The organism is Ornithinibacillus scapharcae TW25 (assembly GCF_000190475.1).
Taxonomy (GTDB): domain Bacteria; phylum Bacillota; class Bacilli; order Bacillales; family Amphibacillaceae; genus Ornithinibacillus; species Ornithinibacillus scapharcae.
In genome coordinates, this window is sequence record NZ_AEWH01000052.1 from 1 (window position 1) to 57,671 (window position 57,671).

General features: G+C 37.4%; 48 protein-coding genes, 2 pseudogenes and 1 riboswitch (1 of these 51 running past the window's edge). Of the genes and pseudogenes, 18 read left to right on the forward strand and 32 right to left on the reverse strand.

Annotation, left to right across the window (positions count from 1 at the left end; all coding sequences use genetic code 11):
• Positions 1-112: 112 nt before the first annotated feature.
• The 4 genes from G5W_RS0114025 to chrA form a co-directional block, all read right to left on the reverse strand.
• Positions 113-919, reverse strand: a complete 807-nt coding sequence (locus G5W_RS0114025; protein ID WP_010097624.1) for an aldo/keto reductase — start codon at positions 917-919, stop codon at positions 113-115.
• Positions 920-1,158: 239 nt separating this feature from the next.
• The gene (locus tag G5W_RS0114030; protein WP_010097626.1) at positions 1,159-2,553 is read right to left on the reverse strand and encodes an L-cystine transporter; all 1,395 of its coding nucleotides are present in this window, start codon (positions 2,551-2,553) and stop codon (positions 1,159-1,161) included.
• A 317-nt stretch (positions 2,554-2,870) separates the two neighbouring features.
• Positions 2,871-3,311 (reverse strand): OsmC family protein, encoded by a 441-nt coding sequence (locus tag G5W_RS0114035; protein ID WP_010097627.1) that lies wholly within the window; start codon positions 3,309-3,311, stop codon positions 2,871-2,873.
• Positions 3,312-3,610: 299 nt separating this feature from the next.
• Complete coding sequence (gene chrA / locus G5W_RS0114040) at positions 3,611-4,789, reverse strand: chromate efflux transporter (protein WP_029191139.1); 1,179 nt, start codon at positions 4,787-4,789, stop codon at positions 3,611-3,613.
• 212 nt (positions 4,790-5,001) lie between these two features.
• On the opposite strand from chrA, the gene G5W_RS21210 reads away from it, so the two are divergent.
• From G5W_RS21210 to G5W_RS24345, 5 genes and pseudogenes are all read left to right on the forward strand, one after another.
• Positions 5,002-5,970 (forward strand): DUF4003 family protein, encoded by a 969-nt coding sequence (locus G5W_RS21210; RefSeq protein ID WP_010097631.1) that lies wholly within the window; start codon positions 5,002-5,004, stop codon positions 5,968-5,970.
• A gap of 282 nt (positions 5,971-6,252) precedes the next feature.
• Positions 6,253-7,371, forward strand: a complete 1,119-nt coding sequence (locus tag G5W_RS0114050; RefSeq protein WP_010097632.1) for an AI-2E family transporter — start codon at positions 6,253-6,255, stop codon at positions 7,369-7,371.
• A gap of 371 nt (positions 7,372-7,742) precedes the next feature.
• Positions 7,743-8,156: a DUF3231 family protein gene (locus G5W_RS22880; RefSeq protein WP_010097633.1), complete on the forward strand. Its 414-nt coding sequence runs from the start codon at positions 7,743-7,745 to the stop codon at positions 8,154-8,156.
• An 87-nt stretch (positions 8,157-8,243) separates the two neighbouring features.
• The gene (locus G5W_RS22885; protein ID WP_010097634.1) at positions 8,244-8,711 is read left to right on the forward strand and encodes a DUF3231 family protein; all 468 of its coding nucleotides are present in this window, start codon (positions 8,244-8,246) and stop codon (positions 8,709-8,711) included.
• Between the two features lie 55 nt (positions 8,712-8,766).
• Positions 8,767-9,256 (forward strand): annotated as a pseudogene (locus tag G5W_RS24345) (hypothetical protein).
• Between the two features lie 236 nt (positions 9,257-9,492).
• On the opposite strand, the gene G5W_RS0114065 reads toward G5W_RS24345, so the two are convergent.
• Positions 9,493-10,344 carry a GNAT family N-acetyltransferase gene (locus G5W_RS0114065; RefSeq protein ID WP_010097639.1) on the reverse strand — a complete coding sequence of 284 codons (852 nt, stop codon included), beginning with the start codon at positions 10,342-10,344 and terminating at the stop codon, positions 9,493-9,495.
• A gap of 119 nt (positions 10,345-10,463) precedes the next feature.
• Here G5W_RS0114065 and G5W_RS0114070 point away from each other — a divergent pair, with 119 nt between their 5' ends.
• Positions 10,464-10,643 (forward strand): SE1832 family protein, encoded by a 180-nt coding sequence (locus G5W_RS0114070; protein ID WP_010097640.1) that lies wholly within the window; start codon positions 10,464-10,466, stop codon positions 10,641-10,643.
• Between the two features lie 297 nt (positions 10,644-10,940).
• On the opposite strand, the gene G5W_RS0114080 is transcribed toward G5W_RS0114070, so the two are convergent.
• Positions 10,941-12,785 (reverse strand): cation:proton antiporter, encoded by a 1,845-nt coding sequence (locus G5W_RS0114080; protein ID WP_010097642.1) that lies wholly within the window; start codon positions 12,783-12,785, stop codon positions 10,941-10,943.
• A 323-nt stretch (positions 12,786-13,108) separates the two neighbouring features.
• Here G5W_RS0114080 and recQ point away from each other — a divergent pair, with 323 nt between their 5' ends.
• Positions 13,109-15,253, forward strand: a complete 2,145-nt coding sequence (gene recQ, locus G5W_RS0114085) for a DNA helicase RecQ (RefSeq protein WP_010097643.1) — start codon at positions 13,109-13,111, stop codon at positions 15,251-15,253.
• Positions 15,254-15,281: 28 nt separating this feature from the next.
• Here recQ and G5W_RS0114090 read toward each other — a convergent pair whose 3' ends face one another.
• Entirely contained in the window at positions 15,282-15,989 is a 708-nt protein-coding gene (locus tag G5W_RS0114090) for a DUF421 domain-containing protein (protein WP_010097644.1), read from the reverse strand.
• 223 nt (positions 15,990-16,212) lie between these two features.
• Between G5W_RS0114090 and G5W_RS0114095 the strand changes: the two genes are divergently transcribed.
• The gene (locus G5W_RS0114095; RefSeq protein ID WP_010097646.1) at positions 16,213-16,548 is read left to right on the forward strand and encodes a hypothetical protein; all 336 of its coding nucleotides are present in this window, start codon (positions 16,213-16,215) and stop codon (positions 16,546-16,548) included.
• A gap of 313 nt (positions 16,549-16,861) precedes the next feature.
• Here the strand turns inward: G5W_RS0114095 and G5W_RS0114110 are convergent, their stop codons facing one another.
• Together G5W_RS0114110 and G5W_RS0114115 are read right to left on the reverse strand one after the other, a co-directional pair.
• Entirely contained in the window at positions 16,862-17,641 is a 780-nt protein-coding gene (locus tag G5W_RS0114110; RefSeq protein ID WP_010097652.1) for a class I SAM-dependent methyltransferase, read from the reverse strand.
• Between the two features lie 138 nt (positions 17,642-17,779).
• On the reverse strand, positions 17,780-19,021 hold the full coding sequence (locus tag G5W_RS0114115; protein WP_010097654.1) for an aminopeptidase: 1,242 nt from the start codon (positions 19,019-19,021) through the stop codon (positions 17,780-17,782).
• Positions 19,022-19,219: 198 nt separating this feature from the next.
• Here G5W_RS0114115 and G5W_RS0114120 point away from each other — a divergent pair, with 198 nt between their 5' ends.
• A complete protein-coding gene (locus G5W_RS0114120; protein WP_010097656.1) occupies positions 19,220-19,549 on the forward strand; it encodes a winged helix-turn-helix transcriptional regulator in 330 nt (109 codons plus the stop codon).
• A gap of 19 nt (positions 19,550-19,568) precedes the next feature.
• Here G5W_RS0114120 and hutG read toward each other — a convergent pair whose 3' ends face one another.
• The 7 genes from hutG to cls form a co-directional block, all read right to left on the reverse strand.
• Entirely contained in the window at positions 19,569-20,537 is a 969-nt protein-coding gene (gene hutG / locus G5W_RS0114125) for a formimidoylglutamase (protein ID WP_010097658.1), read from the reverse strand.
• Positions 20,534-21,787: an imidazolonepropionase gene (gene hutI / locus G5W_RS0114130; RefSeq protein WP_010097660.1), complete on the reverse strand. Its 1,254-nt coding sequence runs from the start codon at positions 21,785-21,787 to the stop codon at positions 20,534-20,536. Before hutI ends, hutG begins: the two co-directional genes overlap by 4 nt.
• Before the next feature lie 5 nt (positions 21,788-21,792).
• Positions 21,793-23,445: a urocanate hydratase gene (gene hutU, locus G5W_RS0114135; RefSeq protein ID WP_010097662.1), complete on the reverse strand. Its 1,653-nt coding sequence runs from the start codon at positions 23,443-23,445 to the stop codon at positions 21,793-21,795.
• Entirely contained in the window at positions 23,442-24,962 is a 1,521-nt protein-coding gene (gene hutH, locus G5W_RS0114140) for a histidine ammonia-lyase (RefSeq protein ID WP_010097663.1), read from the reverse strand. The genes hutU and hutH overlap by 4 nt, the downstream gene beginning before the upstream one ends.
• Before the next feature lie 265 nt (positions 24,963-25,227).
• The gene (locus tag G5W_RS0114145; RefSeq protein ID WP_010097665.1) at positions 25,228-26,649 is read right to left on the reverse strand and encodes an alanine/glycine:cation symporter family protein; all 1,422 of its coding nucleotides are present in this window, start codon (positions 26,647-26,649) and stop codon (positions 25,228-25,230) included.
• A gap of 277 nt (positions 26,650-26,926) precedes the next feature.
• The gene (locus G5W_RS0114150) at positions 26,927-27,442 is read right to left on the reverse strand and encodes an acyl-CoA thioesterase (protein ID WP_010097667.1); all 516 of its coding nucleotides are present in this window, start codon (positions 27,440-27,442) and stop codon (positions 26,927-26,929) included.
• A 28-nt stretch (positions 27,443-27,470) separates the two neighbouring features.
• Positions 27,471-28,907 carry a cardiolipin synthase gene (gene cls, locus G5W_RS0114155; RefSeq protein WP_010097669.1) on the reverse strand — a complete coding sequence of 479 codons (1,437 nt, stop codon included), beginning with the start codon at positions 28,905-28,907 and terminating at the stop codon, positions 27,471-27,473.
• Between the two features lie 153 nt (positions 28,908-29,060).
• Here cls and G5W_RS0114160 point away from each other — a divergent pair, with 153 nt between their 5' ends.
• Positions 29,061-29,618, forward strand: a complete 558-nt coding sequence (locus tag G5W_RS0114160) for a Rossmann-fold NAD(P)-binding domain-containing protein (protein WP_010097671.1) — start codon at positions 29,061-29,063, stop codon at positions 29,616-29,618.
• Here G5W_RS0114160 and megL read toward each other — a convergent pair.
• Complete coding sequence (gene megL, locus G5W_RS0114165) at positions 29,578-30,777, reverse strand: methionine gamma-lyase (protein ID WP_050801679.1); 1,200 nt, start codon at positions 30,775-30,777, stop codon at positions 29,578-29,580. The two genes, G5W_RS0114160 and megL, sit on opposite strands and share 41 nt — an antisense overlap.
• A 328-nt stretch (positions 30,778-31,105) precedes the next feature.
• Between megL and rarD the strand changes: the two genes are divergently transcribed.
• The 6 genes from rarD to G5W_RS0114195 all read left to right on the forward strand — a co-directional run bounded on the left by rarD (position 31,106) and on the right by G5W_RS0114195 (position 37,822).
• Entirely contained in the window at positions 31,106-32,017 is a 912-nt protein-coding gene (gene rarD / locus G5W_RS0114170; RefSeq protein WP_010097673.1) for an EamA family transporter RarD, read from the forward strand.
• 74 nt (positions 32,018-32,091) lie between these two features.
• A riboswitch (SAM riboswitch) is annotated at positions 32,092-32,212 on the forward strand.
• A 97-nt stretch (positions 32,213-32,309) separates the two neighbouring features.
• A complete protein-coding gene (locus G5W_RS0114175) occupies positions 32,310-34,001 on the forward strand; it encodes an O-acetylhomoserine aminocarboxypropyltransferase/cysteine synthase family protein (protein ID WP_010097674.1) in 1,692 nt (563 codons plus the stop codon).
• A gap of 22 nt (positions 34,002-34,023) precedes the next feature.
• A complete protein-coding gene (gene metX, locus G5W_RS0114180; protein WP_010097675.1) occupies positions 34,024-35,076 on the forward strand; it encodes a homoserine O-acetyltransferase MetX in 1,053 nt (350 codons plus the stop codon).
• Positions 35,077-35,092: 16 nt separating this feature from the next.
• Positions 35,093-36,085: a homoserine dehydrogenase gene (locus G5W_RS0114185; RefSeq protein ID WP_033445704.1), complete on the forward strand. Its 993-nt coding sequence runs from the start codon at positions 35,093-35,095 to the stop codon at positions 36,083-36,085.
• Positions 36,086-36,297: 212 nt separating this feature from the next.
• Positions 36,298-37,170, forward strand: a complete 873-nt coding sequence (locus G5W_RS0114190) for an SGNH/GDSL hydrolase family protein (RefSeq protein WP_010097678.1) — start codon at positions 36,298-36,300, stop codon at positions 37,168-37,170.
• Positions 37,171-37,189: 19 nt separating this feature from the next.
• Complete coding sequence (locus tag G5W_RS0114195) at positions 37,190-37,822, forward strand: YpmS family protein (protein WP_010097679.1); 633 nt, start codon at positions 37,190-37,192, stop codon at positions 37,820-37,822.
• Between the two features lie 48 nt (positions 37,823-37,870).
• On the opposite strand, the gene G5W_RS0114200 is transcribed toward G5W_RS0114195, so the two are convergent.
• The gene (locus tag G5W_RS0114200; protein ID WP_010097680.1) at positions 37,871-38,482 is read right to left on the reverse strand and encodes a hypothetical protein; all 612 of its coding nucleotides are present in this window, start codon (positions 38,480-38,482) and stop codon (positions 37,871-37,873) included.
• Between the two features lie 220 nt (positions 38,483-38,702).
• Between G5W_RS0114200 and G5W_RS0114205 the strand changes: the two genes are divergently transcribed.
• Positions 38,703-40,325 carry an ABC-F family ATP-binding cassette domain-containing protein gene (locus tag G5W_RS0114205; protein WP_010097681.1) on the forward strand — a complete coding sequence of 541 codons (1,623 nt, stop codon included), beginning with the start codon at positions 38,703-38,705 and terminating at the stop codon, positions 40,323-40,325.
• A 252-nt stretch (positions 40,326-40,577) separates the two neighbouring features.
• Here the strand turns inward: G5W_RS0114205 and G5W_RS22345 are convergent.
• Together G5W_RS22345 and G5W_RS0114215 are read right to left on the reverse strand one after the other, a co-directional pair.
• Positions 40,578-41,533 (reverse strand): annotated as a pseudogene (locus G5W_RS22345) (L-threonine 3-dehydrogenase).
• Positions 41,534-41,560: 27 nt separating this feature from the next.
• The gene (locus G5W_RS0114215; RefSeq protein WP_010097683.1) at positions 41,561-42,751 is read right to left on the reverse strand and encodes a glycine C-acetyltransferase; all 1,191 of its coding nucleotides are present in this window, start codon (positions 42,749-42,751) and stop codon (positions 41,561-41,563) included.
• 229 nt (positions 42,752-42,980) lie between these two features.
• Between G5W_RS0114215 and G5W_RS24525 the strand changes: the two genes are divergently transcribed.
• Positions 42,981-43,115, forward strand: a complete 135-nt coding sequence (locus G5W_RS24525) for a hypothetical protein (protein ID WP_010097684.1) — start codon at positions 42,981-42,983, stop codon at positions 43,113-43,115.
• Positions 43,116-43,215: 100 nt separating this feature from the next.
• Here the strand turns inward: G5W_RS24525 and G5W_RS0114225 are convergent, their stop codons facing one another.
• From G5W_RS0114225 to G5W_RS0114280, 12 genes are all read right to left on the reverse strand, one after another.
• On the reverse strand, positions 43,216-43,938 hold the full coding sequence (locus G5W_RS0114225) for a 3D domain-containing protein (protein WP_010097685.1): 723 nt from the start codon (positions 43,936-43,938) through the stop codon (positions 43,216-43,218).
• A 325-nt stretch (positions 43,939-44,263) separates the two neighbouring features.
• The gene (gene opp4A, locus G5W_RS0114230) at positions 44,264-46,138 is read right to left on the reverse strand and encodes an oligopeptide ABC transporter substrate-binding protein (RefSeq protein WP_010097686.1); all 1,875 of its coding nucleotides are present in this window, start codon (positions 46,136-46,138) and stop codon (positions 44,264-44,266) included.
• Positions 46,139-46,332: 194 nt separating this feature from the next.
• Positions 46,333-47,229 (reverse strand): ABC transporter permease, encoded by an 897-nt coding sequence (locus G5W_RS0114235; protein ID WP_010097687.1) that lies wholly within the window; start codon positions 47,227-47,229, stop codon positions 46,333-46,335.
• Between the two features lie 26 nt (positions 47,230-47,255).
• Entirely contained in the window at positions 47,256-48,218 is a 963-nt protein-coding gene (gene opp4B / locus G5W_RS0114240; RefSeq protein ID WP_010097689.1) for an oligopeptide ABC transporter permease, read from the reverse strand.
• Between the two features lie 4 nt (positions 48,219-48,222).
• Positions 48,223-49,155, reverse strand: coding sequence for an ABC transporter ATP-binding protein (locus tag G5W_RS0114245; protein WP_010097692.1), 933 nt, complete (start codon positions 49,153-49,155; stop codon positions 48,223-48,225).
• The gene (locus G5W_RS0114250; RefSeq protein WP_010097693.1) at positions 49,142-50,158 is read right to left on the reverse strand and encodes an ABC transporter ATP-binding protein; all 1,017 of its coding nucleotides are present in this window, start codon (positions 50,156-50,158) and stop codon (positions 49,142-49,144) included. The genes G5W_RS0114245 and G5W_RS0114250 overlap by 14 nt, the downstream gene beginning before the upstream one ends.
• A 489-nt stretch (positions 50,159-50,647) precedes the next feature.
• Positions 50,648-52,471, reverse strand: a complete 1,824-nt coding sequence (opp4A, locus tag G5W_RS0114255; protein WP_010097695.1) for an oligopeptide ABC transporter substrate-binding protein — start codon at positions 52,469-52,471, stop codon at positions 50,648-50,650.
• Positions 52,472-52,575: 104 nt separating this feature from the next.
• Positions 52,576-53,481 (reverse strand): ABC transporter permease, encoded by a 906-nt coding sequence (locus G5W_RS0114260; protein ID WP_010097697.1) that lies wholly within the window; start codon positions 53,479-53,481, stop codon positions 52,576-52,578.
• 26 nt (positions 53,482-53,507) lie between these two features.
• Positions 53,508-54,470, reverse strand: a complete 963-nt coding sequence (gene opp4B / locus G5W_RS0114265; RefSeq protein ID WP_010097699.1) for an oligopeptide ABC transporter permease — start codon at positions 54,468-54,470, stop codon at positions 53,508-53,510.
• Between the two features lie 4 nt (positions 54,471-54,474).
• Entirely contained in the window at positions 54,475-55,407 is a 933-nt protein-coding gene (locus G5W_RS0114270) for an ABC transporter ATP-binding protein (protein ID WP_010097701.1), read from the reverse strand.
• Positions 55,394-56,407 carry an ABC transporter ATP-binding protein gene (locus G5W_RS0114275; protein WP_010097702.1) on the reverse strand — a complete coding sequence of 338 codons (1,014 nt, stop codon included), beginning with the start codon at positions 56,405-56,407 and terminating at the stop codon, positions 55,394-55,396. Before G5W_RS0114275 ends, G5W_RS0114270 begins: the two co-directional genes overlap by 14 nt.
• A gap of 459 nt (positions 56,408-56,866) precedes the next feature.
• On the reverse strand, positions 56,867-57,671 hold the 3' portion of the coding sequence (locus G5W_RS0114280) for an ABC transporter ATP-binding protein (RefSeq protein WP_010097703.1). Its footprint extends 173 nt past the window's final position; the window shows 805 of its 978 coding nt (coding positions 174-978); its start codon lies off the right edge, out of view; it ends in the stop codon at positions 56,867-56,869.

Sequence of the window (57,671 nt, forward strand, 5' to 3'; positions counted from 1 at the left end):
CCTTTAAAAACCTTCTGTTTACTATTTTAGAACAGAGGTTTTTTTAAATGTTTCCATCTATTATACAGACATTAAGAGTAACAAGAAGTACCTTCTATGAAGGATTATGTAATTATAAGTTTTTAATTTTTTCCACATCTTTTGCACTTAATTCAAAATCGAAAAGATCTAGATTAGCTGCTTGGTTTTCAGGGTTGTGTGATTTTGGGATAACGACAACACCGCGTTGAATTTGGTATCTTAATAAGACTTGAGCACCAGATTTGTTATAGGCTTTACCGATTTCATCCAATACTTCTTTTTGGTGGACTTCGGCTTTCATCGGTCCCCACGCAACAGGTGTAATGCCCTCCTCTTCTAATATTGCTAGGAGATCGTGGTTAGGTTCTTTTAAGTTAATTTGTATTTGATTAACAGACGGCTTCACTTTAGCGAATTCTTTTAACTCATCTAGATGATGTTTTTCAAAGTTTGAAACGCCAATCGCTTTTAGTTTGCCCGCTTCGTAATATTCTTCAAAGACTTCCCATGTATTTCTTAGTTGTTCTTTGTCTTCAATCGGGAAGTGAATAAGAAGTAAGTCGAGATAGTCTGTTTGGAAGTTTTTTAGACTGTTATCAATAGCTGCTCGAGTAGCTTCTTTTGATGAAATATATTCTTCATTGGCTGGAACCTTTGTCGTAATGAATAACTCTTCTCGAGGCACATTGCTTTCTGCTAAGACCCTTCCAACAAGTTCTTCGTTTCGATACATAATGGCTCCGTCTATTGATCGGTATCCTAACTCAAGTGCTGAAACAAGTTCTGGAATTTCATTTTTTAACGCACCATTATATTCGTTATTTTCTTTTCCATACGTATTTGTACCAGTACCTACAATTGGCATTTTCAATCCATTATTCAGTATGATGTATTCCATATTTTTATCCACTCCCTCTGTATTTCTGCTAATTACTTTCCTTACCAAGTACATCATAACAATTTATAGAATTTTAGAAAAATAATATAAACCTAGGGGACTGTCCACCTATTCTAATTAACTTCCCCGCTAGTTGAATTAGGGCAACAATATATATATAAACCAAGAGGATATTATGCTCATATATCGAGCACAATATCCTCCGTATTTCATCCATTAGGAATGGTTTTCATTTGTCATTACATTGATTTTGCTTCTTCAATTGCTGTTTTATCATTAAAGATTTTTGTATTGAAGTTACCTAAGATACGTGATGTTAACGTACCAGATACCATTGAACCGTTAACGTTTAGAGCGGTACGACCCATATCAATGAATGCTTCGATTGAGATTAATAAACCAGCTAATCCAACTGGTAATCCCATAGAAGAAAGTACGATAAGAGCTGCAAACGTTGCTCCACCACCAACACCAGCAATACCAAATGAGCTAAAGCCAATGATCAGAACTAGTGGTATTAGGAAATCCCAAGTTAAAGGGTCGATTCCTACTGTTGGAGCAATCATAACAGCCAACATCGCAGGGTAGATACCCGCACAACCATTTTGCCCCATCGTTGCTCCAAATGATGCTGACATATTCGCAACACCTTCTTCAACACCAAGTGCATTTTTTTGTGCAGAGATATTTAAAGGAATCGTTCCTGCACTTGATCGTGAAGTAAATGCAAAGCTTAGAACAGGAAATACTTTTCTTACGTAATTAATCGGATTAATTCCAAACACGCCAACTAATACAAGTTGAATGATAAACATAACACCTAATGCCAAGTAAGATGCTAATACAAACTTACCAAGTTGCAGGATACCTGCGAAGTCTGTTGTCGCTACTGTATTAGCCATTAGTGCTAAGATACCGTATGGAGTTAAGCGTAATACTAGCGTTACAATTCGCATTACCACACCATAAACTGCATTAACCATTTTCGTAAATGTTTCTGCTTGTTCTGGATTCTTTCTACGTAAACCTAGAACCGCAACCCCTACAAAAATAGAGAAGATAACGACTGCGATTACAGAGGTTGAACGTTGTCCGGTCATATCTAAGAAGATATTAGATGGAATAAAGTTTAAAATACGCTGTGGGGTTGAAACTGCTTCTACGTCTGTTGCATATCTTTCTTCTAGAGCATCTGCACGAGCTTGCTCTGCTTCCCCTACAGTAATTTCTTCTGCATTTAAATCAAATATTGTCGCCGCACCTACACCAATTAAAGCAGCAACCATTGTTGTTACAATTAAAATCCCGATAATCCAACCAGCCATTTTACCTAACTGTGTTGATTTTTCTAAATTAGTAATTGCTTGGATGATTGAAACCATAACTAATGGAACAACAATCATCATAAGAAAACTAATATAACCTCGACCAACTATATTGTACCATGCAGTTGTTTCTGCTAATGTCTCAGAGCCATTTCCATAAATCCATTGTAAAGCAGCTCCTAGTACAATACCTAGACCTAAACCTGTAAACACACGTTTTGTAAACGACACATGCTTACGTTGCATATATAGTAATAGCCCAATTATTGCAATTAAGACGACAATATTTAAAATAACTAACCAATTCATGTCATTTCCCCCTGTATTTTTTTTATAAGATATGAAATAAAAACCTACATTGCCATTAAATTATATTAATCCGATAAATTTAGTATGACTTAAATAAGATACAACGCATTGACGGAAGTGTCAAGATATTGATTTAACCCAAACTAACTAATAAGAACTAAAAAGGGAGAATCATTAACAAAAGTTTTCCCTATCCTTTGTAATTTATTACAGTTATACTAGTTGAACGCCGTTCCTTTAACTCGGGGATGATAATCATAATCATTTCCCGAACACCAAAAAAGGAACACAACCTGTAAGGTTATGTCCCCTTCTACTCATAGAATATTATATTCCAACTCCAACGCCACATTTCCTTGAATAGCACGAGATATCATGCAACTCTTCTCTGCCTTCTGAACTAGCTTTTCCAACAGTTCATAATCCTTATCACTTGCAACATTTGTTAACGAAACAGTCGGGCGATGAATAATCTTTTTATATGTAAAAACGCCGTTCGTCACATCGACGATTCCCTCAGATTCTAGTGACATTTCTTTTAACGGTAAATTCGCTCGCTCTATCATTGCAGCTAACGTAATAATATAGCAAGTTGCTGCTGCACCGAGTAACATCTCATCTGGATTGGTTCCAATCCCTGGTCCATCCATTTCTGTTGGAATAGATATCTTTGTTTTTAAATTACCTGCGTTTATAAATCCTTCACTATTTCTTCCACCTGGCCAGTCGGCTTTCAAATGAAAATGATGTTCAGCCAATGTAATCACCTCTAAATTAATTTTAGGATGCAGTTTGAGGGGTGTGAGCGCGAGAAGGCAACTTGCGCGCGAGAGTTTATGTCAAAATTACGCCGGTAATTGATTAACCGCTCTGGGAAATGGAATACTAACGAGACCCATACTACATCGCGCGACTTCTCAAATTTCACACGCATAACCTGGGACTTCCCGCGTAACTTTTTAGAACTCTCGCGTGACTTTCAATTTTCTCGCGTAACTGTCAGGATCAAGGGCAAACTCCCTATCTTTCCTCTCTCCTCTAAAAGCTCAAAAATCCCCTACCCTAATAATACTCGCATCACTTCACCAAGTACTACACCAATAATAACAATTAACCATGCTGGTGTTTTCCAGAAATATAATAAGACAAATAAGATTGCTGCTAACGAAAAACTTGCTGCATCTGTGATGGAACTTGTAAATACCGGATCATAGAATGCTGCAAGTAATATCCCTACCACACCTGCGTTTACCCCAGTCAGTATTCCTTGAAAGCTCTTATGTTTCCGTAATTCACCTAGGAATGGTAATGCACCAACAATTAATAAAAAGGATGGTAGAAACATGGCGATTGTAGCAATGACTCCACCAATGACGCCACTCATCATCGTACCTAAGTAACTAGCAAAGGTAAATAGAGGTCCTGGAACTGCCTGTGCCATCCCATAACCAGCTAGGAATTCACTGTTGGTTAATAATCCATTTGGGACAACCTCTTGTTCCAATAGTGGTAAAACAACATGACCGCCTCCGAATACAATGGATCCTACACGGAAAAACGTATCAAAAATGCTGATGTAGGAGTGATTGACAATTTGCGCTAATATCGGTAGCCCAATAAGTAACACGACTAAAATAGATAAGGCTAAGATACCTTGTTTCTTTGAAATAGAAACCGTAAAATTCTTAACTTTTGATTCTGCGTTTTTAGAAAAAAGAAAATAACCAATAATTGCAGCTCCAACAATTACAGCGATTTGTACGATTGCTGAAGGAAACAACAGCATAATTAACATGGCTATAATAGCTATCGCAATACGTGGTTTATCTGGGGTCAATGTTTTCCCCATACCTAATACCGCATGTAGAACGACAGCAACAGCAACAATTTTTAAGCTTGTAATCCAGTTCGCATCTCCCAAAGAAAAGGATTGGAAAGCAAGCGCAAATAAAATAAGAACTATAACGGATGGTAGTGTAAATCCTAACCAAGAGATGATTCCACCAAGGAATCCTCCTCTAAGCATTCCTATAGCAATACCGACCTGACTACTTGCTGGTCCAGGTAAGAATTGACAGATTGCAATAATGTCTGCATAGGTCTTGTCATCCAGCCATTTCCGCTTATCTATGTATTCATTCCTAAAGTATCCTAGATGTGCTACAGGCCCACCAAAGGATGTCAAACCTAGTTTAAGGGATGTACCTAATATCTCTAATAGTGAATTTTTTCTCATGTTTTCCTCCCTACATGGATGTTTTTCTAAGGTAACATATTTTGAACTATTCGTCTTAAAATTTACATAGAATTTACAAACAAGCAGAAACTTCATTCTGCTTGGTCCTTCTTATCGAGATATATTAAGCTCTAATCCTGCTTAAGTATGAAACTTAGCACTCTCCTCTTCCGTATAATTATAACCATGTAATTTTAAAGGAGATAACGACTGTGAACAAAATCACTCACGACTACATCCAATATTATCAAGATCTAAAAAGACCGTTAAAGTGGAAGGTTACGGATAAACGTATTATCATGACGATTGCTTCCATATATGCCTTGAATCAGAAGCCTCTTCATGTTGAATCGTTTCTCGATTTAGCAAACAAGGTTAGAAATAGTGCTAGCTATATCTCTGTGCTACGTTCAACTTCTAGATATACCACTGCAGCTCTGCTAGATGTAAAGTTTCACAACCCTGATGAAAAAATACAAGAGCTCCATCATACCTACAATTTATTCCGGGAAGAAAAATTCAAAAGCGGTGTTTTTACCTATATCGCTGCTTCCGTTCTATTGACTAATCCCAAGCAGAATCCTAAACTAGTCATCCAAAAAGCCAAAGAGGTATATGATGGTATGAAAAAAGAACATTCTTTCCTAACTACTAGTAGTGATTATCCACTAGCAACACTTCTTGCCCTTGACTATAAGACGGGGATAATCAGCACGATTGAAGAGCTCTACGATGAGTTGTCCAGATATGGGTTCCGAAAAGGAAATGACTTACAATTCATGAGCCAAATTCTTGCACTAAGTATAAATGATTCTAAAAACACCTTAGTAAATCGGGCGATTCATGTTATGGATTCCCTTCAGCATACCGGGATTAAACCTAAAAAAATGTACTATCCCATTATTGGTATGCTTGCCCTACTACCGCAAAATGATTTCATTGTTCACGAAATCATATCTACTTATGAGGATCTGAATAGCCAAGGCGATTTCAAATGGCAGAAGGATATGAATATCATTTTAGCATCTAATTTTTTCTTAATGGATAAATTGACTCATGAAGGACTTGCCGAAACAAGCTTATACACTATCTTAGAAACTGTGTTACAGGCTCAACAAGCAGTTATGGCTGCAGCTGTTTACTCAGGCGATGGAGGAGCTAGTGGTGATGGTGGTAGTTAATACGAATAGCCATTTATATTAGACCCCATATCTTCCAAAAAAGCGGATTCATTATGAAGCCGCTTTTTTGCAGATAGCAAAAAAATAACAACCTGTCTCCCCAACACAAGTAAAACTAACCCCTCACCCAAAAATAAGTGAATGCGTGTTTTCGAATAACCTGTTAACTAATAATTGAATCTAATTCACAAGGTTTATATCTTCATCAAATCGGAAAGAATACTAGATAGATATATTTCTATTTTCCTCACAAAATTGGTGCGAAAAAGGGAAAAGTAATATATGATTACCTTAAATAAAGCAGAAAGTGTGATGAGCATGTTTAATAAGCGCTGGTTTCAAACTTTAACAGCATTAATTATGGTATTTCTACTAATCTATCTTTTATATATAACCAGTTTCATTTTCGATCCTGTATTTAAATATATTGGGGCCGTAGCTTTTCCGTTTATCGCAGCTGGGCTACTTTATTATTTAACAAAACCTGTCATGAAACTCTTAATTCGTTATAAAACACCCAAGTTTCTAGCGATCATCATCATTTTTATCTTAATTATTTTGGTAGGATATGTTTTTACCAAGGTTATCTTCCCAATTGCCCAAGATCAGTTTGAAAAATTTGTCGACAACATACCAGTAATGGTAAAGGGGGGACAAGATTTAATTGACTACTTCCAAGAAAATGAAAGTATTATTCCTGATGAAGTCTATAAAACGATAGATAATATGATGGCAAATATTCAGACATACATAGAAGGGATTATGACCTTCTTGTTTAGCTTCATTAGTCAATTGATAGGTTTTATATTCTCATTAGTTTTAGTACCATTCTTCCTATTCTTCATGCTGAAGGATGGCGATAAATTTATTGCCTTTGTTACTCAAATCTTTGAAAAGAAGAAGGCTAGTAACCTGCGCAATCTCTTACGAAAAATTGACCATACATTATCTGCCTATATTCAAGGGCAGCTTCTTGTGAGTTTCAGTATTGGGGTCATGCTTTTCATTGGATATACCATTATCGATCTTGACTATGGACTTTCCCTGGCATTGTTTGGAATGTTGATGTGTGTTGTTCCATTTATCGGGCCATTTATTGCGGTTGTCCCTGCTGTACTTGTTGGGGTTTTCCAGGATCCTATGAATGTAGTATGGATCGCCATTATTATGATTGTCGCTCAGCAGATAGAGGGGAATTTTATTTCTCCAAATATCATGGGGCATGTATTAAGAATCCATCCTTTAACCATCATTACCATTATTCTAGCAGCAGGAAGTATCGCAGGCTTTATTGGCATCCTATTTGCAGTTCCATTCTATGCGGTTGTGAAGACGATTATCGTGCACTTTTACGAAACTTATAAGGATACTCGGAAGAATAAAAGTGATGCTTTGATATAAGCAAATTCCGTAGAAGGTAGTTAAACGTTTCTTGTAGGATAAGAAAAATAACAGTGTAATTAGAGAAGCTAGGCTATTATTAGCTTCTCTATATTACAGCGAAAAAAATCAATTAGCCCTAATATTATCTATAATTCTCTCCCGTTAATACAATGACAAATGAACTTCTATTAGCTATTTTCTCCAAAGGGCCAATCCTCCAAATTTTTCAAAAGCCAAGTCATATCCAATATCCAAAAATCCACAATTATAGGAACCAAACCACTTGCTTATATACTTATAACTCAAAAGGTTGTATATCACGAATACATTTCATGAATTAGTGAAAAATACAATTACTTAGGAATTACTGTTACTGGAGGTATTTTTTTATGCAGGGAGAACATAGTCCAAGATTAACATCATCAGAAATTTCTGTTATGTGGAGTTCTTATCAAAACAATAGCTTTACTATATGTATTCTGAAATACTTCTTAACTAATGTTGATGATCCAGAAGTAAAATCAATCATAGAATTCGCATTGGGAATATCACAAAAAAACTACGAAATAAGTAAAGAGATCCTTAAAAACGATAAGCAACCCATTCCAGTTGGTTTTACAAATGAAGACGTGAGCACAAGTGCTCCTCGCCTATTTTCAGATGCATATTACTTATATTATATTAAGAATATGGCAAAAATCGGTTTGTCTGTTTACGGTGTAGCATTATCAGCATCCGCGCATTTAGATGTTCGTAATTTTTTGAGCCAAGCGATACTTACATCAACAGAACTCTATAATTGACCACCCTATGTTACAACACCTGATAATATTGATTTTATCGACAGCAAGAAATACTTAGGAGGACTTTTAAATTTAGACAACCGACCTTTGAATGTTGTTGAAATTAACCATATTGAAGCAAATATTGAAACAAATTCAGTGGGTAAAGTCCTTTTAAAAGGTCTTGCCCAAGTAGCTAAGTCCAAAAAAGTTAGGGATTATTGCATTAGAGGTTCAGATATTGCCAAAAAGCATATAAAAGTGTTTCAAGATTTATTATCCAATGATGACATTCCAGCTCCATCAGCTTGGGACATTGAACTAACGGATTCGACTGTCACTCCTTTTTCCGATAAATTAATCATGTTCCATACAACATTGTTAATTGCATCAAGCATTTCAAACTATTCAACAGCTTCCGCGGCAAGTTTAAGAAAAGATATCTCCGCATCTTATGTTCGCTTAACAGCAGAAATTGCACAATATGCAATAGATGGTACAAACATCATGATTAAAAATGGATGGCTCGAACAGCCACCACAAGTCCCTGATTACAAGGGGTTATCAAAGAATTAGTTTTATAAAGTTGTTTAACAGAGACAATGAGATGTAAGGAGTTGCAGAAATCAGTGTGGACAAAGACGCAATTAAAAAAATACTGTGGTCCGTTGCCTTACCAGGTTTTGGGCAACTTTTAAACAAGGAATTTGCAAAAGGTGTATTGGTTAATTTTAATAGAATTTACAGTCAATATCCAAGCCAACTTAAACACTGCCATAATCCTAAGTTTTCATGGGGATATACTCACATCAATTCAAGTTACTAATTATCAGTGGCTAATGTAATACCCCTGTTTATATTTTTTCGCTATATGGGATGCTTATAAGAATGCAAATGGAAAAGTACCCACTCTGTCCTTTCTTCCACTTGTATTTGCAGCATTTTTTATGACAGTTGGTGTCATTTATTCATCTACATTGAAAGTTTTTGGGGTGTTACTTGGACCAATATTTTTACCAATGTTATTTGTGATACCAGGCTTATTAACTGGACTATTGGTTTTCAAGATTTTAAATCATATCAAGATACGTAACCTTAAATTATTAAAAATATTTAATTAAGCTTACGTAATTGTATTTGAAACGTATATCCTTAATCAATTCTATCCTTAGTATTCCTGGAATGCCTTAATATCAAGTCAGAAAAAGAGCCCACAAAGCGACAATAAAGTGTTTTGGGGCGGTGATTTTCTAGCTTTCAACAATAATAAGGGAGCACTTATCAGACCTAGTAAAATGGTAAAAGTATTAAGTTTCGATAAATCATACTAAAATGGATATTAAGTATTATGTATACCCTATCTTTTAAATATATATTCTACCGAGTCACCAACAACATAGTAACCAATCTTTTGATAAATACTATTAGAGATAGGATTAGATACGTCTGTATATAAATTACAAAACTGAAAGCCATCATCTAATAGTTTCTGAGAAAATGCCGCAACTATACTGGTCGCATAGCCCTTTCTTTTGTGGATATCAGGCGTAAATACTCCATTTACAGTGGCCCCATTTCTAGTTCTCCTACCGTTATTCGCCATGGAGACAGCATCACCATCTACTTCCCATAGATGTAGTGTCTGATTTTGAATATAATTGGCTGCCATACTTGCTGCTTGTGTCTTCGATATTTGCACGTTCGCTTGTAATCCAAATTGGTAGATCCATTCTTTAGCAATCGGCAGATGCTCCTCAGACGCTGGAATTAGCTTTCCACTTACATCTGGAATAATCTTCACTTTATCCAGTCGATAAACCATTTGTTTCATCGTTAATTCCGCTGTTATTCCTTTTCGTTCAGTCCATAGTCGGATAAACTCACTAGCTATCTTATCCGGTCCTATCACACCAGGAACTGGATATTTATGCTGATATAAAAATTGTACAATTGCAGGAATGTATTTTTCATCCATGTGACCCACTTTAGGGAATATCCATTTATTTGGTGGCGTTTGCATAAAGGCATATATTGGCTCCCCATTATCTTCAACAATTCCTAAACGAGCACCATCAGAAAAGACACCAATATTATTTCTTCCTCGTTCTAGCAATCCTAGCATTAAATTATTTTTTACTTCTTGTTGTAGTAGTAAATCTTCTACTCTATCTAAGTATCGTTTGATAGAGGTTTCCAATAACACCTTCATCCATAAAGCCCCCTTTTCGATATATGTACTGCGCCATTTGAAATATTGCATTTATTTTACACCAATCAGTTGTTTTGTAAAGGGCTTCACGATAAACTAAACTCTAAGAGGTGAAACAAATGACCAAAAAAGATTTAGAAAATAAGCTTGCTGAGCTAAAATCGGATTATGTACGAATTCAAAGTGATTTAGATAAATTAGTGTATGTAAAGGGAAGAGCTTCCTCTGCACAAGAACAACTTGCCCGTTTAGAGGATGAAATTGCTGAGGTTTATAAAAAACTAGAGGAGTTAGAATAGAGGTTGGGACATTAGTATTTCCTAACTAGTAAAATACGAACAATTAGAGATTAGAGTAAAAAACCGCCCCGGAAATATACTTCGCTTTCACTTCCAGCACAGGAGCGACATCTGCTCGAAAGAACCTCGCAGTATCTACCTTGCCGCGGGCGGCTGGTGAGCCTCCTCGTGCTGACGCACTGCGAGGTCTCACCGTTGCCTTTCCTCCCGCAGGAGTCTACGTATATTTCCGGAGCTAAAGTGGTTGCATTCTTCCTTTTCTAGTTGAAAACTTTACTTTTTGTCCCAACCTCTTTTTTATTCTACATTCGTTTTGCTATTACTAATTCTCGCCTGAATTTTTGCTTGCTCTTTATTTCTTGGCATTAAGCTAACAATAATGTCTCCTGTACCTGGTACAGTACGCATTTCTTCTGAATAGTATTTAATTTGTCCAGAAGGTTTAATGAGATATAGAAATACTGTTTCTTCATCTTTTTCTTCTAGATATTGCTTATAAGGATACTGTTCAGTAATAGTTGTTTGTCGGAATACGTAACCTGCCTCAATTTTGTCGATTAAGTCTTCCAGTGTAACTTCTTTTTTAAACAAGATTCTTCCGCCAACTTTCGAAACAATCTCAGATGACTTTCCAGACTTATCATATGGGCTTACCTTAAACACATTCGTACGACCATATTCCGGCATAAATGTCGTACAAGCTAAAGCGTTATAAGCTTTACTATCTGTCGCAGCAATCAAATATTCATATGGAATCGTGTCCAAATGATATTCGGTTTGTTCGGACAGTACATCTTCATGGTAAAATGGTACACCTGCTTCTCTGGCAACCTTTAAACGTTCCCATGAACTGTCGACCACAATAACTGGTACATTAGCTTTCGCTAGTGATTTTGCAAGCTCAACTGTAAAGACATTACTACCAACAAGTAGAGATCCTGGACGTCCTTCCATGGATAGATTTAATTTCTTCGCTAGCCAGCCAATGGAGAATCCATGAGCAATTACGGTAAAGAAGACTAGCCCAAAGGTTAGAGTTGTAAGAAGTTCTGCTTCCTTATATCCAGCCTCTAATAGTATAGTGGCAAAGTAACTTGAAACGGTTAATGCTACAATTCCTCTCGGAGCAATCCATCCAACTAGTAATTTTTCATTAAACGTTAGCCCCGTTCCAAAGGTAGAGAGAAAAATGGAAAGCGGGCGAACTAAAAACATCATTAGTAATACATAACCGATAATATTAGGACTGAAGATTTCTAAAATCGTTTCAACCTGTAATGATGCGGTTAGCATAATAAAGATAGCGGAGATTAGGAGAATTGAGATATTTTCCTTAAAGTGGCGCATATCTGCAACAGAGGAAATTCCCATATTGGCTAATGTTATCCCCATCGCAGTCACAGATAATAATCCAGTTTCATGCATGATCTCATCAGCTACTGTAAAACAGAAGATTACGACAGCAAATACTGCTGGCGATTTAAGATATTCAGGAATATGACCTCTTTCAAAAATAAATCCGATACCTCGGCCACATGCCCATCCAAATATCGCGGCAAAAACAGAAGCTGCGAAGAACATTAGTAATTTTGTTCCATCTGGGTCATTGGCAGTTAAATAAGCGATAATCTCAAACGCAAACACTGCTAGCAACGCACCAATTGGGTCTACTATGATACCTTCCCACTTCAGTATCTTCGCTGGTCTTGGGTTTAATTTAGACTGACGAAGTAAAGGCATAATAACCGTTGGACCTGTAACAATGAACAATCCACCGATAACAAATGCAACTGCCCACGGTAGTCCAGCTATATAATGTGCGGTTAATGACCCTAGTATCCAAGCAATAAATGCTCCTAAAGTCGATATTCTAAACACTGGCTTCCCTAAGCCACGTAGTTCTTTGAAACTTAAATTTAAACTACCTTCAAATAGTATGATTGCAACTGCTACAGAAATAATTGGACTATATAAATCTCCAAAGTCCTCTTCTGGATTAATAAATCCGAATATCGGTCCGATCAGTAGACCTGTCACGGCCATAACTACTATGGCAGGCATACGATAACGCCATGCAACCCACTGGGATCCAATTCCAAGTAAGAAAATCAGCATGACTTCAAATAATAAAGACGGAACCATTTCATACCCCCTATTTTAAAATATAAGGTCATTCTAAATGCCACTTCATGAAAAGTAAACTATTATCTCTTAACAAAAAGAAGTCATTTTGGTAAAGAAAACGTTTAATTTGTATAGTGCCCTGTATGATAGACAGAATTTTTTTCTATTTGTATTATCTTCATTCAAATTTTAATTATGCTAAAAGGGTATTCCACATTCATGTCATTTTCTTCACATAATTCTTCCACAATAAAGCCTCTCTAACTTAGGAAATTCCAATTTTAACAACTCGTCTCTCCCCTTAATATATGGTAGGATAAACTAATGAGAGGAGGAGAGACATGATCTTAGAACAAGAAAAGGTATTAAAAACCTATTTCGGGTATGAATCCTTTAGACCAGGTCAAAAGGAAGTCATTGATCGAGTCGTCCATTCAACAAATACACTGGCAGTTATGCCAACAGGTGGCGGTAAATCAATCTGTTATCAGATACCAGGTTTAACCATGGAAGGGACAGCTATCATTATTTCCCCACTTATATCACTCATGAAAGACCAGGTTGACTCTCTCCTAGCGTTAGGAATCCCCGCAACCTTTATCAATAGTTCCTTAACACCAGAAGAACATGAAAATCGTATGCAAGAGATTGCTAATGGACGGTTTAAGTTTGTATATGTGGCACCAGAGCGATTTGAATCAACTGGATTCATTCGTGTTGTAAGGAAAATTAAAATCGCTTTAGTTGCTTTTGATGAAGCACATTGTATCTCTCAATGGGGACATGATTTTCGACCTAGCTATCGTTCCATCGTCCCAAATTTAAATCAGATTGGTAACATCCCTGTTGTCATGGCATTAACCGCAACAGCAACCGAAGAAGTTATTTCCGATATTCAGGAATTGTTACATATCGAGAATAACAATGTCATCAATACAGGATTCGCAAGAGATAACCTTGCCTTTCATATTGTGAAGGGAAAGGATCGCTCCAGTTACATTCGAGCTTTCTTAGAAGAACATACCGATGAATCGGGGATCATCTATACCGCTACAAGAAAACAAGCAGATGCCCTTTTTGATCAGCTTTCTAGTCGCGGAATTGAAGTTGCAAAATACCATGCCGGAATGTCCGAGCAAGCTCGCAAACAAGCACAAGCTGCCTTTATTCACGATCAAAAGCATGTCATGATTGCCACGAATGCTTTCGGAATGGGGATAGATAAATCGAATGTCCGGTATGTTATTCATTACGCCATGCCGATGAATATTGAATCCTACTATCAAGAGGCTGGAAGAGCTGGTAGAGATGGAGAATTTAGTGATTGTATCTTATTATTTTCCCCACAGGATATTCAACTTCAAAAATTCTTAATTGAGCAGTCCTTAATGGATGAAGCCGCTAAGCAAAATGAATATCGTAAGCTACAATCGATGGTGAACTATTGTCACACGCAAGGATGTCTAAGTAGCTACATTTTAGATTATTTTAAGGATGCTACACCTCATCAAAATTGTGGGCGTTGTAGTAACTGTGTAGAAAAACTAGACAAGAGTGATATTACAGAGGAAGCCCAAATGATATTATCTTGTGTAAAACGAATGGGCGAGCGTTTCGGAGTAAGCATGACTGCGAAAGTATTAAAAGGATCCAAAGATAAGAAAATTCAAGAATTCCAGTTACACCAAATATCTACGTATGGAATTATGTCTGCCTATACCGAAAAAGAACTAACGGAACTTATCCACTTTCTAGTGGCAGAACAATTACTAGCGACAGAGGAAGGGAAATTCCCAACACTGAAGCTAAATCGTAATTCCGTTGATATACTAAAAGGGACACGGACAGTAGAAATGTACACAATCCCTATTCCAACGGCTGAAGAAGAAGATTATTATAAGGACCTATTTGAAGAGCTAAGGAGCTTGCGTAAGTCTCTAGCAAATGAGCTTAACGTACCGCCATATGTGCTTTTCTCTGATGTAACACTTAAAGAGCTTAGTAGGTATTTCCCTGTATCCAAGGGAGATATGCTTGAAATTAAAGGAATTGGTGAGAAAAAGTTTGAACAGTACGGAGAGGCTTTTATTGCTGTTATACAAAAATGGCGTTTGGCACATCCTGAAGCAAAAACAAGGATAAAGATTTCCGGAGGGGCACCTACTCCAAGACATAAGAAAAAGGAAGAGGAGGGTCCTAGCCACCTTGTTAGCTATAAGCTTTTTCAATCTGGAAAATCATTAAAAGACATAGCAGCCATTCGTGACATGACCACCATGACGGTAGAGAATCATTTGTTTAAAGCATTTCAGGATGGTTATCCTATTTCTTGGAATATTTTCTTTACTGATGAGGAGGAGAAGATAATCCTCGCAGCGAGAGAAACAGTTGAAGAACCCAAGTTAAAGCCACTAAAAGAAGCACTACCTGAGGAATATGACTATACGAAGATTAAAGCAGTTTTAGTAAAGAATGGATTAAAATAGTCCGCCATATACCATATGGCGGCTTTTTCTATGAATAAAAAAAGAAATTAAGCTTGTTGTTTTCATCTACCGTCGCTAATAAAATATCATTTAACTCCAGATGCTGATATTCCTTATGAAGCTTATTTAATAACCATTTTTCATCTTTCCCTATTTGCTCTAACCCTTTATAATCAATCTTTTTTTCTTTTACTACTGTTTTAGGAAGTTGAAAGGGTTTTGGTGTATTCGCATAGGTTGTTGGAGTTAAAGCTTGATGCTCTGCATTTAAAAAGATAGAAATAGTACCTCCAGGCTCCCAAAAAGCCACTGAGACTTTTTTAATATCGGCAGCTTTATTCTTCCTCAACTCTGCCATCAATACATCAATCGATATTCTAGCCTTCTTTAAATTTTTTGATAAAATAATTCCATTTTCAATTAATGGTATGGGGGATGGTATAAAAATTTTTCTAATACCAGGGAAATACAAACTTAACACTACTCCTAGTAAATAGAGAAATAAAATTACACTCATGGTGATCATGGATCCTTCTAATCCTAGACCTTCATCCGATAATGGATGTGCAATGATGTTCCCAATAAGTAATACAATCACAAAATCTAATAGCCCTATTTGTGATATAGACCGTTGTCCCATCAACTTGGCAATAATCACAAAAAATGCAAACCCAACAAGCGCTCTTAATATCCATTGCATAGCTGTTAATGATTCCTGAGAACTAAAAAAATCCATGAAATACCTCCACCCAACAATTTCGTTACTACGAATATAGTTTTGGCTAAATAAATGGTTATTATGTCGTTATCCCAAATAAGAAAATACAAAACAAGAAAAATTTCAACTTCTATTCCAAATCGGAAAGGTGTATAATGAATAACATTACTTAGAATAACTCGCATTCACTCTTCTTTTTAAGAATGTGTTAGTTTTTCTTATTAAAAAAGGGGTGTAGCCGATGAAAAAATACTTTGCCCTTTTTGTACTATTATCTGTAGTCGGTCAATTTTTTTATAGTAATCATGTAAGTAATTTCGATTTAAAACATGATAATCCAGTATACATCCAAGAATTCGAGTTAGTGAACGCTTCGCCATCAGAAGATTCCCATCCAAGCTACGGAGATGGAAACCAAAAAATCTCTTCCATCTTGAATGCGCTATTTCTTGGACTTGTATTAACTATTACGGTTATCTTCTATCATTCTGTAAAAAGGATAAAGAGACTAATCCAGTTATATCCTGTTTTCTATCAGGGGAATTATCTAATCCCAACCTCTTCTAACATAATTTAATTTACAACTTTTCAGGAGGAGGAAAAGGATTATGATGATAGCTCGTTTGATTATGATGGGTATGTTCTCATTTACTGCAATAATGTTGCTTTCCTATCAAGGCTTTGAAATTACGCAAGCTTTTATGGATTATTTCCGTAAAAACTAATATACAAAAAGGAGAAATGCTATTACGCATTTCTCCTTTTTTACATTCTATCTTTCTAGTATTTTATAATTCTCTGTTTTGTTAATAGGAATATGATGCTTTAAAGCGCTTTCCTCTAGTGTTGGCTTAACATATTGATAGGTCAATGTTCCAACTCCGCCTCCATTAGATATCCCTTTTCATCGCTCTCGTTGCAATGAATGTTTTGATATGATTGTCTAACATTCTTCCACCACCAAAATCATCCTCATAGAATCCTGTTACGACAAATCCAGCATCTATCTGACCTTGAATTTGGTCTTCTAAACTATGACCAAACTCTAAAGGACGTTTCAAACGTGCAAATTCCTTTAGCTTTTCCTCTGATAATACTTCCAGGTCTGAATATGGAATCTTATGCTTGACAACCAGATTACCTTTTTCCTCTTCCTCATCATCAAAAATATATAATAGTGGATTTGTGATACCCGCAATAAGTACCCCACCATCCTTTAATACTCTATAAGCCTCTCTCCACACTGGTTGAACATCGTTGATAAACACATTGGATACCGGATGAACAATGATATCAAATTCATCATCTTCTAAGAAATGGAGATCTTCCATATTTCCTTGTATGGTCTCAAGGTTCAAATCATCTCGCTTCGCTACAAACTGGTCCTGTTCCAATTGCTTCACTGATATGTCAACGACTGTAACGTCAGCTCCTGCTGCTGCAAGTATTGGACCCTGTTGACCTCCACCAGAGGCTAAACAAAGAATTTTCACTCCTTTAAGTGACTCTGGAAACCAATCTCTTGGAACCTGTTTTGTTGTTGTAACAGTTATAGACCAATCTCCTGCCCTACTTTTCTCAATCACTTCCTTACTAACAGGCTTTGTATAGTTACCACCCGTTTCTACCTTTCGATCCCAGGCGGAACTGTTATGTTTTACAATATTCATGATTACGCCTCTCTTATTTAAAATTTTTAAATAATTCTTATTATATCCTATCATACTATAAGCACTAAGAGAGGGATTTTATTTACTCATAGAAAAAACTGCCACACTATATCGCGCAGCAGTTTTTCATTTAACTTTTTATCCTTTAATATCTAGTGCCCATGTTCCATTACGGAATACCGCTTCTGTTGTACCATCGGCTTTTACTCCGTCAATATCAAGTTTTTCCGAACCAATCATGAAGTCAACATGTGTCAAACTATCATTTACACCCGCTTTATCTAGTTCCTCATCACTCATTGCAGATCCACCTTCGACATTCGTTGGATAAGCTTTTCCAAGTGCAATATGACAAGAAGCATTCTCATCAAATAAAGTGTTATAGAAAATTAATCCTGATTGAGAAACAGGAGATTCATGTGGTACTAGTGCGATTTCACCTAATCGGCTAGCACCTTCATCAGTTTCTAGCAAGTGTTTTAATGTATCTTCGCCAGTTTCTGCTTTAAAGTCAACTACTTTACCATCTTTAAATGTTAAGCTGAAGTTGTCAATTAAGCTTCCACCATAGTTTAATGGTTTTGTACTGGATACCGTACCATTTACACCATACTTATGTGGCATAGAGAATACTTCTTCTGTTGGCATATTCGGATTGAATGTGATACCTTTTTCCGAAACAGCAGATCCGCCCTTCCAAATATGTCCTTCTGGAAGCTCCATCTCTAGGTCTGTACCAGGTGCTCTAAAGATAAGCTTTTTATAATTCTTTTCATTCAGGATTTCACGTGCTGTTCTTAATGTTTCGTTATGGTCGTCCCATGCTTTAATTGGATCTTCTTGGTCTACACGAACAATTTTAATAATTGCTTCCCATAGGCTAGCAATAGCATCTTCGCGAGATTTATCCGGGAAGATCTTTTGAGCCCAGTCTCCCGTTGGAATAGAAATAATGGACCACGTAATTTTATCATTCATTGTGTACTTACGGAAATTAGTCATTGCTTGTGCTGCTGCTTTATTAGCCATTGCAACCTTAGTTGGATCAATATCCTTCAGTAAATCTGGATTAGTGGAGCGAATAGAAAGTACTGCGGCTCCATCTTCTGCATACATATCATGAAGCTTTACTTTCCATTCTGGATAATCTCCAAGAACTTCATCAGGAGCATATTGATATTTCCATAGGGTTAAATCATCGTCACCCCAGTTAATATGTACATCTTTAGCCCCTAGTTCATAAGCTTTTTTGGCTACAATCTTAGTAAACTCTGCTCCTTCGATTGTAGAGTTTATCATTAGTGCTTGGCCTTTTTGTAAATTAACACCTTTACGAAGGGCTAATTCAGCATATTTCTCTTGAATTTGTACGGATACCATTTAGAAAACCTCCAATTATAAAAATTAAATAATTGCCTATCGTTATTATTTCACAAATTGACAAAATATCCAATCTAGACACACTAGTTTCACAAAACTTGTATTTTACAAGTTGGAATAAGATATGTTAAAATTTAAATAGTTACTTTTTGTAAGCTAATGAATACTTTCGTTTAGTCGAATTGTGAGGTGATCTCCATGAGTGAATTATGTCCACGTTTTGAAAAAGCAATGCAAATCATTAGTAAGCGTTGGGTTGGTCTAATACTATTTGAATTACTAGACGGACCTAAGCGATTCTCTGAAATGGAATCCAGTTTACCAATCAGTGGAAGATTACTCTCGGATCGTTTGAAAATGCTAGAAAAAGAAGGCATTGTTGTTCGCAATATTTATTCTGAATTTCCTGTTAGGATTGAATATACATTATCTAGTAAAGGTGAATCATTACGCCCTGTAATTGAGGATATTCAAAATTGGGCGAATGATTGGATTTCAGAGAATGAAGTGAAAGAAATAATGGATTAGCAATAGTAGCGTGCATGGATTACCCATGCACGCTATTTGTTACTATCTTTTTTCCTTTCATATATTCAAGCAATACATATGCCGCTACACGACTTGTCATATTCCGGATATCAATAGTTGGGTCAATTTCCACTATATCCATTGCTCTGACGGTTGGGTAACCAGCTGCCACTCTAACTCCCCTTAGGAGCATGTTCGTATCCATACCACCGGGACCAATAGCAGGACACCCTGGTGCAAATGCCTGGTCTAGAACATCCATATCTACGGACAAATAAATAGCATCTACTTCTTCGACTAAACGCTCTATCTCATTTCTCACTATTACTTCTATTCCATCTGTTAGGACATCCTCCATTGTATAGACTGCTACATGATGGTCCTTTGCATACATATGATAATTCCTTGCATTCGCAAAATCTCGTATTCCTATTTGAACGAGATGTTTTCCACTTATAATCCCATCCTCTAGCAATCTACGAAAAGGTGTACCATTAGTTGGTCCACCATCCTCCGTATTGCGAAGATCATGATGGGCATCAAATTGTATCACGCCAACTTTTTCAACTTTCTCTTGAAAAGCTTTTATTGCGGAATAGCTTACAGAATGGTCACCCCCTAATAAAAGCCAATGTTCCGAGGCTTCAGAATGAAAAATATCAATAAGACCTTCATATAACCTTTTTTGACTCTCTACAATATCAGTCGGATGCACCAATAAGTCTCCAAAATCTATTATTTCTTCTATTAAATCAAACGCTTGTTCACCAGAATATGTTGTAAAGCCTTGCAAAGCTTCCCGAATGGAACTTGGTGCAAACGCAGCACCAGAATAACTAATAGAAGACTTGGATAAAGGTAAACCAACCAATCCGTACTTAGCTGTTTTTCCCTCAGACCAATTCATTAATAATTCCTTCGCTTTTTTCGTATATCGATCCCTAAATATTGCCTTTCCTGCAGGTGTCAGATGGCGGAAGTCACTCACCTTATCTCCTGCCTTTCATAAATAATCTTGCCATGTTTCATAACCGTATTGGCATGGTTTACCCCATAATGATATGGAATATACAAATAGTTGGGCGCATCCCACAGCACAATATCAGCCTTTCTCCCGACAGCTATCGTCCCTGCAACTTCTCCCTTCCCTATTGCGTTGGCCGCATTAACTGTAACGGCATACCAGATTTCCTCTGGTGATAGCTTTAACTTTAGTGCTGCGATGGACATGATAAGTTGAAGGTTTTCCGTTACCGAGCTTCCAGGATTAAAGTCGGTAGCGATAGCAATTGCTGCTCCGGCATCTATCATCTCTCGTGCTCTTGCATAATCATCCTTTCCTAAATAGAAGCTTGTTCCTGGTAAAATAACCCCAATAGTATTCGAGTTTGCCAGCTTTTGAATTCCTTCATCTGAAGTCACCGCTAAATGATCTCCACTAATTGCACCAAGTTCCACTGCAAGTTCGGTTCCACCAAGTGGGTCAATTTCATCTGCGTGAATTTTTAACCCGAAGCCCTTTTCCTTTGCCTTCATCAAGTAATGCCTTGATTGTGGGATAGAGAATACGCCTGTCTCCGTAAATATATCAACATATTCTGCTAGATTTTCTTCCTTTATTTCATCTAAGAGACTAGCCATTTCATCTAAAAAAGCTTCCGGATTTTCTTTATAAACAGGTGGAATGGCATGTGCACCTAAAAAAGTTGAAACGATATCTATCGGGTGGGTCTCGTTAGCTTGCTTCACAACCCTCAACTGTTTGAGTTCCGTCTCTCTATCCAGTCCGTAACCACTTTTCGCTTCAACGGTCGTAATACCAAGCATTGCCATTCGGTCAAGATGAAATAACGCCTTATCCAATAGTTGCTCATAAGATGTTTGTTGAGTAGCTCTAACAGTTGATAGAATCCCACCACCTTGTTTCAGTATTTCCAAATAAGAGACTCCTTGTTGTTTCAGGGCAAGTTCTTTTTCACGGGAACCCCCAAATACTAAATGAGTATGAGGGTCCACTAGTCCAGGGGTAACGAGTTTACCTTTTGCATCTATTATTTGAGATGCTTCTAAAATGGTAGCTTCTTCATTCGAACCTATCCATACAATTGTATCCCCTTTAATACCGATTGCCGCGTTATTCCAGACAGTAAGCTCCGACATTTCCAATCCTTTTACAGGACCTCTTTTATCCATTGGCAATAACTCGCCTATATTGGTAATTATTATATCTACATGCATGCCGACTACCTCCTCATTGGTATGGTTATATCATGTTCATCTGCAAACTGCTCTGCTTTTTCATATCCTGCATCAGCATGACGAATAATTCCCATACCAGGATCTGTCGTTAATACTCGTTCTAATCGTTCTCTTGCTAATTCCGTACCATCTGCTACCGCAACCATTCCTGCATGTAAAGAATATCCCATTCCTACACCGCCACCATGATGGAAGGATATCCATGAACCACCTGCAGCTGTATTAATCAGCGCATTTAATATAGCCCAGTCTCCAACCGCATCACTACCGTCCATCATCCCTTCTGTTTCACGGTTAGGTGAAGCGACAGACCCACAATCCAAATGGTCACGACCGATTACAATCGGTGCTTTTATTTCTCCACTTTTCACGAGCTCATTAATCGCAAGCCCCATTTTGACTCTTTCCCCATATCCTAGCCAACAAATACGAGAAGGAAGCCCTTGAAAAGCAACACGTTCTTGTGCCATATCAATCCAACGGAGTAACGCTTCATTTTCGGGAAATAGTTCTTTTACTAATCGATCTGTGCGGTAAATATCTTCCGGGTCTCCTGATAAAGCAGCCCACCGGAAAGGACCCTTTCCTTCACAGAACAATGGACGAATATAGGCTGGAACAAATCCTGGAAAATCAAATGCATTTATAATCCCTTCGTCTTTAGCAACCTGACGGATATTATTTCCGTAGTCAAATACTATCGAACCTCTCTCTTGGAAGGCAAGCATGGCATCAACATGGTTCGCCATACTTTGTTTCGCTAATTTCGTATAGGCTTTGGGATCAGACTTTCGAAGTTCCTCTGCCTCTTCTATGGAGTACCCAATAGGTATATAGCCATTCAGTGGATCATGTGCAGAGGTCTGATCTGTCATAATATCGATTGGAATGTTTTTCTTTAATAGTTCATGATGCACATCTGCAGCATTTCCAACTAATCCAATGGATAGCGCCTTTCCTTGTACTTTCGCTTCATTTGCTAGTTGAACAGCCTCATCAATACTTTCGGTCATCACGTCACAGTATTTTGTTCGAATACGTTTCTCAATTCGATCCATATCTACGTCCACCGCGATTACAACACCGCCATTCATGGTTACTGCTAATGGCTGGGCACCTCCCATACCGCCTAAACCAGCTGTCAATGTAATCGTTCCTTTTAGCGTTCCACCGAAGTGCTTTTTGGCAACTGCCGAAAAGGTCTCATAGGTTCCCTGTAAGATACCTTGTGTACCAATATAGATCCAGCTACCAGCAGTCATTTGTCCATACATCATGAGGCCCTTTTGATCCAGTTCATGGAAATGCTCCCAGTTTGCCCATTTAGGAACTAATACCGAGTTGGATAACAGTACTCGCGGGGCGTGTTTGTGAGTCTTAAATACACCAACAGGCTTTCCTGATTGAATCAGCATAGTCTCGTCATTTTCTAGATCCCGAAGCGTTTGAACAATCGCATGAAATGCCTCCCAATTTCTTGCGGCTTTCCCTATCCCACCATAAACCACTAATTCTTCAGGTTTTTCAGCTACTTCAGGATCTAGATTGTTATATAGCATTCTTAGCGCAGCTTCCTGCTCCCAGCCTTTACATTCTAGCTCTAATCCTTTCTTTGCACGAACTTCCACCTTGTTCATACCTCCACCTCTTCATTAGAATATTTTATATCACTTTCAGTTGATTCCTTCAGCCACCTCGTTAGATTTTCAATATCCTTTGCAAAAACCCTGTCCTTCCTTATGCTAGGCACTACTTTCCTTGCTCGTTCATAGAATCGTTTTGTTTCCCTCGCCATTTTGTCTATTCCACGATATTCGACTGCTTGCATGGCACAAATTAACTCAATTGCTATAACCCTTCTTGTATTTTGTAGCATGGCAAGTGCATGACGTGCCGCAATAGTTCCCATGCTAACATGGTCCTCCTGATTGGCAGACGAAGGAATAGAGTCCACACTCGCCGGGTGGGCTAGCGTTTTATTCTCCGATACAAGCGATGCCGCACTATATTGCATAATCATTGCCCCGGACTCGAGTCCGGGGTTTGGGCTTAAGAACGGAGGGAGATCACTCAGCTGTGGATTGACAAGTCGCTCAATTCTCCGCTCCGATATATTAGCTAACTCGGCAATACCAAGTTTCAGAAAGTCCATCGTAAAGGCAATCGGTTGACCATGAAAGTTCCCTCCTGAGATTACCTTTTGCTCGTCTGCGAAGATTAGTGGATTATCTGTAACCGCATTAATTTCAATAGTTAACTTTTCTTTTGCATAGTTTACTGTTTGCCAGCACGCACCGATAACCTGTGGTATACAACGAAGCGAGTAGGCATCCTGAACCCTAAGCTCACCTTGTTTGGTTGTTAACTTACTATCTTGAAGCAAATTCACCATTCTAGCTGCAACCTCTACCTGTTCTTGATGTCCTCTAACGAGATGTAAATCGGGATCAAAGGCATCCATTATCCCATTCAATCCTTCCATTGTTAAGGCCGCGGTTAGTTCACTCTGATACAGTAATTTCTCCAACTCCAAATAGGTAATAACACCTGTGGCAGTCATTGCTTGCGTTCCATTTATCAGTGCTAACCCTTCTTTTGCCTTTAAGGTGATAGCTTGGTAACCGACCTGTTCAAAAGCTTCCGATGTGTTCATCCGCTTCCCTTGATAAAATACTTCTCCTTCTCCAAGTAGTACGAGAGCAAGATGGGATAACGGAGCTAGGTCACCGCTTGCCCCAAGGGAACCCTGCTGAGGAACAACTGGATTAATCCCTGCATTGACAAGGTCAATTAGTTTTTGGACGAGCTCTGATCTAACACCAGAAAACCCCCGTGATAAGGCATTCGCTCGAAGCAAAACCATTGCTTTACTAATCGTTTCATCGAATGGTTCTCCAACTCCACAAGCATGGGAATATATGAGGTTAAGCTGAAGTTTTTCTAAATCCTTTTCCGCAATAATGACATCACTGAATTTGCCAAAACCTGTGTTTATCCCATACATAACCTGTTGATTAGCTATTAGACGCTCGACTGTTTGGCGATTCTGGTCAATTTTCACCTTCTGCTGTTCACATAAGGTGACTGGTTCCTTTTCATATATCACCCTCCTAACGTCTTCTAATGTTAAGGTGTCACCAGTTAAAACTACCATTACCATCACTCCTCCGTGGTGCTGCTCTACTAAGATAAAGTACACAAATAAAAAGAGGCTTAGGAATAATCCTAGCCTCCGATATGCCTATATGCGAAATAGAATTGCATGTGAATGCTTCTCATTCGATGCACCTCATTAATTTTTCTTAATTATTTATATTGTAAGCGTTTTCTGTAATTTTATCAACCCTACGGAGGTAAGAGAATATATCAGCGAATGAACAAAAAAAGCATTCGCTCAAATAGCGAATGCTTGGTATATCCTATTCTTTCCCTTTCACCTGTCCAGGCTCCCAGAATTCAATGCCACTTGTATCATCTAGAATTTCTTTGTTAAACACAGGATCCTTACCAGCCTTTCGCTGTTCCCTGTAATCCTGTAAAACTCGATGGACGATTTTATATAGCTTCGTAATGGCATAAAGGTTAATCAACGCCATGATAGCCATCGTCAAATCAGCTAATGCCCAAACAAAGTCAAAGCTAGCAAGTGCACCAAAAGCAACCATTGCTAGAACTGCTAATCGGTAAACAAACAACCATGTTTTACTGTTTTTAATATAGCCGATATTGCTTTCACCATAATAGTAATTTCCTAATATAGAGCTATAGGCAAATAGGAAGATGGCAATTGCAATGAATATGCCAGACCATTCCCCAATATGCTGTGTAAACGCATTTTGAGTTAGTTGAATTCCATCTAGTTCACTACCCGCGTAACCACCTGCTGAAATAATGATAAAACCAGTAGCAGAACAAATTAATAAAGTATCAAAAAATACTCCCAAAGCTTGTATTAAACCTTGTTTAACAGGGTGTGTTACCTCAGCTGTTGCTGCAGCATTAGGAGCACTACCCATACCAGCCTCATTGGAGAATAATCCACGTTTAATCCCTAACATAATTGCTGCACCGAAACCACCACCCGCAACTTCTCTTAATCCGAATGCATTAGCAAAGATTAAGGAAAACATCTCTGGTAGTTCTCCGATATTGATCAAAACAACATAAAAGGCAATAAATAGATAGATAATCGCCATGATAGGAACGATTACTTGCGATACATTTGCAATACTTTTTACTCCGCCAAAAATAACTGCAGCGGTTAATACAATTAAAACAATAGCCATCGTTGTGCCTGATACGTCAAACTCACCTTCAAACGCCAAGCTGATAGTATTCGACTGTACAGAGTTAAACACCAGACCATATGTGAAGGTAATAATAATAGCAAAAACAACACCTAACCAGCGCTTTTTCAGCCCTTTTTCCATATAATAAGCTGGACCACCACGATACTGATCCTTCTCTGGTACTTTATAAACTTGGGCAAGCGTACTCTCTACAAATCCTGAGGCAGCTCCTAACAGCGCTATTAGCCACATCCAAAATATCGCTCCAGGTCCCCCTATCGCAATAGCTGATGCAACTCCTGCTAGGTTACCTGTTCCAACACGGGATGCTGCACTTATTGCGAAAGCTTGGAATGAGGATGTCCCTTTTTTTCCAGAAGCATCAATGGCACGCTTATCAAAAATAACTCGTAGCATCTCTGGAAAATCTCTAAACTGAACAAACTTTGTACGAATGGTAAAATATAAACCTAATCCTATTAATACGATGATGAGTATATAAGACCATAATACATCATTCGCTTCACCTACTAATTTCTCTAAAAACTCCATACTCAATCTCCCTTCTCCTAGAGACTATCGTTACATCATATTGCTTAGGATAACCAATTATACGAATATCCTTCATGTGAATAGCCTTACTTTATTTAGCAATTCGTCATATGTATGCAAATAGACTCCTATGTAATCGTAACTTTAACATGAATAAATACGCTTACATTACCATTAAGTACTATTTATACGTACTTATACGATAACAAAGAAAGAAGCCTGATGAAAATAGGCTTCTTCTCCTAAAAACACATTATTATATTTTACTTCAAAATGCCTATTTATTCCAAGGATATGATGTTCCGAAACGCTCTGCAAACTCACGGTTATATTTTCTACGTTCCCTGCGGCGCTCCGCACGTAATGGTGCACCTTCATGTAAAAGCTTTTCTGACTCTGATTCAGGATATACTTCCGGCACTGGTACTGGTCTAAGATTCTCATCAACCGCAACAAAGGTTAAAAATGCAGTTGCACATACCTTTCTCTCTCCTGATAATAAGTCTTCTGTCACAGCTTTTACAAATACTTCCATGGATGTATTTCGGGTCCACGTAACAAAAGCTTCCACACATATTGAATTACCTTGTTTGACAGGCTCTAAAAAGTCGACCGAATCTGTAGATGCGGTTACAACTGCTTTTCGACAATGTCTAACAGCAGCAATCGCTGCAACATCATCAATATGGGACATTAGCGTTCCACCAAATAATGTGCCATGATAATTGGTGTCTGGTGGTAATACATGCGAGGTTTTCACTGCTAAAGAGTGTGAACAAGGTTTTTTCTCCATATAATATTCACTCCATTTAATAACTTTCTTATAATATTGGTGAGATTAAACGTGAAATTGATTCCTTTATACGTATTCCAATCGACCGTTTTTTATATAACTTCTGCGTCATCTGTGTAGAATACTCAACATCCTTATTAAATGCATGGAGTAGTTGGGTAGCAAGTTGGCGGTTATACAGAAAGGCATTTACTTCAAAGTTTAAACGGAAGCTACGCACGTCAATATTTGCTGTACCAACAGATGCAATTTTCCCGTCAACTACAATCGTTTTGGAATGTAAGAATCCTCTTTGGTATATATATACCTCCGCACCAGCCTCCAGCATATCACCTGCATATGAAAGTGTTGCCCAGTAGACAAAAGGATGATCTGGTTTATTAGGAATCATAATTTTAACATCAACTCCAGATAAAGCAGCAATCCGAAGGGCATCGCGCAAGCTTTCATCTGGAATAAAATAAGGTGTTTGAATATAGACATACTCCTTGGCAGACATAATCATTTTAATATATCCATTTTTTATTTGTTCCCAATCAGAATCAGGACCACTTGATACAATTTGGACACCTGCATTGCCACAAGGAACGGAATTATAGTAACGTTCATCGTACACAATATCATGCTTCGATGCCTGATTCCAATCCAAAATAAAACGAGTTTGCATACTTTGTACAGCTGCCCCACATATTCGCAAATGGGTATCTCGCCAATAACCAAACTTCTTGCTCTTCCCTAAATATTCATCCCCAATATTAAAACCACCAATATACCCAACTTTTCCATCGATAATCGCTAACTTTCTATGGTTACGATAGTTAATTTTAAAATTAATTTTCGGAATAAATGATGGAAAGAACGCTTCTAATTCGACCCCTGCTTTTCTGAGCTTACGTAAATAACTCGGTCGTAAATACCTAGTACCAAGTGCATCATATAGGACCCTAACCTCAACACCTTCAGCAGCCTTTTTCATTAAGACATTTGCGATTTGCTGTCCAAGCTCATCGTGGCGTATGATGTAATAGAGAAGATGAATATGGTCAGTCGCCCTTTCTATATCTTCTAGTAAGGCAGCAAATTTCTTCTCACCACTTACATATACATCGACTTGATTATCCTGTGTTAATATCGCATCGTCATTTCGCAGATGCAAATAATATAAGTCCTTAAATTCTTCTAGATCCTGAAAAATAAATTCATTATTTTCTATCGCTCTCAACTGAGACTGTACGATAGTCTTAACTCCTAATTTGGATTTTGCATCCCAAGTAAATATCCGCTTCCCACTTAATCGCCTACCGAAGATTAAGTAAAGGAAAAAGCCGATGACTGGTATGAATAATAATACCATTAACCAGGCCCATGTCGCTGAAGCATCCTTACGTTCTAAGAATACAATAGACAAACCGAGGGCGATATTGAATATCATAAATGCAATCACAATATAGGGTATGATCTCCATAGTGTATTACCCCTTTATTTCATTCATAGAAAATAAAATAATACAGAAACTATTCCTTACTAAGCCATTCCTATTTCTATAGGATACGTCTGTATAACGCGATTATTCAATAACCGTTTGCTATTATTACTATAACAGAAGGGAGAGGAAACTGTGAGCAAAAAAAACTTCGCACTTGTTATTGGTGGAACAGGGATGTTAGAAGGTGTATGTCACTGGCTTACAGGCGAGGGCTATGAGGTTTGTGTCATTCATCGCAATCACAAAAAATTTGAATTGATGCAGGAGAAAAGTAATTATCCGCATCAATTACATTCCATAACAGTAGACTATCATGATAATGAAAAACTTCAACTCGCCATACAGGAAGCGAAACGTAAACATGGTTGTTATCCAGATTTAATCATTAGCTGGATTCATAATTCAGCACCAAATGCACTTCCCACTGTATTAAGAGAGGTTCAATATCGAAATGAGCCATGGAAACTAATTCATGTACAGGGTAGCTCCTCCTTTTTTGTAAAAGAAAACACGACTGTACCCAAAATGTGTGAATACAGACGTGTCTATTTAGGTTTCGTACTGGATGATCAACACTCCAGATGGCTTACACATGATGAAATTGCAGGTGGCATTATTAAAGTTATCAAACGTGATTATAAAGAAACAGTTATCGGGACTTTAAGACCTTGGAGTAAGCGTCCGAGTTAATTTTATCAAGCGCTTGCTCTAAGTCATGCCAAATATCTTGCCATGCCTCTAATCCAACTGATAACCGAATTAATTGATCGGTAATTCCCATACTGGCGCGTGAATCCTCCGGGACAACCGCGTGTGTCATGGTTGCTGGGTGTTCAATTAAGGTTTCAGCATCCCCCAGTGAAACTGCGATTTTTAAGAAGGTTAGATTATTTAAAAAGGCTTGAGCATCTTCTTTCGTCCCTATAATTTCGAATGATATCACACCACCACCACGTTTCATCTGTTTCTTCATGATTTCATAATCTGGATGGGTATCATCATTAGGATAGTAAACACTACGTACATTCGGATGCGTTTTTAATCGTTTGTAAATTTCCTCTGCATTATCACAATGTCGGTCCATCCTTACTGGTAAAGTCTTAAGTCCTCGTAATAATAGCCATGCATCAAAAGGTGCCATGATTCCACCAATGTCTTTTAAAGTTGTCGTCGCAACTTCATCTATAAGTTCCTTCTTCCCAACTGCAAGCCCCGCTATTACGTCACCATGACCTCCAATATATTTCGTTGCACTATGGAGAACAACATCACAGCCGAGTTCTAATGGATTTTGCAAATATGGTGAAGCAAAGGTATTGTCTACCACAACCGGAATTTCGTATTCTTTTGCAACCTGTGCAACCATTTCTAAATCAATTAATTTCATTGTCGGATTAATTGGTGTTTCTACATAAATACAAACCGTCTCCGGTTTAATCTGGGATCGTATTTCTTCTTCTGTTTCCATATTAGAAAAATCGTGATTAATGTTATATTTTTCTTTCATCATGGTTAATAGTCCAAATGTACATCCATAAAGCCCTGATGAACAAAGCACATGGTCATTTGCTTTTGTTAGCGCAAGAAGAATTGCAGAAACAGCTGCCATTCCCGATCCAAAGGCCAGACCACGTTCACCATTCTCAAGTGCAGCAATCCTTTCTTCAAGGATAGTAACTGTAGGGTTTCCTAATCTGGAATAAATATATCCATCTTCCTCTCCAGCAAATCTTCTTTCTCCTTGCTCGGCTGTTTGGAATGTAAATGTTGAGGTTTGAAACAATGGTGTCGTAAGGCTTCCTAACATGTCCTTTGAATTATATCCTTCATGAATAACAGATGTTTCCATATGTTTATACGTGCGTGCCACTCATTTCTCCTCCTCTGTTTTCTTACTTACCTAGTAATATCATATTCTATTATATTCATTTTTGAAAGCGTTTTCTTTTTATTTGTTAGTGCCTTTTCATTGATTTATTTCCTTGTTTAGTTTTAAAATTGTTTTTATTTAAAGCAGATGAAAACTATGAAGGGGAAACTAAGTATCTACACCTGAGAATCAAACAATTAGATTGTCGTAAAACCCCGCTCTGGAAATGGCGGATCGTTTTTCTTCTTGTAGAGAAAGTTAGTTTTTCGAACATCATTTCACGACACAACACAAAGAAGGGAATTATATGGATAAAAATTCTGAGAGATTGGGTATACTCTATGCTGCAGGGGCTTATATTATTTGGGGATTCCTTCCGCTATATTGGAAGGTCATTGACCATGTTGCTGCTGGGGAGATACTCGCCCATCGTATCCTTTGGTCATTTATTTTCATGGTAGTTATTGTTCTATCTGTCCGTAAGTGGCCAGGTTTTATAAGAGAATGTAAGATTATCTTCCGAGATAAAAAAAAGCTAATAAGTATTACTTTGGCTTCTGTCATTATTAGTTTAAACTGGCTCATCTACATATGGGCGGTAAATAGTGATCATGTTCTACAGGCAAGTTTAGGTTACTATATTAATCCACTTGTTAGTATTTTACTAGCCATTATTGTCCTAAAGGAAAAGCTAACGAGAGCCCAAACTGTATCCGTTATTCTAGCTGGACTCGGTGTGCTTTATTTGACTGTTAGCTATGGTGTCTTTCCATGGGTTTCCATTTTATTAGCAATTACCTTTGCACTTTATGGACTTTTTAAAAAGGTGGTCGATATTCCAGCAATGTATGGATTAACAATTGAAACCATGATTATTACACCTTTCGCACTTATTTATCTAATCGCATTATCGGAGAATTCATTCTCCTTACAGAGTTTCGCATCCCACGATAATCTGTTTCTAATGGGTGCCGGTGTCGTAACTGCCGTACCGCTGCTTTTATTTGCATTTGGCACAAAACGAATTCCATTAGCCATGGTGGGATTTTTACAATATATCGCACCAACGTTAATGCTATTGATTGGTGTGTTCTTGTATCATGAAACCTTTTCAAGGGAACATCTTATTTCATTCGGATTAATTTGGTTAGCCCTATTAATATATCTAGGTTCCATCTATAAGTTCCCAATACAAAAAATAAGAAATATAGAAAATTAATTGAATTTTTATTGACATAATCAATATTGACCGATAATATAATACTCAATATTAAAAAAACTAAATAGCTTTATCTCTTATCAAGAGTGGTGGAGGGAATAGGCCCTATGAAGCCCGGCAACCTTAGGTGAAAGAATAACTTTCCTTAAAAGGTGCTAAATCCTACAGGTCAAATGGTGATCTGGAAGATAAGAGGAGGAACGGTGTATATATAATCGAACCCTCTTCTTAGGAAGAGGGTTCTTTGTTTCCCCTCTCCCTCCAGACAATTACATTAAAGGAGGAAAATTAAATGACCAATTTTTTTGTAGAACGACCAGAAACAACCTTACTTCACGGAGGACAGTCTCCTGACCCCACTACCGGGGCAAGAGCAGTGCCAATCTACCAAACAACCTCTTATGTATTCCGAGATACGGAGCACGCACAAAATTTATTCGGATTAAAGGAATCCGGCAATATCTATTCTCGAATTATGAATCCAACTGTAGATGCATTTGAGCAAAGAGTTGCACTTCTTGAAGATGGCGTAGCTGCAGTTGGGACCTCATCTGGTATGGCTGCCATTACATTAGCTATCTTAAACATCGCTGGAGCCGGTGATGAGATTATTGCAGACAGTAATCTATATGGTGGTACTTATAATCTATTTGCAAAGACGTTACCAAAGTATGGGATTATTGTTAGATTCGTGGACGGTACTAAGCCTGAAGAAATTGAAAAAGCGATTACCGACAAGACCAAAGCCGTATTCGGAGAAATTATTACCAACCCAAGCTTAAATGTCTTTGATGTAGAGGCTGTAGCTTCTATCAGTCATCAATACGGAATTCCCCTTATCATAGACAATACATTTGGTACTCCATTCCTTTCCAAGCCGCTTACATGGGGGGCAGATATTGTCGTTCACTCTGCTACCAAATGGATTGGGGGACATGGAACATCCATTGGTGGGGTTGTTGTGGATGGTGGAAGATTTGATTGGAATCAGGAGCGCTTTCCTGAATTCACAGAGCAGGATGAAAGCTATAACGGACTCCGTTATGTGGATGTAGGCCCAGCTGCCTTTGCAACTAAGCTTAGAGTACAACTACTACGTGACATCGGCGCCAGCCTCAGTCCTCAAAATGCTTTTCTACTACTACAAGGACTAGAGACATTACATTTACGGATGGAAAGACATTGTGCTAATGCTATTACAGTAGCTGAATATCTGGAGCAGCATCCAGCAGTTGCATGGGTTAACTTCCCTGGGTTACCTAGCCACCCTTCCCATAGCCTAGCTAAAAAGTACTTGAATGGTAGCTACGGTTCGATGATTACCTTTGGGATTAAAGGCGGTCGAGAATCAGGAAGTAAGGTGATAGACTCTGTTAATCTATTTTCTCATGTTGCCAATGTAGGAGATGCAAAATCACTAATCATTCATCCAGCGTCGACTACACACCAGCAATTAAGTGCAGAGGATTTAATAAAGAGTGGTGTATCCGAAGATCTGATTCGCCTATCCATTGGTATTGAATCTGTAGATGATATTATTGACGATTTAGAACAAGCGATAGAATCAGCCACTACGATAACTTCAAAAGCGATAGATTCAAATTCGAATTTTATTCAGTGGTTACTTCATTCTCCCTTTGACCGTTCAAATGGTTCCTTACGTAAAAAGGTTTTTGCAACGCTTGGAGACTATCGAAGCGAATCCCTTCATAGACTCGAAAATTTTGGTTATGAAATAACGAACTTAGCAAACTCTACAATTGCAGACGTCGTATTCATTGAGAAGGATAACCTACCACCATCGGTAATCGAGGAATGTATTAATAAACAAGTCAAGGCACTATGGATAGAAAACCCTAATCAACAAGATCCAGTTTACCAACACGCAAAAGCCGTTGGATTGACTGTTATTCCCAATCGCTCTTTACTAGAGGAGTTATTAAAGGAAAGAGGGATAGAGCAACAACCACTGCATATTGGTTAAAAGATAAAAAGGAGTGATTCTTTTGGCAATACATGCTTTTTACTCTGAAAGAAAAACGATTGATATTGGAACACTCCTTTTAGAATCTGGGACAGAATTACCTGGGGTCTCCTTAATATATGAACGAGTAGGCCCTTGGGATGCCCCTGTTGTATTAATTTGCCACGCACTTACTGGAAATCACAAAACAATAGGGAATGAAAAAACACCTGGATGGTGGAATGGTTTAGTAGGTAGAAAGCAATTCATTGATACAGAGAAATACCAAGTGATAACGTTTAATGTTCTTGGAGGGTGTGACGGTTCCACTGGCCCTTTATCTATAAATCCATTAACCAATAAGCCTTATCAACTTGACTTTCCAACTCTTTCTATTCGGGATATAGTTCGTGCTCAGTATGAAGCACTAAACCATCTTAACATACGAGAAGTCCATGCCATCATCGGAGGATCATTAGGTGGCATGCAGGTGCTTGAATGGGGACTACTATATCCCTCTTTCATGAAAAAACTAATCGCTTTAGCTGTAACCCCAACACTATCTGATTTTGGCATAGCCTTTAATTATATAGCTGAACAGGCGATTAAGGCTGACCCGGAATGGCAAAATGGTTACTATCAAGATTATAGTGACTTTAAAGGACTAGAGATAGCGAGAATGATTGGCATGGTTACCTACCGTAGTGCCCAACTTTTTTCAGAGCGATTCAGCCGCCAGAAATCAGACGAGGTCTTTTCCGTTACTTCTTATTTAAAATACCAAGGAAAAAAACTAGTCCAACGTTTTGACGCAAACAGTTATTTATATTTATTAGATGCCATGAACACCCATGACATCGGTAGGAATAGAGGCAATTGGATGATAGCTAGTCAAATGTACGAATGCCGGGTTCTGTTCATTGGTTATGAAAATGATTTAATTTATGACCCATCTACTATCAAGGAATTTTCTGAGATGGTCCCGTATGCTGTCTATCATCACGTTCAGACTAACTATGGGCATGATGGCTTTCTAACAGAATATGGTAAATGGGGATCTGTCGTAAGTGATTTTTTGGAAAACAATAATCGTTGATCAAAGGAGTGATCAAGTGAAAACGATCCGGGTTGCGTTACTTGGGCTAGGGACTGTCGGTAAAGGTGTATACCACCATCTAACAACGAACCGAAAACGGATAGAGAAAGAATTCGGAATTACGATTGATATAGCTACAATTATTGTTAAACATCCTGAAAAACACCATAGCTTTGAACGAAAAGAGTTAATTTCTAATGATTTTCAAACCATTCTCGATAACCCCGATATCGATGTGGTAATTGAGGCCATCATAGGAAGAGAACCAGCCTTTTCGTATTTAACAAAGAGTATCCAAGCAGAAAAGCATATTATTACTGCCAATAAAGAGATGTTTGCCTTTCATGGTAAAGAATTGTTACATCTGGCTAATGCTTATAATGTCCAGGTTGGTTTTGAAGCGACAACAGCAGGCGGAATTCCGATAATCCATACCATTAAGCGCTTGTTCCAATATAACCAGATTAGTAAACTTACCGCCATTCTAAATGGAACCTCCAATTATATTTTATCTGAAATGCGTAATAATAAGCTTTCATTTGAAGAAGCCCTTCAGCAAGCACAACAACTAGGATATGCAGAGGCCAACCCCACCAATGATATAGAGGGTTATGATTCTTTTTATAAGCTTATGATCCTGAGTCTATTACTATATCAGGAACAACCAAATTGGGATTACGTAAAGCGTAAAGGAATTTCTACTATAACCAGTAAAGACATCGCCAACCACACAGCTAATCGGGAAAGAATCAAACTGTTAGCCGTATTAGAGAAACAAAATGATAATATATCTGCTCGAGTGGAACCTCTTGCTATTCCGGAGTCTCATCCCTTATATGGTGTTGAAGGCGTTCAGAATGCTGTTATTCTGGAAGGTAGTATTGTAGGGGAAATTATGCTATCTGGACCAGGTGCTGGTGCATCTCCAACAGCAAGCGCCATACTGGAGGACCTCACCTTTATCCTGCGAACAGGACTGTCTACTCATATAAGTCCTATTTATTCTTAAGGCAATCGTAACGCCAATGTTTTGGCGTTTTTTTCTTTTCACGACAAATTTACCACTTACTTTTAAAAACCCCAATTATGGGTATATATAATAAAGTGATTCAAATCGTTTTTTACTTTTTCCCGTTCTACTACGGGAAGTTTGTAGATTTATGTCTCGGAAATTCATACATTAAACTAAGTAAGATATTTACAAAGCATAGGTGTGTTTACATGAAAAAGAAGACAACCATCCTAGTATTAACATTATTTATTATTATTGTCTTAACCATAGGTGTTCAACAAAAAGAATTCCCTGCATCACCCAATTATTGGAAGGATGTCCCACTGGGTGAAAAGGACTTCTTCGAAAAGAACTCAGATAAAACAATAGAAAATGACAAAGGCACCCCTAGTGTAGAAAATTTTACAGAAGAATTAGCACACGCTGTTCAACAAATCCCTCAAGCCTTTTTAGAAGATGAACTCCAAATCGTAGCAATTGGTGACTCACTAACACAAGGAGTAGGAGACCCATCTGATCAGGGAGGGTATGTAGGAATCCTAGATAACTATTTAAATCAAAATCAGCATATTGCCACTTTTGAAAACCTTGGTAAACGTGGTAGTCAAACTTCTCATTTAATTGATCGAATGAAACAACCCGAAATTATAGACTCTATCAAAGGTGCGGATATGATTCTCATCACTATTGGTGCAAATGATATTATGCAAGTATTGAAAGAGAATTTTATGGAGATAACGTACGAGGTTTTCGCTACGGAACGTCTTCATTATGAGAAAAGACTCCGAACGATCATGACTACTTTAAATGAGTTGAATCCTGATGTGCCAGTCTATTTAATTGGCTTTTACAATCCATTCCAGCAATATTTCGAGCATATCAAAGAACTCGATATGATTGTTACCGATTGGAATAATACTAGTGAAAAAGTTGCCAAGGATTTTGAGGCTGTTTTTATTCCAACAGAGGATTTATTTCTAGATTCAAAAGTAAATCTATTTGCAAGTGATCATTTTCACCCCAATGGATTGGGGTACCAACGTATGGCAGCAAGAATATTAAACTATTTAGTTCAAGATTGAGATGCAGAAGGTGAGAAGGATGGAACAAGATAAACAGAATATAAACAAATGGAAGTGGTCCTTTTTCACTTTGCTCTTCATCAACATTGTATTTATTACCATTATCTTTGGTTTGATATTCTGGCCAGTTAAGAATGAAGCAGATATTCCTTTCTCGGAGCATCAAACGACCCAAGATAGCTCTGAGTTTATTATACGAACAACTAAAAAGAACCTGAATGAATTAATTAATGCGTATATGTATGAATATCTAAAGGACTCCAAACATAAGTATCGTGTCACCCTAGATGAAGATGTTGAATTGGTTGGGGAGATTCCTGTATTTTCTACAACAGTCCCAATATCTATAAGGTTAGAACCAATTGTTCAAGAAAATGGTGATGTTATTCTGAGGCAAAAATCGATTTCATTGGGACTGATGGAGTTACCAAATAAGAAGGTCATGGAATATATGGATAAATATTTACCAGTACCAAATTGGGTAAATATTAACCCAAAGGAAGAGGAAATTCATGTAGCCGTCACACAGATGGATATTAAAAGTAATTTTCATGTTAGTGTTGAACAAATGGACTTAGAGCGTAATAATCTAGCCTTCAAAATCAAAATTCCTTATGAAACATTGGGAATTGAGACTTTCTTAGAAAAATAACATTCAAAAAAGGTCTATCTCTTTAAAGTTGAGATAGACCTTTTTGGATTAACGTACAACAAATTGTTTCACTTTTTGGGTTACTAAATTAAATAGAGACTGTTTCGGTGATTCTAAGACTTCTTCGGCAAGCTGGTGCTTTGGATAGTCTCCTAATCTACCTTGATAAATTAATTGTAATGCACTTAGTTCTCGGATGTCTGCTGGAGTTATAAAATTAATTGGTTTTGGTAGTTTAAAAGAATCGGTATCCTTCATTACCGTTGCCACAAATTGTGAACAAAAGAATGCGTTTTTTCTACGAATCTCAATTTTAAAAGCGATACCTAATAGTCCTATAAAATTATATTTATAATCGGTCGCCCTCTTTTCTATTTCTTTAATATGATGGCGAATACCGATATATTCTTGTTCTGTAACTTGAAAAGCATAAACAGCACTATTTGAATCTTTTAAAAAGTCCCCTCTAATATCTTCACGAACAAATCCACCACTGAACGGATTCTTAGGATTTACTCGCCCAAAGCTATAAACCTCTTTTAATTCATGGTCAAATCCTATTGAAACATGATTCAAGGGCTTATTCGTATACAAGTTGATCATTCTTGAAAGGTATGTTCCAGTATCCGTAAAGATAAAGTAGATAGTCCTTTCTCTCATGGTTTCCCCTCCACTCTAACGTACAAAACCGAGCTTTTTTCTATATGAAAAAACGATATATCAAAACTTTACCGAAAAAACAAGAATTATACAAGACAATTTTGTAAAATATATTATTAAATTAACGTGAATCTGCATGAAATCAAGGTTTTACATTGACTTAAGCAACTAAATTTCGTAAGCTTACGATGAAGTATTTATTTTGGAGGAAAACAAGCCAATGATAACTGTTACAAATGTAAGTTTACGATATGGTGATAAGAAATTATTTGAAGATGTTAATTTAAAGTTTACTCCTGGAAATTGCTACGGTGTTATCGGAGCCAACGGCGCTGGTAAATCTACCTTTCTAAAAATTCTATCAGGTGAAATTGAACCTCAAACTGGAAATGTCTCCCTATCTCCTGGTGAACGTCTAGCGGTCTTAAAACAGGACCACTTTGCTTTTGAAGAACATCCGGTTATCGAAACCGTGTTAATGGGGCATGAAAAACTATATGCAGTGAAACAAGAAAAAGACCAAATATATATGAAGGCAGAATTTACAGAAGAAGACGGAATGCGTGCTGCAGAACTTGAGGGCGAATTTGCTGAGATGAATGGTTGGGAAGCAGAATCCGATGCTGCGATACTATTAAAGGGTCTAGGAATTGAAGAAGAACTACATTCTAAGCTAATGTCTGAATTAACGGAAGAACAAAAAGTGAAAGTATTATTAGCACAAGCACTTTTTGGCAATCCAGATATTCTTCTTTTAGATGAGCCTACAAACGGACTTGATATTCAAGCAATTCAATGGTTAGAGGAGTTTCTAATCAATTTTGAAAACACTGTTATTGTCGTATCACATGATAGACACTTTTTAAATAAAGTATGTACGCATATCGCAGATGTTGACTTTGGTAAAATCCAAATCTATATCGGGAACTATGATTTCTGGTATGAGTCTAGTCAGTTAGCAACCAAAATGGCACAGGATGCCAACAAGAAAAAAGAAGAAAAGATCAAAGAATTACAAGCATTTATTGCGAGGTTTAGTGCGAATGCATCCAAATCCAGACAAGCAACTTCTCGTAAGAAAATGCTAGATAACATTACACTAGATGATATTAAGCCATCATCGAGAAAGTACCCATACATTGCCTTTACTCCTGAGCGTGAAATAGGGAACGATTTATTACGTGTTGAGGGTATCACGAAGACAATTGGCGGTGAAAAAGTATTAGATAATGTAAGCTTTATTCTGAATAAAGACGATAAAGTTGCCTTTGTAGGTAAAAATGATATTGCAAAAACGACACTGTTTAAAATTCTTGCCGGAGAAATGGAACCAGATGCTGGTACTTATAAATGGGGTATTACAACATCTCAATCTTACTTCCCGAAAGATAATAGTGAGTTCTTTGAAAATGGAGACCTTACGCTTGTAGATTGGTTACGCCAGTTCTCTCCAGAAGATGAGACAGAAACATTCCTACGTGGTTTCCTAGGAAGAATGTTATTCTCTGGTGAGGAAGCTTTAAAGAAATCCAATGTACTATCCGGTGGAGAAAAAGTACGTTGCATGCTTTCCAAGATGATGTTATCTAATGCTAACGTTCTACTATTAGATGAGCCTACAAACCATCTAGACTTAGAATCTATTCAAGCATTAAACAATGGCTTGATTAAATTTAAAGGATCTATCCTGTTCACTTCACATGACCATCAATTTATTGATAGTATCGCAAACCGTTTAATTGAGATCACACCAAATGGTATTATCGATAAAGAAATGAGTTATGATGAGTATGTTCGTGATAAAGATTTACAGAAGCGTCTTAAAGAAATGTATGCAGTTTAATCATGATGGTAGCGCCCCCTGCTTTGGCAAGGGGCTATTTTTATTGATGTAGGGTTATTACTCGTGCTTGGGACTATGTTGACCAGGCACGGGACTATATCTCTCGAACAAAGAACTAGTTACTCTAGTCAGAGCTCATCCCCCACCCTCACTTGGCATCACTATACCACTTCGTCTAAGCAAGCTGCTCTTTCCACTATATTTCTTAAACCCAGTCAAAGAATAAAGCGTTCCTATCACAGGAACGCTTTATTACTTCATTTTCTCAGTATTTTTCTCAGCAATCTTTTTTAGCATTTCTTTCGTCATTCGATCTATATCATACTGTGCTTTAAATCCCCATTCCGCTTCTGCCGCAGATGAGTCAATACTATTTGGCCAGCTATCAGCAATTTTTTGGCGAATAGGATCTACGTCGAAAGTAATTTCGAATTCTGGGATATACTTTTGTATCGCCATAGCAAAGTCCATCGGCTCAGCAGAAATGCTTGAGATATTAAATGCATTACGATGTATAAGCTTTTCTGGATCGGCTTCCATCAACTGAACGATTGCTTCTAAGGCGTCTGGCATATACATCATATCCATGTATGTGCCTTCTGCAATATAGGATGTATATGATTTTTGTTTCACCGCTTCATAATAAATTTCTACGGCGTAATCGGTTGTTCCTCCACCAGGTGGGGTTACATATGAAATTAAACCTGGGAAGCGTACACCTCGAGTATCTACACCAAAACGTTGATAGTAATAATCACATAGTAATTCACCTGATACTTTATTTACCCCGTACATCGTTGTTGGACGCTGTAACGTATCCTGTGGTGTATTGTCCTTCGGGTAGATGGTCCAAACGCTCCAATAGAAGAAGGCGTGAAGAATTGTAAATTCAATTCACGGGCTACCTCTAATGTATTGACGAGTCCACCCATATTAATGTCCCAAGCTTTCTTTGGCATCTTTTCAGCTGTGGCAGATAACAAGGCAGCTAAGTGCATTACTGTATCAACCTGGTAATGTTTTGCTACTTCAAAAATTCGTTGTTCATCTGTCACATCAACTAATTCAAAAGGTCCCTTATCGGTTCCTCCATCGACTTCACGGATATCTGTTGCTATTACATTTCGTTCACCATATACACTTCTTAGCTTCGTAACGAGCTCAGATCCAATCTGACCATTTGCTCCTGTAACAAGTATTCTTCTCATGGCTTTCTCCTCTATTTAAAAAGTCGCTTAAATTAATCCCATTTCCTTACCCACTTTTTCATAAACACTAATTGCCTCATCCAGCATTTCTTTTGTGTGAGCTGCTGTTGGCATATTACGGACTCGACCAGTGCCTTTTGGTACTGTAGGAAATACAATCGACTTCGCATAAACACCGTTTTCAAACAAACGTTTGCTAAATTCCTGTGCTGCTTTTTCTTCCCCGATAATACACGGCGTAATTGGAGTTTCACTATTGCCTATATTAAATCCTAGTTTCTTTAGGCCAGCCTTTAAGTAATTACCATTATCCCAAAGCTTATCATGTAGTTCTGTGCTTTCCATTAAAATTTCTACTGCTCTTTTACTTGCAGCAGCATCTGCTGGAGAAACAGCTGTAGAGAACAAGAATGGACGTGAACGTACCTTAAGCCAGTCGATAAGATTTGCCTTACCTGCTACATATCCACCTATGACACCAATTGCCTTAGAAAGTGTACCCATCTGGAAATCCACACGATCTTGTAGGCCAAAGTGCTTTACAGTCCCTGCGCCTTTCCCGAGCACCCCTGAACCGTGAGCATCATCCACATACGTAATTAAATCAAACTCCTCAGCAATTTCCACAATTTCAGGAAGTTTTGCAACGTCACCATCCATTGAAAAGACACCATCAGTGATCACCATGATTTTATTATATAAGCCAGATTCAACTGCTTCTTTCGCTTTCTGGCGTAAATCATTCATATCAGAATGTCCATAACGGATAATTTTAGCCTTGGATAAACGACAACCATCAATAATGGAAGCATGATTTAATTCATCTGATAGAATTGCATCATGCTTATCCATAACAGCAGAGATTGCTGCCATGTTACAGTTAAACCCAGACTGATACGAAATGACAGCTTCTGTACCTTTAAATTCAGCAAGCTTTTTTTCTAATTCAATATGTAAATCGAGTGTTCCATTAATCGTCCGTACAGCACCTGCACCTGCGCCATGTGTATCAACCGCTTCCTTCGCTGCATTCTTTAAGCGTTCATCAGTAGCCAAACCTAAATAATTGTTTGAAGATAGATTAATAAGTTCCTTACCACTGATCTTTATAACAGGACCATTTGCTCCTTGAACAGGGTCAATTACATTGTATAAACCATTTGCCTTTAAATCTGCGAGATTATCATTTAAAAATGTATCTAATGCTTTACTAGTCATATTGTAAACCTCCCATTTTTGTAAGCGTTACCAAAGTGTTAACCATTACCATTTTATCATAATCTGTTCCAAAAGTTTAGAATGATATATCACCTATATTTATCATTTTTCCTTAACATGTGAATTAAAGCAATTATTACCGTAAAAAAATCTCATATTCTAATTGTCTTATCACAAGGTTATCTATTATACTACCGATTAGGGATTACTTTTAATGGAGGCAAGGGCCGTGAGGAAGTTTTTAGTCGGATTTTTTCTAATCATCATTATTGGTTTCGGTATCATTGGTATTAAACAACAATTTGATACACCTGAAGAAGTAATTAAACCTAAAGGTGTACCTACTATAAATATTCAATCCTAATTTTTTGTATCACGCTCATTCGAATGACTATACAAATTTATTTAGGATGAATATAAAAGAGGCTGTCTGGTGGTACCACTCCACCCTGACAGCCTTCATATTATTCTTCTATTACGGTTACATCCACTTCTCTTACTCCCCAATTCAGTGCTTCTTGAGTCGTTGGTAAGTGAATATCAATTCTATTTCCTTTTATAGCTCCACCAATATCCCCCGCAATGGCATATCCATACCCTTCTACATACACCTTAGATCCTAGGGGAATTATATTCGGATCTACTGCTATTACCTTTGCATGACGATCTTCATTTAGATTAATTCCGGTATAGGTTATTCCAGAGCAACCTTCACATTCCGCTGTATACGCAGTTGCAACAACAGAGATTGTCTTCCCAACGAGTTCATCTTCTGCCTTCGTTACGGAACTCGACTGCACTTCTGTTGGTTGAATAGATTGTGTACCAGCTACCTCAGTTTTAGAGGACTCTTTAATGATTAATTCTTGTTCAATACGTATTAAATCGGATGTTAACTCATTCCATTCTTTTAATTCTTGAACCGTAACAGCATTTTCCTCTGCTATGCTAAATAAGGTATCTCCCTTTTCCACTAAGTACGTTTCATAGACTTCTAGTTTCTGTTCAGGATATATTGTGTCAGACGGTAAATCATTTATGTCTAATAAAGATTCTACGGAAGTGTTGTACTCCTTTGCTATTCCCCATAGAGTATCTCCTTTTTCCACGTGATACTCCACACCAAAGGCACCTGTTGGGTTCATTAATACAAATCCTGTAGCAATTGTAGCTACTAAACTCTTCATAGTAGTCCCTCCTTAAAATTCGGACAAAGCCTATCGTATCATAGGTTCATAGACTCCGCCTTTACAAGACTTTTAAAAGTCTGTTACAAGGATTGCCAAAACTACCATGTTTTATTACAAATTTAATAGATTTAGTACAAAAGTAGGGGTAATTTTCAAGTTACTGGAAAGGAAACTTATTAGAGCAATAAATGTAAAGCTATCAGAGGATATAATATTTTTTTTGCTATTACGACCTTTAACTACAAATCACTTTTTAAAAAATGATGATTTCATACAAGTAAAAGGCCCCTCCACTACTGAAGGGACCTTCGATACATTGTTATTATTTAGCTTTTTCTGCTTCTTCAGCAGTAACACCAATTTTGTATCTATTTTCGTCATAATAGATATCAGAAGCACGGTCAACAGAGAAGTTTGTTACACGTTTGTTAACCGGAACAATTTCAAGTGCATATAAAGTTGGGAACACTGGAACTTCATCAATCATTAATTGTTGCCATTCTTTATAAACTTGTTTACGGTGTTCTAAGTCAAATGATTCTGCTGAGATACCTTCAGCCAATAGTTCACTGTTCTTCTCACTTTCATAACGTGGGAAGTTGAACATTTGGTCTGGACCGTATAATCCATAAGGGTTAACGTCAGAACCTACACCCCAAGCACCAGAATAGATATCAACCGCTGGATCATCTTCACCAGATTGACCAACACGATCATAGAATGTGTTGAACTCTTGTAGACGACCATCTAATAATTGAACATTTAAACCAACGTTTTGCCAAGATTGGATAAAGAATTTAGCCATTGGTTCAGCTACTTCACTACCAGACATAGCTGCATAATTAATAACTAGCTCTTCTCCTTCAGGGTTTTCACGTAATCCATCTCCATCAACATCAACATATCCAGCATCGTCAAGAATCTGTTTTGCTAATTCAGGATCATACTCAAATCCAGGATTTTCTGCATCATGATATTCTGGATGAGATGGTGGGATTAATGTTGTTGCTTTCCAACGAATACCATGGTAGAAGTTTTTACCTACTGCATCTGTATCAACAGCGTGTGCCATTGCTTTACGAAGGTTTACGTCTGCCATTTTTGCATTCGGATCCATGTTAACTTTTTTGTTTTCTGCATCCCAGTTACCTAATTTAAATCCTACATAAGCATAGTATAAATCAATATTTGCTAAGAACTCTACATTTGACATATCAGCGTTATCAACGAATTGGTCAGCAGGGAATGCGTTAACCATGTCAACTCCACCAGTTTCTAGCTCTTGTACTACAGTTTGAGGACTTACGACCTTAAGTACAACTTCGTCAAGAGCAGGCTCACCACGCCAGTAATCTTCGAACTTTTTATAAACTACAGACTCACCAGGAACGATTGAGTCAACTTTGTAAGGTCCCATTCCAATAGGATTCTTACGGACTGCATCAGACTCAGCCATTTCAGCTATAGGAATATCCTCGAAAATATGTTTCGGCATTGCATATGGCCAGATACCACCAGTTAATAATGATGGATTTGATCGCTTATAAGTAATCTTTAATGTTTTTTCATCAACAACTTCAATACCTGAGATTGTATCAGCTTCACCTGCATGATACTCATCCATACCTACGATTTCAGCGAAGTCTACTCCGTAACGAACACCAGTGTATTCTGGATGACCAATTACTTCGTAAGAGAATGCCCAGTCTTCAGCCGTTACAGGGTTTCCGTCATGCCAGTTTACATTATCACGAATTTTGAATGTGAACGTAACACCGTCAGGATATTCATCTGTAACATAATCTTCTGTTTCAAACGTTGCAGCACCATCTTGCGTATACATGAAATTCTCATCCATACCCAATAATGCCTCATCAAACCATCCAATTACAACTGCATCAGGGTTTCCATCGTAGAAGTTAAAGTTTAAAGTACCTTCAAACACTGTGTCAGATACTAAACCATAGTTTAGAGTTCCGCCAATAGGTTCCCCAGTATTGGAAGCGTCCATATTGAAGTCTTCAAGTGTATACAAACCTTCTTCTGAATCTTCCCCGTCTTTTTCATCCTCTTTCTCTTCTGATTTTTTTGGTTCATCAGAAGAATCTTCACTTGTCTTATCGCTACATGCAGCAACTACTAACAACAAAGCTAGCATTAATGCAAATAGCCATTTTGTTAAACTGTTCTTACTCATCCTAAATACCCTCCCTTTTATTAAACCTGTTTGGTTTTTGTCGATAATTCGACAAATTATACTCAACATCAATTATCATATTGATGTAGGTAACATTTAATTGAACTTGCAATTTACTTATACTTGGATCACCTCCCTAAAAGAAACTAGTTTGTTTATATATTAGCTTTTAGAAAGATATTCGCTTCTTTATGTTATCCCCTTCTTTGTCTAGCATCTGTTGCACGTCTTAGAGCGCTACCGACGTTATTAATTGCTAACATTAATATTAGAATTAATAGAGAAGCAGGAACCCAAATCCACCATCTGAATTCTAATGTTTGTGGATTTCTTGCATAGCTTAATAGTGTCCCTAAGCTTGGCGTGCTCTCTGGAAAACCAAATCCTAGGAAGGATAATCCTGACTCTAAGCCAATATTTGCAGCTAAGTTAATTGTCATTGTTACAATAATCAAAGACATACAATTCGGTAGTAGATGCTTAAAAATAATTTTAATATTCGATGTCCCAAGCGTTTTAGCGGCTTGGATGTAGTCTAATTCCTTCTCCTGTAATGCCTTAGAACGGATTAGCCGAGCAATTCCCATCCACAGGAATGCAGTCATAATGAGAGAAAATGTCATTACACTGTATTTTGGAACTACTGCTACAAATGCGATTACAATCATCGTAAAAGGCAGGATGTTAAAGAAGTCTAAGATACGCATTAGCACATTATCCACATGCCCACCAAAGTACCCTGCTACTAATCCAAATACGATTCCAACAATACCCGTTAATACGGTAACTATAATCGCGATAGACAATGAGTTCTTTGTTCCAATAATCAATTGTCCAAATACATCACGACCACCATGGTCTGTACCTAATATAAACTCTTCGCTTGGGGCTTCATGTATGGAAAACAAATCAACTTTTACTATCTCTTCCTGATCGAGGACTAGTGATACCCCATATACAAAAGCTATAATTAAGATTAATAATATTAAAGAGATTAGCGCTAGCTTATCACGAACAAGCTCTCGCCAAATTATGCTAAATCCCGAGGGACTTTTGATTGCCTTCGGTTTTATTTCTAATGCTTTTTCCATTTCATTCACCTCACTATTACCTAAAATTATTTAATCCTAATTCGTGGATCAACAATACTTAGTATGATATCGGATAACAATGCACCTAGTACGGACGCGGCACCGAATAATAATGTTGTTGCAGTTACGACACTATAATCTCGTAATGTTACCGATTCTACTAATAATTGCCCCATTCCTGGATATCCAAAGATATTCTCAATAAAGATAGAACCTCCGATTAATAATGTAATCTCATATCCAAAGAATGCAGCTATTGGCAGTAGTGAGTTTCTTAAAATATGTTGGTTATAGATTCTAGTTTCTGATGCACCCTTTGCTTTAGCTGTTAATACGAAATCCTTCTGTTTCGTATCCACTATTTCATTACGAAGATATAAAATAGTGTTATAGGTGGCTATTAATGCCATTGAAAGAGCTGGAAGCAACAGGTGATAAAACTTACTCATAAAATAATCAAATGTTCCTGGTTCGAGCCCTGGTGTAACACTTCCACTTGTAGGGAACCATCCAAGTTTAAAGCCGAACACCCATAACATTACAAGGGCGAAGATAAAGAGTGGTGTTGCAAATCCTAGATAGGAATACCCTTGAATCAATTGGTCTCGCAAGGTATCATTATATCTTCCACTCGTAATACCGAGCGGAATTGCAATCAGATAAGTCAGTATTAATGTCACAAGTGATAGCCAAAATGAGTTAACAATCCGTTGGCTAATTATTTCTGTAACTGGCATTTTAAAACGGAATGAATCACCAAAGTCACCTGTAACTACTCCACCTATCCAGGATGCATATTGTTCATGCCACGGGTCATACCAGCCCATTTGGACACGAATTTCTTCTATTCTTTCTGGGTCAATATTGGGATCAATTTGCCCTGATAGTGCATCCCCTGGCATCATTTTTGCAAGAACAAATATAAAAATACTCAGAACAATTAACTGGGGAATCATAATCATGATTCTTCGTAAAGAAAACTTCCACATAATATCAACCTTTCTCCGGTAAAGCCACTAAGTGTGTATCAGAAATTGGTTTTAAACCATAGGCTAAACCTTCCTCATCAAAGTAATCATTATAGGCTTGTTCGTATTCTGTATTTACCTCAAGGCGGAACTTTTTCAATTCCTCACGTTTGTGTGGATCAATTTCTGGAATAGCAGCTACAAGCCGCTTCGTATAAATATGTTGTGGGCTTTCAAATATCTCATTTGCTGTACCTTCCTCAACAAATCGCCCCTTATACATGATTCCAATATGATCACACATATGCTTAATAACACCTAAGTCATGACTGATGAATAAGTACGTCAAATCTAATTCATTCTGGATTTCCTGCATAAAGTTTAGCACCTGTGCTTGAACGGAAACATCTAATGCCGACACAGGCTCATCCGCAATGATTAGCTTTGGTTTTAAAGCAACAGCTCTTGCAATTCCAATACGTTGACGCTGCCCACCAGAGAATTCATGTGGATATTTCAATATACTTTCAGGACTTAGTCCAACTAGCTCTAGTAACTCTTGAACGCGAATTCGCTCTTCTTTTCTAGATAACTTTTCAAAATTCCGTAAAGGCTCGGCTACTAAATCAATTACTCTCTTCTTCGGATTTAGAGAAGAATATGGATCCTGGAAAATCATTTGAATATCTTTACGAAATGATGCTCTAGACCTGTTATTTGCGGTAATATCATTACCTTCAAATGTTACATTTCCAGAAGTAATTTTATTTAGGCCGATTATGGCCCTACCAGTAGTGGATTTCCCAGAACCAGATTCGCCTACTAAGCCGTATGTCTTCCCCTTTTCCAAAGTAAAACTTACACCATCAACGGCTTTTACATGGTCTACTGTTCTTCCAAAAATACCACCTTTAATTGGAAAATGAACTTTCAGATCTTTTACTTCAAGAAACCCCATGGTGTTGTTCCTCCTTAGTTTCTTCCGGGAACTTAAAATGTTTATAACACGTACAACGAACAAAATGACCCGGTTTTACTTCATGTAATATTGGTTGTTCTTCATGTGCTGCTTCATCAATCCAAGGTATTCTCGGTGCAAATCTGCAACCACTTCTAGGAAGGTTTTGTAAAGCTGGCACAATCCCTTGTATAACATGTAATTTGTCTTGTGTACCATGTGCATTTGGGATGGAGTTAAAGAGAGATCTAGTATATGGATGTAGTGGCTCCTCGAATAATGTTAGGACGTCCCCCACTTCTACAATTTGTCCGGCATACATAACAGCTACACGGTCTGCCATCTCTGCCACAACCCCAAGGTCATGTGTAATTAAGACAATTCCTGAATCCATATCATCTTTTAGGTCCTTTATTAAATCCAATATTTGAGACTGGATTGTAACATCCAAAGCTGTTGTTGGCTCATCTGCTATTAGTAGTTCCGGTTCATTGGCTATTGCAGTAGCGATGACAACTCTTTGCCTCATACCACCTGATAGTTCGTGTGGATACTGTTCGAAAACATGTTCTGGTCTTGGGATACCAACCTTTTGTAATAAGTTAACAACTTTTTCTCTACGTTGTGATTTTGAAAGAGTATTATTATGAAGAAGTATTGCTTCTCCTATTTGATCACCAATTTTCATTAGTGGATTAAGTGCAGTCAAAGGGTCTTGGAAAATCATTCCCATATTTTTACCACGTAGCTTGTTTAATTTTGAAGGAGCCACATTTGCGATATCCTCACCTTTAAATAAAATATTTCCCTCAATTTTCGCCCGAGTATGTAACCCCATAATAGAGAATGCTAATGCACTCTTTCCGCACCCAGACTCTCCAACAATGGCAAGGACTTCATTCTTGTTTACTGTAAGCGTAACGTCGTCTACTGCTGCATGATATTCATCCCGAATTCGGAAAGATGTTTTTAAGTTTTTGATTTCCAATAACTTCTCTGCCAAATTAATCCCCCTAACTAAATATTGAAAAAATTCTAATCAAATTTTCCTCTAAGAATTCAAACATAGGAAAAAGCAGAATCTCATGTTGTCAAATATCTTTTGTATATCTGCCCTATTAATACCTTTAATTTATTATAATTTTCAAATAATTATAGGCTCACTATTTTATTGATATAGGTCTTTTATCCCTATCAACTTTATTTCGTAATAAACTTGTAATATAGCAATGATTTTTTTAAAGTATATATTATTTTCAGATTTTTAACAAGACTTTTTTAAACTATTTATTTAAAGTTTTTAGACTATTATGTATTAGAATAGTGGTCTATCAAGGCTTAAAGGATACTAGGATAGAATAAAATTTTGTTTGATTTTTGTAGATTTTAGAGGAAATTTGCAGAAAAATATTTTAAGTAGGTATCATTTACATTTGAATTTTATAAATAAAAAGAGAAGGAATCAATTGATTCCTTCTCTTCCTAAAGTTCCTTATTCAGCTACCACTGATTCAGCTTCCGTTACACCAATTTGGTATAGACGAAGATCTGAAGCAGGGTCAATTGTAAAGTTAACAACACGGTCGTTAACCGGTCTAATAACAGCACGGTATACTGTTGGGAACATCGGAACATTATCAACCATTAGCTGTTGCCATTGGTCATAGATTTCTTTACGATATTCAGTATCCATCGCTTCCATAGAAGATCCTGCAGCAAGTAACTCTTCATTTTCTTCATTTGTCCAACGTGGATAGTTTGCAAATGAATTACCAGCAAAGATTCCTGAAGGGTTCACGTCAGTACCTGTTCCCCATGCAGCTTGATAAATATCAATTGCTGGATCATCTGCTTCAACACGGTCATAGAACGAGTTGAATTCAATTAGTCGACCATCTACAAGTTCAACTTTAAGACCTACATTACCCCAAGATTGGATGTAATATTGAGCGATTGGCTCAGCAGTTTCTCCACCTGACATAGAAGCGAAGTTGATTACTAACTCTTCACCATCAGGATTTTCACGGAATCCATCTCCATCAACATCTTCATAACCAGCTTCATCTAAAATACGATTTGCTTCATCTGGATCAAATGTTGGCGTTTCAATATCAGGATTATGGTATTCTGGGAAGAATGGAATGATTAATGTAGTTGCATTCCAACGTAAACCGTTATAGAAGTTTTCACCTACAGCATCATTATCCACAGCATACCACATAGCTTTACGTAAGTTCACATCAGCCATTTTAGCATTCGGGTCTACAACAACTTCACCAGCTTCTGCATCCCATTTACCTAATTTAAATCCAATATACGTATAAGAAGAGTCAACTTTCCCTAAGAATTCAACGTTTGACATATCAGCATTGTCTGCAAATTGATCTGTAGGGAAGCTATCCACTAAATCAACTTCGCCAGATTCTAAAGCTTGAACAACTGTAGAAGGTGAAATTACTTTTACAGTTACTTTTGCAAGAGCTGGCTCGCCGCGCCAGTAATCTTCATTCTTTACAAGAACTACAGATTCACCAGGAACAATAGTATCAACTTTGTACGGACCAAAACCGATAGGATTTTTACGTACAGCGTCAGATTCCATCATTTCAGCAACTTCCATTTCACCGAATACGTGCTTCGGTAATGCATATGGCCAGATACCTCCAGTAATTAGAGAAGGGCCACCTTCTTTATAAGTGATTTTTAATGTTTTTTCATCAACAACTTCAATACCAGAGATTGTATCTGTTTCTCCAGCATGATACTCATCCATACCTACGATGTTTTCAAAGTCAGCTCCATAACGGATTCCAACATAATCAGGGTGCCCAATAACATAGTGAGCATAAGCCCAGTCTTCAGCTGTTACAGGTTGCCCGTCATGCCAGTTAACACCATCTTTAATTGTAAGTGTGTAAACTTTACCAGACTCATCCACTTCCCATGTAGCAGCACCATCTTGTGTATAAGCATAGTTAGCATCTGAATCGAATAATGGCTCATCGAACCATTGAATTACTTCAAAGTCAGGTCTACCTGAATAGAAGTTAAAGTTAAAAGTACCTTCAAATACTGTATCGGAAACAATACCGTAGTTAAGTTCACCATCTTTGATTGGTTCACCATCATTTGAAGTAGTCATTTCGAAATCTTCAATACTGTAGATTCCATCTTCATTTTGCTGAGCAGTGTCTTCTTTTTTCTTATCTTCTGATTTACCTGAATCTGAAGATTTATCATCACCACCGCCGCAAGCAGCAAGTGCAAGCAATAATACCAGCATAAGTGCTAAAAGCCATTTGCCTGTCTTTCTCATCTGTGTTACCTCCCTATTTAATAGATACTTGTTTTTACCTGGCCATTCCAATTGGCGCGGCCAGGTTTATACTAAAACATCGGTGATGTTTATAGTTACCTTCATTAACCTCTTCTTTGTCTTGCATCCGTTGCACGTTTTAAAGCTTGTCCTACGTTATTAATGGACAACATTAGAAGTAAAATTAAGATAGATGCCGGTACCCAGATCCACCATCTGAACTCCAATGTTTGTGGATTTCTCGCATAACTTAGTAATGTTCCTAAACTCGGTGTACTTTCTGGGAATCCAAATCCTAAGAATGAGAGACCAGATTCTAAACCAATGTTAGCCGCTAAGTTAAGCGTCATCGTAACGATAATAAGTGAACTTACGTTTGGTAATAACTGTGAAAAAATAATTTTAAAATGTGAACTACCAAGTGTTTTCGATGCTTGAATATAATCAAGTTCTTTTTCTTGTAATGCCTTCGATCTGATTAGACGAGCTATCCCCATCCATAGGAAAGCAGTCATAATAAGAGAGAAGGTTATTGTATTGTATTTAGGAACAATTGCTACAAAGGCAATAACGATCATCGTAAATGGTAAAATCATAAAGAAATCCAGAATACGCATCATGATGTTATCGATATGACCACCAAAGTAGCCTGATATTAATCCATATGCAACACCAATAATCCCTGTCATTAATGTTACCAATATTGCTATTGTTAATGAGTTCTTCGTTCCAATCACTAACTGACCAAACACATCACGACCACCGTAATCCGTACCTAATAAAAATTCCTCACTAGGTGGCTCATGAATCGAGAACAGGTCTACCTTTACGATTTCTTTTTGATCTAGTACAAGGGATGTACCATATACTGCTGCCATAATTAATATTAAAAAGATTAATGATACTAGCGCTAATTTGTCACGAACAAGCTCACGCCAGATAATGCTTATACCAGAGGGACTTTTCATAGGTGCCTTTGGTTGCACTTCTTCTGCTTTCTTGTTTTCCATAGTTCTCACCTCACTGTTTACCTATTTTATTTAATACGAATTCTTGGGTCGACAATACTTAAAATGATATCGGATAGTAGGGCACCTAGAATGGAAGCTACACCGAATAATAATGTCGTCGCCGTTAATACCGTGTAATCACGTAGTGTGATGGATTCTACTAATAACTGGCCCATTCCCGGATAACCGAAAATATTCTCAATAAAGATAGAACCACCAATTAAACCGGTAATTTCAAATCCAAAAAATGCTGCAATCGGTAAAAGTGAGTTTCGTAAAATGTGACGATTGTATACTCGTGACTCTGAAGCTCCTTTTGCTCTAGCTGTTAAAATGAAATCTTTATGCTTTGTATCGACAATTTCATTACGCAAATATTGAATAGTACTATATGTTGTAATAAGTGCCATAGACAATGCAGGTAATATTAAATGATAAATTTTACTCATCAAGTACTCAAACGTTCCAGGTTCTAATCCTGGTGTTATACTACCACTTGTTGGGAACCAACCTAATTTGAATCCAAAGATCCAAAGCATAACAAGCGCAAATATAAATAATGGTGTCGCAAATCCTACATAGGTATAACCCGTAATTAACTGGTCACGCCATGTGTCATTATAACGACCACTAGCAATACCTAATGGAATAGCAATTAGGTAAGTTAAGATCAATGTTGCAACAGATAGCCAAAACGTATTAACCATACGCTGTCCAATAAGTTCAGATACAGGCATCTTAAAGCGGAAAGAATCCCCTAAATCACCTTTTACTACTCCGCCCATCCAACTAGCATATTGTTCATACCAAGGATCGTTCCATCCCATTTCTTCACGAATTTCATCAAGTCTTTCTGGATCTACATCCGGTCCAATTTGACCAGATAATGCGTCTCCAGGCATTAACTGTGCAAGTACGAAAATCAAAAGACTAAGAACGATTATCTGAGGAATCATGATTAACGTACGACGTAATGTAAATTTCCACATAATATCAACCTTTCTCCGGTAGAGCCACTAAATGTGTATCAGAAACTGGCTGTAATTTATAGGCTAAACCTTCTTCATCAAAGTAATCATTGTAGGACTGTTCGTATTCCTTTTTCACTTCTTCACGGAACACACGTTTTTCTTCACGTTTGTTAGGATCGATATCAGGAATCGCTGCCACTAAGCGTTTTGTATAAATATGCTGTGGGTTTGTAAAAATATCGTCCGCAGTGCCTTCTTCTACGTAGCGACCTTTATACATAATCCCGATCTGGTCGCACATATGTTTGATTACCCCTAAATCATGACTGATAAATAGATATGTTAAATCAAGTTCTTTTTGAATTTCTTTCATAAAGTTTAGTACTTGAGCTTGTACAGATACGTCTAATGCTGATACCGGTTCATCTGCTATAATTAACTTCGGCTTTAACGCAATCGCTCTCGCTATACCGATACGCTGACGTTGACCACCTGAAAACTCGTGTGGATATTTTAAAATACTCTCAGGACTTAACCCAACTAATTCCATTAACTCCTGAACTCGTTTACGCTCTTCTGACCTTGTAAGATTCTCAAAGTTTCGAAGAGGTTCTGCAACGATATCAAAAACACGCTTCTTTGGGTTTAATGAAGAATAAGGATCTTGGAAAATCATTTGAATATTTTTACGAGCATCCGATTTCGCTCGTTTAATATTTGTAATATCGACTCCATCAAACATTACTTTTCCAGATGTTATGTTATTAAGTCCGATTATTGCTCGACCAGTTGTAGTTTTACCTGATCCAGACTCCCCAACTAATCCATAAGTTTTACCTTTTTCTAGTGAGAAGGACACACCATCAACTGCTTTTATGTGACCTACTGTCCTTCCGAATACCCCACCTTTAATTGGAAAGTGTACCCTTAAATCATTAACCTCAAGATAAGACATGTTGTTCCTCCTTACTTTCATCAGGGAAGCTAAAGTGCTTATAACATGTACAACGCACATGGTGCCCTGGTGCAACTTCTTTTAATGTCGGATGTTCTTCGTGTGCAGCTTGATCAATCCAAGGAATTCTTGTGCTAAAGCGACAACCTTCACGAGGTAGGTTTTGAAGCGATGGGACAATCCCCTGAATAACATGTAATTTTTCCTGTTCAGAATTTGCGTTTGGTACAGAATTTAATAATGATCTTGTATATGGATGTAATGGATTTTCAAACAAGGTCTTTACATCCGCAATTTCTACGATTTCTCCAGCATACATAACAGCAACTCTATCTGCCATCTCTGCTACAACACCTAAATCGTGAGTAATAAGAATAATTCCAGAATCCATATCATCCTTAAGCTTATTAATAAGATCAAGAATCTGAGATTGGATGGTAACGTCCAGTGCTGTTGTCGGCTCATCCGCAATTAATAATTCTGGTTTATTTGCAATGGCCATTGCAATCATGACACGTTGACGCATACCACCTGATAATTCGTGAGGAAATTGATTAATGACATGCTCCGCACGTGGAATTCCAACCTTATTTAATAAGTCAAGAACTCTTTCTCGACGGTCCGTCTTTGACATATTTTTATTATGAAGATATAACGTCTCGCCAATTTGTTCGCCTACTTCCATTAAAGGATTAAGAGAAGTAAGTGGGTCTTGGAAAATCATACCGATGTCTTTTCCACGTACCTTGTTAAATTCTGATGAAGACATCTTTGCGATATTTTTATCCTTAAATAAAATATCTCCATCAATTTTCGCACGAGTATGAAGACCCATGATGGAGAATGCTAGTGCACTTTTCCCACAACCTGATTCACCAACGATTGCAAGAACTTCATTTTTGTTAACCGTTAGTGAAAGATTATCAACAGCTGCATGATAATCATCTTTAATACGAAATGAAGTTTTTAAATTTTTTATTTCGAGAAGCTTTTCTGACATTTTATTTTCCCCCTATTTTTGATAGTCGGCCCAAGACATTACGCCTTTTTAGGGTTTACTTTTTTATCGTATTTATGACTTTCAATTAACTCGTCATTGTTTATATTATTCTGACAATTTAGTGTTATTGGAATTACGTGATGAAAACTATTATACTATCAATTCCTTTGAATTGTCACCCCTAAAATCGAAAAAACATAAATTTTGTCGAAGAATAATTAGTATTGAATTCCAAAGAACATTGTTATATCAGTTGTTTGGTAACGCTTCCCATCCTTTTAAGAATTTATTAAATATTTTCTCTGTTCTCCCCTCTGTTCCTATATTTTAATTTTCTTAATATTTCGTGTCGCTAAATAATTATTATTTTCACAATATTTTTAATGATTAATTTTAGATAACAAAAAAAGACTAGTGTTATGTAGATACATACACTAGCCTTTACATATAATTTAAATATTAGTTTTTCCCATATAAATGACACGCAACCCAATGATCTGGTTTATGCTCAATAAATTCAGGTTGAGCTTTCGAACATATTTCCATTGCCATCGGACATCTTGTACGGAATGGACATCCACTTGGTGGATTAATCGGACTCGGTACATCTCCTTCGAGGATTATCCTTTCTCTGGAGCGCTCCACTTGTGGATCAGCAATTGGTATCGCACTGATTAAGGCTTGTGTATATGGGTGCAATGGGTCTTCATACAAATCTTCACTAGTTGAAATTTCCACCATATTCCCTAAATACATCACGCCGACACGGTCACTAATGTGCTTTACCATGGATAAATCATGGGCAATAAAGAGATATGTTAAACCTCTTTCTTTTTGCAATTTCCTCATTAGATTAACTACCTGGGCTTGAATCGATACATCTAAAGCAGAGATTGGCTCGTCTGCAACGATAAAATCTGGATTAACAGCTAGTGCCCTCGCGATACCGATTCTCTGTCGTTGTCCACCACTAAATTCATGTGGATAACGATTACCATGCTCTGCATTCAAGCCTACTGTCTCCAGTAATTCAATCACTCTAGCTTCGCGTTCTGTCTTTGATTTTGCAAGTCCATGAATATCAATACCCTCTGCAATAATATCTTTAATTGTCATTCTCGGATTTAATGAAGCATAAGGATCTTGGAAAATCATTTGCATGCTTCTCGTTAATTCTTTAAGTTGTTTTTTATTCTTTTTCGAATGGACACTCGCACCTTTAAAGGAAACTTCCCCACCAGATGCTTGATAAAGTCCCATAATC

What these genes read in the sequence shown, in the direction of transcription:
- G5W_RS0114025 (WP_010097624.1), bottom strand. Translation starts at nt 919, where the DNA reads ATGGAATACATCATACTGAATAATGGATTGAAAATGCCAATTGTAGGT.
- G5W_RS0114030 (WP_010097626.1), bottom strand. Translation starts at nt 2,553, where the DNA reads ATGAATTGGTTAGTTATTTTAAATATTGTCGTCTTAATTGCAATAATT.
- chrA (WP_029191139.1), bottom strand. Translation starts at nt 4,789, where the DNA reads ATGAGAAAAAATTCACTATTAGAGATATTAGGTACATCCCTTAAACTA.
- G5W_RS0114050 (WP_010097632.1), top strand. Translation starts at nt 6,253, where the DNA reads ATGATTACCTTAAATAAAGCAGAAAGTGTGATGAGCATGTTTAATAAG.
- G5W_RS22880 (WP_010097633.1), top strand. Translation starts at nt 7,743, where the DNA reads ATGCAGGGAGAACATAGTCCAAGATTAACATCATCAGAAATTTCTGTT.
- G5W_RS0114065 (WP_010097639.1), bottom strand. Translation starts at nt 10,344, where the DNA reads ATGAAGGTGTTATTGGAAACCTCTATCAAACGATACTTAGATAGAGTA.
- G5W_RS0114070 (WP_010097640.1), top strand. Translation starts at nt 10,464, where the DNA reads ATGACCAAAAAAGATTTAGAAAATAAGCTTGCTGAGCTAAAATCGGAT.
- G5W_RS0114080 (WP_010097642.1), bottom strand. Translation starts at nt 12,785, where the DNA reads ATGGTTCCGTCTTTATTATTTGAAGTCATGCTGATTTTCTTACTTGGA.
- recQ (WP_010097643.1), top strand. Translation starts at nt 13,109, where the DNA reads ATGATCTTAGAACAAGAAAAGGTATTAAAAACCTATTTCGGGTATGAA.
- G5W_RS0114090 (WP_010097644.1), bottom strand. Translation starts at nt 15,989, where the DNA reads ATGGATTTTTTTAGTTCTCAGGAATCATTAACAGCTATGCAATGGATA.
- G5W_RS0114095 (WP_010097646.1), top strand. Translation starts at nt 16,213, where the DNA reads ATGAAAAAATACTTTGCCCTTTTTGTACTATTATCTGTAGTCGGTCAA.
- G5W_RS0114110 (WP_010097652.1), bottom strand. Translation starts at nt 17,641, where the DNA reads ATGAATATTGTAAAACATAACAGTTCCGCCTGGGATCGAAAGGTAGAA.
- G5W_RS0114115 (WP_010097654.1), bottom strand. Translation starts at nt 19,021, where the DNA reads ATGGTATCCGTACAAATTCAAGAGAAATATGCTGAATTAGCCCTTCGT.
- G5W_RS0114120 (WP_010097656.1), top strand. Translation starts at nt 19,220, where the DNA reads ATGAGTGAATTATGTCCACGTTTTGAAAAAGCAATGCAAATCATTAGT.
- hutI (WP_010097660.1), bottom strand. Translation starts at nt 21,787, where the DNA reads ATGCATGTAGATATAATAATTACCAATATAGGCGAGTTATTGCCAATG.
- hutU (WP_010097662.1), bottom strand. Translation starts at nt 23,445, where the DNA reads ATGAACAAGGTGGAAGTTCGTGCAAAGAAAGGATTAGAGCTAGAATGT.
- hutH (WP_010097663.1), bottom strand. Translation starts at nt 24,962, where the DNA reads ATGGTAGTTTTAACTGGTGACACCTTAACATTAGAAGACGTTAGGAGG.
- G5W_RS0114145 (WP_010097665.1), bottom strand. Translation starts at nt 26,649, where the DNA reads ATGGAGTTTTTAGAGAAATTAGTAGGTGAAGCGAATGATGTATTATGG.
- G5W_RS0114150 (WP_010097667.1), bottom strand. Translation starts at nt 27,442, where the DNA reads ATGGAGAAAAAACCTTGTTCACACTCTTTAGCAGTGAAAACCTCGCAT.
- cls (WP_010097669.1), bottom strand. Translation starts at nt 28,907, where the DNA reads ATGGAGATCATACCCTATATTGTGATTGCATTTATGATATTCAATATC.
- megL (WP_050801679.1), bottom strand. Translation starts at nt 30,777, where the DNA reads ATGGAAACATCTGTTATTCATGAAGGATATAATTCAAAGGACATGTTA.
- rarD (WP_010097673.1), top strand. Translation starts at nt 31,106, where the DNA reads ATGGATAAAAATTCTGAGAGATTGGGTATACTCTATGCTGCAGGGGCT.
- G5W_RS0114175 (WP_010097674.1), top strand. Translation starts at nt 32,310, where the DNA reads ATGACCAATTTTTTTGTAGAACGACCAGAAACAACCTTACTTCACGGA.
- G5W_RS0114190 (WP_010097678.1), top strand. Translation starts at nt 36,298, where the DNA reads ATGAAAAAGAAGACAACCATCCTAGTATTAACATTATTTATTATTATT.
- G5W_RS0114195 (WP_010097679.1), top strand. Translation starts at nt 37,190, where the DNA reads ATGGAACAAGATAAACAGAATATAAACAAATGGAAGTGGTCCTTTTTC.
- G5W_RS0114200 (WP_010097680.1), bottom strand. Translation starts at nt 38,482, where the DNA reads ATGAGAGAAAGGACTATCTACTTTATCTTTACGGATACTGGAACATAC.
- G5W_RS0114205 (WP_010097681.1), top strand. Translation starts at nt 38,703, where the DNA reads ATGATAACTGTTACAAATGTAAGTTTACGATATGGTGATAAGAAATTA.
- G5W_RS0114215 (WP_010097683.1), bottom strand. Translation starts at nt 42,751, where the DNA reads ATGACTAGTAAAGCATTAGATACATTTTTAAATGATAATCTCGCAGAT.
- G5W_RS0114225 (WP_010097685.1), bottom strand. Translation starts at nt 43,938, where the DNA reads ATGAAGAGTTTAGTAGCTACAATTGCTACAGGATTTGTATTAATGAAC.
- opp4A (WP_010097686.1), bottom strand. Translation starts at nt 46,138, where the DNA reads ATGAGTAAGAACAGTTTAACAAAATGGCTATTTGCATTAATGCTAGCT.
- G5W_RS0114235 (WP_010097687.1), bottom strand. Translation starts at nt 47,229, where the DNA reads ATGGAAAAAGCATTAGAAATAAAACCGAAGGCAATCAAAAGTCCCTCG.
- opp4B (WP_010097689.1), bottom strand. Translation starts at nt 48,218, where the DNA reads ATGTGGAAGTTTTCTTTACGAAGAATCATGATTATGATTCCCCAGTTA.
- G5W_RS0114245 (WP_010097692.1), bottom strand. Translation starts at nt 49,155, where the DNA reads ATGGGGTTTCTTGAAGTAAAAGATCTGAAAGTTCATTTTCCAATTAAA.
- opp4A (WP_010097695.1), bottom strand. Translation starts at nt 52,471, where the DNA reads ATGAGAAAGACAGGCAAATGGCTTTTAGCACTTATGCTGGTATTATTG.
- G5W_RS0114260 (WP_010097697.1), bottom strand. Translation starts at nt 53,481, where the DNA reads ATGGAAAACAAGAAAGCAGAAGAAGTGCAACCAAAGGCACCTATGAAA.
- opp4B (WP_010097699.1), bottom strand. Translation starts at nt 54,470, where the DNA reads ATGTGGAAATTTACATTACGTCGTACGTTAATCATGATTCCTCAGATA.
- G5W_RS0114270 (WP_010097701.1), bottom strand. Translation starts at nt 55,407, where the DNA reads ATGTCTTATCTTGAGGTTAATGATTTAAGGGTACACTTTCCAATTAAA.
- G5W_RS0114275 (WP_010097702.1), bottom strand. Translation starts at nt 56,407, where the DNA reads ATGTCAGAAAAGCTTCTCGAAATAAAAAATTTAAAAACTTCATTTCGT.